This window comes from Nitrospira sp. M1, from assembly GCF_965152605.1.
This window is the reverse complement of record NZ_OZ224217.1, coordinates 1-57,671: the sequence shown is the minus strand read 5'-3', so window position 1 is coordinate 57,671 and position 57,671 is coordinate 1. Positions and strand designations below refer to the sequence as shown.

The 57,671-nt window shown below is 47.8% G+C and carries 51 protein-coding genes, 1 tRNA gene and 2 pseudogenes; 29 read left to right on the top strand and 25 right to left on the bottom strand.

The genetic code is table 11. The annotated features are described in order from the left end of the window. Positions 1–41: 41 nt before the first annotated feature. From ACWHX8_RS00270 to ACWHX8_RS00250, 5 genes are all read left to right on the top strand, one after another. Entirely contained in the window at positions 42–917 is an 876-nt protein-coding gene (locus ACWHX8_RS00270) for a peptidase MA family metallohydrolase (protein WP_447969975.1), read from the top strand. 130 nt (positions 918–1,047) lie between these two features. Beyond that, positions 1,048–2,109, top strand: a complete 1,062-nt coding sequence (locus tag ACWHX8_RS00265; RefSeq protein ID WP_447969974.1) for a DUF2914 domain-containing protein — start codon at positions 1,048–1,050, stop codon at positions 2,107–2,109. Positions 2,110–2,523: 414 nt separating this feature from the next. Beyond that, the gene (locus ACWHX8_RS00260) at positions 2,524–2,754 is read left to right on the top strand and encodes a hypothetical protein (protein ID WP_447969973.1); all 231 of its coding nucleotides are present in this window, start codon (positions 2,524–2,526) and stop codon (positions 2,752–2,754) included. A gap of 510 nt (positions 2,755–3,264) precedes the next feature. Further along, positions 3,265–4,170 (top strand): peptidoglycan-binding domain-containing protein, encoded by a 906-nt coding sequence (locus tag ACWHX8_RS00255; protein WP_447969972.1) that lies wholly within the window; start codon positions 3,265–3,267, stop codon positions 4,168–4,170. Between the two features lie 65 nt (positions 4,171–4,235). Beyond that, positions 4,236–5,219: a hypothetical protein gene (locus ACWHX8_RS00250; RefSeq protein ID WP_447969971.1), complete on the top strand. Its 984-nt coding sequence runs from the start codon at positions 4,236–4,238 to the stop codon at positions 5,217–5,219. A gap of 75 nt (positions 5,220–5,294) precedes the next feature. Here the strand turns inward: ACWHX8_RS00250 and ACWHX8_RS00245 are convergent, their stop codons facing one another. Continuing rightward, positions 5,295–5,639 (bottom strand): zinc ribbon domain-containing protein, encoded by a 345-nt coding sequence (locus ACWHX8_RS00245; RefSeq protein ID WP_447969970.1) that lies wholly within the window; start codon positions 5,637–5,639, stop codon positions 5,295–5,297. 47 nt (positions 5,640–5,686) lie between these two features. Here ACWHX8_RS00245 and ACWHX8_RS00240 point away from each other — a divergent pair, with 47 nt between their 5' ends. Both ACWHX8_RS00240 and larB read left to right on the top strand, forming a co-directional pair. Continuing rightward, entirely contained in the window at positions 5,687–6,721 is a 1,035-nt protein-coding gene (locus ACWHX8_RS00240) for an NAD(P)H-dependent glycerol-3-phosphate dehydrogenase (RefSeq protein WP_447969969.1), read from the top strand. Between the two features lie 33 nt (positions 6,722–6,754). Continuing rightward, positions 6,755–7,504 carry a nickel pincer cofactor biosynthesis protein LarB gene (gene larB, locus ACWHX8_RS00235; protein WP_447971939.1) on the top strand — a complete coding sequence of 250 codons (750 nt, stop codon included), beginning with the start codon at positions 6,755–6,757 and terminating at the stop codon, positions 7,502–7,504. Here the strand turns inward: larB and ACWHX8_RS00230 are convergent. After that, complete coding sequence (locus tag ACWHX8_RS00230) at positions 7,485–8,231, bottom strand: hypothetical protein (protein WP_447969968.1); 747 nt, start codon at positions 8,229–8,231, stop codon at positions 7,485–7,487. The two genes, larB and ACWHX8_RS00230, sit on opposite strands and share 20 nt — an antisense overlap. Before the next feature lie 271 nt (positions 8,232–8,502). Between ACWHX8_RS00230 and larC the strand changes: the two genes are divergently transcribed. From larC to pheT, 6 genes are all read left to right on the top strand, one after another. Next, a complete protein-coding gene (gene larC / locus ACWHX8_RS00225) occupies positions 8,503–9,720 on the top strand; it encodes a nickel pincer cofactor biosynthesis protein LarC (protein WP_447969967.1) in 1,218 nt (405 codons plus the stop codon). Positions 9,721–9,784: 64 nt separating this feature from the next. Continuing rightward, positions 9,785–10,816 carry a 4-hydroxythreonine-4-phosphate dehydrogenase PdxA gene (gene pdxA / locus ACWHX8_RS00220; RefSeq protein WP_447969966.1) on the top strand — a complete coding sequence of 344 codons (1,032 nt, stop codon included), beginning with the start codon at positions 9,785–9,787 and terminating at the stop codon, positions 10,814–10,816. An 80-nt stretch (positions 10,817–10,896) separates the two neighbouring features. After that, positions 10,897–12,330 carry a 16S rRNA (cytosine(967)-C(5))-methyltransferase RsmB gene (gene rsmB / locus ACWHX8_RS00215; protein ID WP_447969965.1) on the top strand — a complete coding sequence of 478 codons (1,434 nt, stop codon included), beginning with the start codon at positions 10,897–10,899 and terminating at the stop codon, positions 12,328–12,330. 2 nt (positions 12,331–12,332) lie between these two features. Continuing rightward, a complete protein-coding gene (gene rpe, locus ACWHX8_RS00210; RefSeq protein WP_447969964.1) occupies positions 12,333–13,007 on the top strand; it encodes a ribulose-phosphate 3-epimerase in 675 nt (224 codons plus the stop codon). Positions 13,008–13,015: 8 nt separating this feature from the next. Further along, positions 13,016–14,572: a phenylalanine--tRNA ligase subunit alpha gene (pheS, locus tag ACWHX8_RS00205; protein WP_447969963.1), complete on the top strand. Its 1,557-nt coding sequence runs from the start codon at positions 13,016–13,018 to the stop codon at positions 14,570–14,572. Between the two features lie 8 nt (positions 14,573–14,580). Then, a complete protein-coding gene (gene pheT, locus ACWHX8_RS00200) occupies positions 14,581–16,266 on the top strand; it encodes a phenylalanine--tRNA ligase subunit beta (RefSeq protein WP_447969962.1) in 1,686 nt (561 codons plus the stop codon). 17 nt (positions 16,267–16,283) lie between these two features. Here the strand turns inward: pheT and rplT are convergent, their stop codons facing one another. The 7 genes from rplT to ACWHX8_RS00165 form a co-directional block, all read right to left on the bottom strand. Then, positions 16,284–16,652: a 50S ribosomal protein L20 gene (gene rplT, locus ACWHX8_RS00195; RefSeq protein ID WP_447969961.1), complete on the bottom strand. Its 369-nt coding sequence runs from the start codon at positions 16,650–16,652 to the stop codon at positions 16,284–16,286. 41 nt (positions 16,653–16,693) lie between these two features. Then, entirely contained in the window at positions 16,694–16,897 is a 204-nt protein-coding gene (gene rpmI / locus ACWHX8_RS00190) for a 50S ribosomal protein L35 (protein WP_447969960.1), read from the bottom strand. Positions 16,898–16,945: 48 nt separating this feature from the next. Continuing rightward, positions 16,946–17,464, bottom strand: a complete 519-nt coding sequence (infC, locus tag ACWHX8_RS00185; RefSeq protein ID WP_447969959.1) for a translation initiation factor IF-3 — start codon at positions 17,462–17,464, stop codon at positions 16,946–16,948. Continuing rightward, the gene (thrS, locus tag ACWHX8_RS00180) at positions 17,461–19,428 is read right to left on the bottom strand and encodes a threonine--tRNA ligase (RefSeq protein ID WP_447969958.1); all 1,968 of its coding nucleotides are present in this window, start codon (positions 19,426–19,428) and stop codon (positions 17,461–17,463) included. The genes infC and thrS overlap by 4 nt, the downstream gene beginning before the upstream one ends. A gap of 94 nt (positions 19,429–19,522) precedes the next feature. Next, positions 19,523–19,597: transfer RNA gene (locus tag ACWHX8_RS00175), tRNA-Val, on the bottom strand. A gap of 106 nt (positions 19,598–19,703) precedes the next feature. Continuing rightward, positions 19,704–20,306, bottom strand: a complete 603-nt coding sequence (locus ACWHX8_RS00170) for a helix-turn-helix domain-containing protein (protein WP_447969957.1) — start codon at positions 20,304–20,306, stop codon at positions 19,704–19,706. A 301-nt stretch (positions 20,307–20,607) separates the two neighbouring features. Next, positions 20,608–22,071 (bottom strand): SLC13 family permease, encoded by a 1,464-nt coding sequence (locus ACWHX8_RS00165; protein ID WP_447969956.1) that lies wholly within the window; start codon positions 22,069–22,071, stop codon positions 20,608–20,610. Positions 22,072–22,132: 61 nt separating this feature from the next. Between ACWHX8_RS00165 and rfaE2 the strand changes: the two genes are divergently transcribed. The 3 genes from rfaE2 (at position 22,133) to ACWHX8_RS00150 (ending at position 27,480) form a co-directional block, all read left to right on the top strand. After that, positions 22,133–22,657: a D-glycero-beta-D-manno-heptose 1-phosphate adenylyltransferase gene (gene rfaE2, locus ACWHX8_RS00160; protein ID WP_447969955.1), complete on the top strand. Its 525-nt coding sequence runs from the start codon at positions 22,133–22,135 to the stop codon at positions 22,655–22,657. Positions 22,658–22,941: 284 nt separating this feature from the next. Further along, positions 22,942–26,466 (top strand): transcription-repair coupling factor, encoded by a 3,525-nt coding sequence (gene mfd, locus ACWHX8_RS00155; RefSeq protein ID WP_447969954.1) that lies wholly within the window; start codon positions 22,942–22,944, stop codon positions 26,464–26,466. Positions 26,467–26,526: 60 nt separating this feature from the next. Further along, positions 26,527–27,480 carry a peptidylprolyl isomerase gene (locus ACWHX8_RS00150; RefSeq protein ID WP_447969953.1) on the top strand — a complete coding sequence of 318 codons (954 nt, stop codon included), beginning with the start codon at positions 26,527–26,529 and terminating at the stop codon, positions 27,478–27,480. Here ACWHX8_RS00150 and yihA read toward each other — a convergent pair. Next, positions 27,452–28,060, bottom strand: a complete 609-nt coding sequence (yihA, locus tag ACWHX8_RS00145) for a ribosome biogenesis GTP-binding protein YihA/YsxC (RefSeq protein WP_447969952.1) — start codon at positions 28,058–28,060, stop codon at positions 27,452–27,454. The two genes, ACWHX8_RS00150 and yihA, sit on opposite strands and share 29 nt — an antisense overlap. A gap of 101 nt (positions 28,061–28,161) precedes the next feature. Beyond that, positions 28,162–28,632 carry an SsrA-binding protein SmpB gene (gene smpB / locus ACWHX8_RS00140; protein ID WP_447969951.1) on the bottom strand — a complete coding sequence of 157 codons (471 nt, stop codon included), beginning with the start codon at positions 28,630–28,632 and terminating at the stop codon, positions 28,162–28,164. An 84-nt stretch (positions 28,633–28,716) separates the two neighbouring features. Here smpB and ACWHX8_RS00135 point away from each other — a divergent pair, with 84 nt between their 5' ends. Further along, a complete protein-coding gene (locus ACWHX8_RS00135) occupies positions 28,717–29,202 on the top strand; it encodes a DUF721 domain-containing protein (RefSeq protein WP_447969950.1) in 486 nt (161 codons plus the stop codon). Positions 29,203–29,210: 8 nt separating this feature from the next. Here ACWHX8_RS00135 and ACWHX8_RS00130 read toward each other — a convergent pair whose 3' ends face one another. The 3 genes from ACWHX8_RS00130 to ACWHX8_RS00120 all read right to left on the bottom strand — a co-directional run bounded on the left by ACWHX8_RS00130 (position 29,211) and on the right by ACWHX8_RS00120 (position 32,249). Next, entirely contained in the window at positions 29,211–29,786 is a 576-nt protein-coding gene (locus ACWHX8_RS00130; RefSeq protein ID WP_447969949.1) for a hypothetical protein, read from the bottom strand. Between the two features lie 115 nt (positions 29,787–29,901). Next, entirely contained in the window at positions 29,902–31,671 is a 1,770-nt protein-coding gene (locus tag ACWHX8_RS00125; RefSeq protein WP_447969948.1) for a tetratricopeptide repeat protein, read from the bottom strand. Between the two features lie 122 nt (positions 31,672–31,793). Further along, positions 31,794–32,249, bottom strand: a complete 456-nt coding sequence (locus ACWHX8_RS00120) for a CBS domain-containing protein (protein WP_447969947.1) — start codon at positions 32,247–32,249, stop codon at positions 31,794–31,796. 431 nt (positions 32,250–32,680) lie between these two features. On the opposite strand from ACWHX8_RS00120, the gene ACWHX8_RS00115 reads away from it, so the two are divergent. From ACWHX8_RS00115 to ACWHX8_RS00100, 4 genes are all read left to right on the top strand, one after another. Further along, the gene (locus ACWHX8_RS00115) at positions 32,681–34,066 is read left to right on the top strand and encodes a hypothetical protein (protein ID WP_447969946.1); all 1,386 of its coding nucleotides are present in this window, start codon (positions 32,681–32,683) and stop codon (positions 34,064–34,066) included. Beyond that, positions 34,030–34,749, top strand: a complete 720-nt coding sequence (locus ACWHX8_RS00110; RefSeq protein WP_447969945.1) for an OmpA family protein — start codon at positions 34,030–34,032, stop codon at positions 34,747–34,749. The genes ACWHX8_RS00115 and ACWHX8_RS00110 overlap by 37 nt, the downstream gene beginning before the upstream one ends. A gap of 178 nt (positions 34,750–34,927) precedes the next feature. Beyond that, entirely contained in the window at positions 34,928–35,395 is a 468-nt protein-coding gene (locus tag ACWHX8_RS00105) for a helix-turn-helix domain-containing protein (RefSeq protein ID WP_447969944.1), read from the top strand. Next, on the top strand, positions 35,392–36,006 hold the full coding sequence (locus ACWHX8_RS00100; protein WP_447969943.1) for a mobile mystery protein B: 615 nt from the start codon (positions 35,392–35,394) through the stop codon (positions 36,004–36,006). The genes ACWHX8_RS00105 and ACWHX8_RS00100 overlap by 4 nt, the downstream gene beginning before the upstream one ends. Positions 36,007–36,055: 49 nt before the next feature. On the opposite strand, the gene ACWHX8_RS00095 is transcribed toward ACWHX8_RS00100, so the two are convergent. Continuing rightward, a complete protein-coding gene (locus tag ACWHX8_RS00095) occupies positions 36,056–36,550 on the bottom strand; it encodes a SixA phosphatase family protein (RefSeq protein ID WP_447969942.1) in 495 nt (164 codons plus the stop codon). A gap of 543 nt (positions 36,551–37,093) precedes the next feature. On the opposite strand from ACWHX8_RS00095, the gene ACWHX8_RS00090 reads away from it, so the two are divergent. The 5 genes from ACWHX8_RS00090 (at position 37,094) to ACWHX8_RS00070 (ending at position 43,177) form a co-directional block, all read left to right on the top strand. Further along, positions 37,094–37,285 carry a hypothetical protein gene (locus ACWHX8_RS00090; protein ID WP_447969941.1) on the top strand — a complete coding sequence of 64 codons (192 nt, stop codon included), beginning with the start codon at positions 37,094–37,096 and terminating at the stop codon, positions 37,283–37,285. Positions 37,286–38,046: 761 nt separating this feature from the next. After that, the gene (locus ACWHX8_RS00085; protein ID WP_447969940.1) at positions 38,047–39,036 is read left to right on the top strand and encodes a zinc-dependent alcohol dehydrogenase family protein; all 990 of its coding nucleotides are present in this window, start codon (positions 38,047–38,049) and stop codon (positions 39,034–39,036) included. 365 nt (positions 39,037–39,401) lie between these two features. Then, complete coding sequence (locus tag ACWHX8_RS00080) at positions 39,402–40,706, top strand: cupin-like domain-containing protein (protein WP_447969939.1); 1,305 nt, start codon at positions 39,402–39,404, stop codon at positions 40,704–40,706. A 1,275-nt stretch (positions 40,707–41,981) separates the two neighbouring features. Further along, positions 41,982–42,365 carry an IS200/IS605 family transposase gene (gene tnpA, locus ACWHX8_RS00075; protein ID WP_447969938.1) on the top strand — a complete coding sequence of 128 codons (384 nt, stop codon included), beginning with the start codon at positions 41,982–41,984 and terminating at the stop codon, positions 42,363–42,365. A gap of 353 nt (positions 42,366–42,718) precedes the next feature. Continuing rightward, entirely contained in the window at positions 42,719–43,177 is a 459-nt protein-coding gene (locus ACWHX8_RS00070) for a hypothetical protein (RefSeq protein WP_447969937.1), read from the top strand. A gap of 153 nt (positions 43,178–43,330) precedes the next feature. Here ACWHX8_RS00070 and ACWHX8_RS00065 read toward each other — a convergent pair whose 3' ends face one another. Further along, positions 43,331–44,242, bottom strand: coding sequence for a transposase (locus tag ACWHX8_RS00065; protein ID WP_447968140.1), 912 nt, complete (start codon positions 44,240–44,242; stop codon positions 43,331–43,333). Further along, complete coding sequence (locus tag ACWHX8_RS00060; RefSeq protein WP_447968141.1) at positions 44,236–44,562, bottom strand: transposase; 327 nt, start codon at positions 44,560–44,562, stop codon at positions 44,236–44,238. The genes ACWHX8_RS00065 and ACWHX8_RS00060 overlap by 7 nt, the downstream gene beginning before the upstream one ends. Before the next feature lie 148 nt (positions 44,563–44,710). Here ACWHX8_RS00060 and ACWHX8_RS00055 point away from each other — a divergent pair. Then, a pseudogene (locus ACWHX8_RS00055) lies at positions 44,711–45,057 on the top strand (DNA alkylation repair protein). A 286-nt stretch (positions 45,058–45,343) separates the two neighbouring features. On the opposite strand, the gene ACWHX8_RS00050 reads toward ACWHX8_RS00055, so the two are convergent. From ACWHX8_RS00050 to ACWHX8_RS00040, 3 genes and pseudogenes are all read right to left on the bottom strand, one after another. Continuing rightward, complete coding sequence (locus ACWHX8_RS00050; protein WP_447969936.1) at positions 45,344–46,960, bottom strand: hypothetical protein; 1,617 nt, start codon at positions 46,958–46,960, stop codon at positions 45,344–45,346. Positions 46,961–47,242: 282 nt separating this feature from the next. After that, complete coding sequence (locus ACWHX8_RS00045) at positions 47,243–47,773, bottom strand: IS30 family transposase (protein ID WP_447969935.1); 531 nt, start codon at positions 47,771–47,773, stop codon at positions 47,243–47,245. Positions 47,774–48,026: 253 nt separating this feature from the next. Further along, a pseudogene (locus ACWHX8_RS00040) lies at positions 48,027–48,155 on the bottom strand (helix-turn-helix domain-containing protein); the annotation flags it as partial. Between the two features lie 508 nt (positions 48,156–48,663). Here ACWHX8_RS00040 and ACWHX8_RS00035 point away from each other — a divergent pair. Next, positions 48,664–48,861, top strand: coding sequence for a type II toxin-antitoxin system VapB family antitoxin (locus ACWHX8_RS00035; RefSeq protein WP_447969934.1), 198 nt, complete (start codon positions 48,664–48,666; stop codon positions 48,859–48,861). After that, positions 48,858–49,133: a PIN domain nuclease gene (locus ACWHX8_RS00030; protein WP_447969933.1), complete on the top strand. Its 276-nt coding sequence runs from the start codon at positions 48,858–48,860 to the stop codon at positions 49,131–49,133. The genes ACWHX8_RS00035 and ACWHX8_RS00030 overlap by 4 nt, the downstream gene beginning before the upstream one ends. Before the next feature lie 77 nt (positions 49,134–49,210). Here ACWHX8_RS00030 and ACWHX8_RS00025 read toward each other — a convergent pair whose 3' ends face one another. The 5 genes from ACWHX8_RS00025 to dnaA all read right to left on the bottom strand — a co-directional run bounded on the left by ACWHX8_RS00025 (position 49,211) and on the right by dnaA (position 57,671). Continuing rightward, positions 49,211–49,768, bottom strand: a complete 558-nt coding sequence (locus ACWHX8_RS00025; protein ID WP_447969932.1) for a hypothetical protein — start codon at positions 49,766–49,768, stop codon at positions 49,211–49,213. Positions 49,769–49,956: 188 nt separating this feature from the next. Then, complete coding sequence (gene gyrA, locus ACWHX8_RS00020) at positions 49,957–52,476, bottom strand: DNA gyrase subunit A (RefSeq protein WP_447969931.1); 2,520 nt, start codon at positions 52,474–52,476, stop codon at positions 49,957–49,959. Between the two features lie 108 nt (positions 52,477–52,584). Then, the gene (gyrB, locus tag ACWHX8_RS00015; protein WP_447969930.1) at positions 52,585–55,089 is read right to left on the bottom strand and encodes a DNA topoisomerase (ATP-hydrolyzing) subunit B; all 2,505 of its coding nucleotides are present in this window, start codon (positions 55,087–55,089) and stop codon (positions 52,585–52,587) included. Between the two features lie 57 nt (positions 55,090–55,146). Next, entirely contained in the window at positions 55,147–56,274 is a 1,128-nt protein-coding gene (gene dnaN, locus ACWHX8_RS00010; RefSeq protein WP_447969929.1) for a DNA polymerase III subunit beta, read from the bottom strand. Between the two features lie 17 nt (positions 56,275–56,291). After that, the gene (gene dnaA, locus ACWHX8_RS00005; RefSeq protein ID WP_447969928.1) at positions 56,292–57,671 is read right to left on the bottom strand and encodes a chromosomal replication initiator protein DnaA; all 1,380 of its coding nucleotides are present in this window, start codon (positions 57,669–57,671) and stop codon (positions 56,292–56,294) included.

Genomic DNA, 57,671 nt, shown 5'->3' with positions numbered 1-57,671 from the left:
CTCGATAGACACGAACGCTGATCTTCCTGTGGCCGTGACACATGAAACACTGTTTCAACACTTTCTCTACCATCTTACTGCTTTTCACCCTGCCTCTACTCGTCCAGGGGGCCGAACCACCACGCTTCATTATTGAAGGTCCCCCAACCCTGTCCCACATTACAACTCGCTTACAACACATCGATCCGGCTCGTGTGCATTCCATCATGAACCTTACAGGAATCGATCATCTCAGAAAACCCATTCGAGTGGTTGTCGCACCCGAACAATCCGAGTGGGCACGACACGTGCCAACATGGGTTTCAGGATACGCGCTTCCCCAGCAAGACCTCATTGTCATACTTCCGGAACGCGTGATGGGTTATCCCTACGATTCTTTGGAAAGCGTCTTCGTTCACGAGATTGCCCATATCGTGATCGGACATGCTGCAGGTGATCAATCGGTTCCTCGCTGGTTCGACGAAGGACTGGCAATGGTTGCGGAACGGTCATGGGACATTGAAGATCGAGCCAGACTCGTATGGGCCATGGTCATGGGACACCCGACGACGTTGCTCGAACTGGAGCAACAGTTTCATCAAGACCGGAGTGCTGCCCATCACGCGTATGTTCTCTCACATGCCCTGGTTCGTTATGGCATTCAGCGATTCGGAGATGCATGGCCCAAGCAATTACTCGCGTCGGTACAACTCGGTCTGTCTTTTCAAGACGCGTTTACTCACACAACAGCCCATACGCTTGAACAGGTCCAAGCCGACTTCTGGGATGAACAAACGTTCTTGGCAAATTGGGTGCCCGTCGTCACGAGTTCAATCGCCATATGGTTTGGAATCTTTGGATTGGCTCTCTATGTATTTAAGAAACAACGTCAGCGTGCCGAGGCAATACAACAAGAGTGGAAAGAGGAAGAACAGTGACATCTCTTGGAACGGTAGGCACGCCTTGCTGGGAACCTCCCTAAAATCTCACGTCATTTCAAGTATCGAGCCTATCGTACGGACCCCTCTCAATCATCTTCATACTCATCTGACAAACCCTTTCGCTCCCATGGTGTTTTTCCTGGCGGGGGTCACCTATGACACATTGACCCTGAGTCGTATCGATCGCCTCTTCGATAACCTCGTATTACTTTTATACTTGAGTCTCCTCGGCACCCTAGTCGTACTGACGGGCCGACTCCAATTCGGCATGATTCCCCCACCGGCTCAAGAAACTGGCTGGAGTGCGCTGCATTGCATCCAATGGGCTCGCCCTCATCTAACGAAAGTCCTCCAATTTCTCCTCGGAGGACTCTTTAGCGCCTATACCATTTTTTACTTCCAAAGTTCGTCGCTCACGACATCGTCTCTGTTTTTAGCCGTCATCATATTGCTGCTGATTGCAAACGAATGGTTTCGGCATCGCCTTTCAAGCATCAAACTGCTTGTTTCGCTCTATGCCATGGTCGTCTTCAGTTTTTTTACATTCTTTCTTCCAGTCCTCACGGGCTTGATGAATATATGGATCTTTCTTCTCGGGGCGGTCCTGAGTGCCCTAGTGATTTGGAAAATCGTCAAACTCATCTTTGAAGGTCTTGCACTTCGTTCATCATGGGAACCAATTTTAACTTTTTTCCCCGCGTTGGGCTTAATCGTGAGTTTAAGTGGGTTCTACTTTTTGAATTGGATCCCGCCAGTTCCACTTTCTCTCAAATTTGGCGGCGCCTATCAGCATGTTGAAAAATCCCAAGATGAGTATCACCTCACATTTCAAGACGGCGCATGGTACGACGTCTTGAAACAATCAGATGACGAGGTTTCCACTGAACTGCCCGTCTATTGTTTTACCAGCGTCTTTGCGCCCGTTACCTTGAAAACCACCGTGTATCATCATTGGCAACATCGACAAGTCAACACGGAAGATGATTTTTCAACTACAGATCGCATTCCCATTTCTATTTCAGGGGGCCGTGAACGCGGGTATCGCAGCTACACCGTCAAGCAACGACTTGATCCCGGAGAATGGCGAGTAGATGTAGAAACCGAAGACGGACGAATCATTGGACGAGTACATTTTCTTGCAACTCGCATGTCGCAAGCATTGCGAGAGACACGCACGATTACCTTTTGATCATGGTTTTGCACATCATTCATTTCGTAATGAACTCCTTCTTTTTTCTCTTCTCGTAAAATTTTTTTCTGTCGATGCATCTCTTGCATCATTTTTCTCTTACAAAGAAATTTTCGCTGTCAAGAAAAAAATGAATTTTTTTCTGGCAAAATGCATTCGAACGTTGTAGTATATATTTAACAATGTCATGAAAAATATTATTTACTTCTTCAGACACACTCCTCACACGATAACTTTCCCAAAAAATATTTGATGATTTCTTTATCTTTCAAAAAAGATAACCGAAGAAACAGCAGTGATGACCGAGCGAGAACACTATCGCGAAGGTGAATATAGATTTAACCCGTTCATTGAAACATGTGAACGGTGGGAGCCATCTACGAATGGTTCCAGACTAGAAAGGGGGTGAGAGCGTTGGCAACAGCTAAGAAAAAGGCGCCAGCCAAGAAGAAACCGGCAGCTAAGAAACCTGTGGCTAAGAAAAAGCCAGCTGCTAAGAAGAAACCGGCAGCTAAGAAACCTGTGGCTAAGAAAAAGCCAGCTGCCAAGAAGAAACCGGCAGCTAAGAAACCTGTGGCTAAGAAAAAGCCAGCTGCCAAGAAGAAAACCACAACCAAAAGAAAGACCACGACTAAAAAGAAGTAGTCTTCCTTTGTGGGTTTCTCTAAACGTCGGGTGGGGTGAATTGCTCCACCCGACGTTTTTTTTGACTCCGATGTCTACAACATCGTGACATCTAACCGAGATAGGCCGAATGAAGGATGATAGACAAGAAATGTAGCGTAAGAATATCGTAAGAAGGACACCGCCAAGAGGATATTCGAGTCTTCATACGCAATCGACCCATTATTCTTCACGACTTTTCACGACTACCACCGAACATCCTTCTTTTTCCCATAATCCACGAGTCAACCTTTTCTCCGCTTAACAAACTTTCACTTCTCACATGTCCCATCCACGCTACAAGGCCATTTCCCACGCCATCGAAGATCCTCTTATGCGATTGCACGACATACATTTCGACATTTCCTAGTCTTTCCCAATCTCTCTTGACTCCCCAGAGTCTCGCTTGTGATGATGGAAGCCGTTTCATCACATCTCGATAACGTTTCTTCTCACAAGGAGGCCTTTGTCACAATGGTACGAACATGGTTCATGACAGTATGTCTTTCATTCACGTTGATCACTCCAGCTTTGGCAGAACAGGACCATCATGCACATGATGATGTAATGGAGAGTGAAAAACCCATACAAACCAAAAGCTCAGATGATGCTCAGAAGCCGATGGACATGAGCGGGCAAGATTCCAACAACGCGGCGGCAACATTGTCACGTAAAGCCCAACGAGGACAGCAAGAACTTGATATGATCAAGGGAAATCCAAAGGAATTTCGGGTTCTGACTATGGGAGTGCAGATTTTCCTGGGCCGATTTGGATATGGAGCTGGACCCTACACTGGAACATTTGACGAACAGACCAAAGCCGCGCTGAAGGAATATCAAGCCCATGCTGGCTTGCCAGCGACGGGAGACCTCGACTATCAAACACTCACACATCTCACCGATGACAACAAAGTGCTTGATCGCCCCTTACCCTATCTCCCCAAGTATTCCTTCCATGGTGATCAGTGGGAAAAAGCGATTGAGGTAGAGGGGACGTGGGCCAGTGAAGCAGGTCCAACGGCCGATGCCGTGCAAACATCAAAGTTGTACTGCTTTCGAGAGCAGAAACAATGCATAGAATCGACTGCCGTGTTACTTGTCGAACATGCACCGATGTTAGATGTGGCCACCCACGTCTATGCGATCAAGGAATGGGACGATGATCAGTTGGTAAGTGAACCCTATGACGGGGAAGCCTGCACTATCAGCATCTTGCGGATACATCGTCGAAGTAATACGGTGACACGATTTTCGGCGTACCAAGAAGGCACGGGAATTTGCGCGGATGTCACAACTGAAGACGTGCAGTACCGCCTCATCAACGGACCAGATGTGTTCGTCGACCTGCAGCAGCGCAAAGCACAGGAAATACAAAAGATTTTGCGAATAAAGGAATAACCAGGTTCACCGAATTTTCCTTTCCACACAACCCCAATAGAATCGTATGAATACTATGCTTCGCGATGAAATTGCGTAACGCGTGGTTGGTCGTCATCTTTTTTGCTGGAACTGCCTCAGGCTGTGAGAAATGGGCCTATTTCACTGAATCACAAGGGCTATCAGCGGAGGGGATGACGGCCAACGTTCATGCCACGACTCAGCAGTTAGCGAATGAGGGGGAATTTCTCATATTCGGCGCTCTCGGGAAAAGCGGCGAAGCCGGTCATGTTGGAAAAGCCCAGTGCCCGGTTTGTCATGCGTTTCACCCTAAACACACGAGTAAACGTGGCCCAAATTTGTGGGGAATCACGACTCGGAAGCGAACAAAGTCAACCGCGATAGAATATCTGGCTGAATCCCATGTCTGCCCGAATTGTTATATCGTAGCGGGATGGGGCTTGAAAGGGAGTCGAGACTGCGAATCGCCCATGCCCAAAGCCCATCTTCCCCCAATCAACCTCACGCTTGACGAACTTGTGGCCATTGATACGTGGATGTATGTCCACGAAGACAATCAGCCGCCTTCATCACCTCTCATTCGCGCGACCTACCAAAAGCTTCTTTCATCAGAAGAGTGGAGCTACATCAACCGAGATTCACCCATAACACCACTTACCAAAGACTCAACCAAACAATTGTTCCTCCAACATGCATGCGCTGGCTGCCATATCATTCCCAATATCCCCGCAGCGACCGGAAAACTCGGACCGTCTTTGCATATGAAAACTAATGCACCAGCCCGTCTGGAGGACCCTGCTTACACAGGCCATGCTTCGTCACCAAGAGAATATATTATTGAATCGATTCTTTTTCATGATGTGTATATCGTTACCGACGACCCTATGTATGCCCAAACGACTCCCGCGTCCTCTTATTATGACAACACCATCGGCTCAGCCGACCTCCAGCAAATGGTTACATATCTTGAAAATGAGGAGCCAGACGAACAACCTCAATCTCCAACGATGACAGCGATTGAGGAATGTTTGCACAATACAGACTCGTAGGCGGGGGACGTCCTGAGGCAAAAAACCCCATTCACCATACTCACCAGTCAATTGAGAGAAATACGTGGGTAACGGTTATTTGGATCGAAATAACCAAGAAGCATACATTCCCCCTACCGCAATCGTGACAAGTTGGATGGTTTGCAACATCCGGCTAACGATTGCTCCTTCACGAGGGGGAGAAAGAATAAAGGCCATTCCCAAAAATTGCGGAGACTCTTCAGGTGCAGCCTCCCAGGGAGGAAAAAGTACGGCAAGGACCAATAATCCAACCATGATATACAAAATACGGATGTTTAAAGATTCTCCGGCTCGCGCGTGCTGCTGTTGGGCTTCCACTTGTGTTCCACATTTCATACAGTGACGCGCACCACTGGAAATTCCCAAACCACAAGAAGAACATTTCTGTCGGTCATTCATATACTATCCTTGAAGAATGGAGAGGTTTTAGGTAAACAGTATACATAATGATTGCTCAACCTTTTAAGACCATTTCCGTAATCGGTGCCGGGTCATGGGGAACGGCATTAGCCCGTCTGTTAGCTCGCAAGGGGTTTACCGTTCGTCTTTGGGCTCATGAACAGGAAGTGGCAGAATCGATTCAGACGACGCAACGTAACGCCTTGTATCTTCCGGACTTTCTTTTGCCTGATTCATTATCCGCCACAGGATCGCTTGCCGAAGCGGTTCACGAGACGGACCTTCTTTTGTTAGCGGTTCCCTCCCATGCCATGCATACGATTCTTGAGCAACTTCGCCCTCATATGACCACGCCCCTGCCTATTACGATTGCCACAAAAGGTATTGAGGAACACTCCCTCCACCTCATGTCTAATATCGTTGAAGCTGTGCTTCCTCAACCCTGGCATACCTTCGTGACGATTCTTTCTGGGCCAAGTTTTGCGCGCGAAGTCTGCCAGGAAAAACCTACAACCATTCTTTTGGCTGGACATACAGCCGACCTGGTGACGCAACTTCAACAGGTATTTTTGACATCGCAGTTTCGAGTGTACGCTGGACATGACATGATTGGCGCACAAATTGGGGGCGCGGTAAAAAACGTCATGGCCATCGCCTCTGGTATTGTGGATGGTTTGGAATTGGGATTCAATACCAGAGCGGCATTGATTACCCGAGGCCTCGCCGAGATGATTCGCCTAGGCACCGCCATGGGTGCAGACGTCTCCACGTTATATGGACTATCCGGACTAGGGGATCTTGTGTTGACCTGCACGGGGTCATTAAGCAGAAACTATACGGTTGGATTAAAACTCGGACAAGGATTACCTCTAGATGACATTCTTTCGCACACATCAACCGTAGCAGAAGGCATTCGCACCACTCGTGCAGCCGCAGGCTTAGCCCAGCGGCACAACATTGAAATGCCAATTGTTGATGGGGTGTATCAAGTCTTGTTTGCACACATGGACCCTCGTCAAGCAGTCGCCAATCTCATGAATCGTGCAGCAACAGTTGAAACGGACCGAGGACTCGACTCATGAACGCACCACCACCAAACACAACAAGGCCAAATGATGGATACCGATCACCTTCAACAACTGCTTGAACAAGTCCGATCCGAGTCTGTATCAGTCAAGGATGCCCTTCAACAATTACGCACCTTACCCTATGAAGATATTGGATTCGCCTCAATCGATCACCATCGCTCGGTACGACAAGGCTTTCCGGAGGTTATTTTTTGTGAAGGGAAGACGAAGGCTCAAGTTACCGCCATTGCGCGAAAATTGCTCAAGCAAGGCAGCTCACTCCTCGCGACTCGTGTTCAACCAGAGATGGGGAGGGCTTTAACTCGTGCGATTCCGAAAGCGACCTATCATAAAGTAGCCAGAATTGTGTCGGTGCAACCCTCTAAGCAACCTCGACGCGGAAATATTGTGATTGTCACCGCAGGCACGTCGGATATTCCCGTAGCCGAAGAAGCCCGAATCACGGCAGAAGTCATGGGTAATCGCGTCCAAACGTTATTCGATGTTGGAGTCGCAGGGCTCCACCGCCTTTTAGATCGGCAAAAAATACTACATCAGGCACGAGTGTTAATTGTGGTGGCAGGAATGGATGGGGTCCTCCCAAGTGTCATCGGGGGGCTTGTGGACCGGCCAACCATTGCCGTTCCGACGAGCCAGGGTTATGGCGCGAGCTTTGGCGGACTCGCCGCACTGCTTACAATGTTGAATGCCTGTTCAAGCGGGGTGGGCGTCATGAATATTGACAATGGATTTGGAGCGGCATGCCTGGCTCATCGCATTAACCTTCTTGGGGAATGACCAACAGATCCTCTTCCTCAATAATTTCCACTCCTGGCTCTCCTGGTTCTGGCAGAGGGTGGCTTGTTGACTCATCCTGTAACATTTCGATCTCATCAACGACCGCCTCGCCCGCTTCTTCCTGGGAAGAATCTTCTTCACTAACCGACGAATCATCAGGTCCAATCTCTGAAGGATTCTGACGATCCTCAAGAACCACGGGTGGAGGAGGAGCGTGATATTTAATGACTTCGACAGATCCACGGGAACGTCGTGAGACCATTCTGGTCTCTATGCGCGCCCCTTTTTCGCCCATGAGTTTCGCTCGGACTTCATACCGATACGTTCCCGGCTCAACCAAGGCGTGTGATTGATCTTTGCCATCCCACACAAACTTCGTAGATATTTTCGGACCCTTTTGTGCCGGGGCTTTTGACCCTAATGGCACTCGTTGCGTGAGAAATCGCATGGATCGTTGAGTCGGAGACGTAATGAGTGTTGAGACTTCCAGAATAGAGAGACCCCGTAAGTTTCTTGGAACGTTCACGATCGCAGAAAATGTTAGCTCTCCATTTCCCGCCTCATAGGGGGACGGCGAGGTCGTGACTTGAGCAATGTGAAACCCTCCAGAAGTCGCACGTCTTTTTTTCGCTTCGGCGATAGTTCCAAACAACAATCCGACAACATAGACTATTCCAAAAACATACAGGCTGATTTGAACGATCCGCCGCCTTTGATTTTCGACCATATTCAATGCTCAACCTCTTCGGCACATGGGGATAATTTAAATTTTCCTGCTCTATAGCCGTTCCAATTTACTTCCATCTGTACGACGTGTGTTTTTGCGCTGTGTACATGATGTAAATTCGGCTGAAAGTTATTTGGTTTCGCTATAGTGGTCGAATACCACAGCTCTTCTCATCAGTCAAATTGAACGCCTGTTTGGCTCACAAGAATGTATGAACCCATGCCTATCTGTTAAGATGGGCGATATTCCCTACTTTGTGTGAAGGATAATCGTGCCTCATCTTCATTTTGACTGTTTCTCTGGTATCAGCGGCGATATGTGCCTCGGCGCATTGGTCGATGCCGGGGTTCCGTTTACCGCCCTCAAAAAAGGTCTACAACAACTGACTACCGGCGGGTATCAGCTCAAAGCCAAGAAAGTCCATCGTGGAACCGTACATGCGACCAAAGTTGACGTCCTCATTCGTGAAGGGTTCGCCAAACCGCTGTCGCTACCCAGGATTCGACGCATCCTGAGCCAAAGTCCACTTCCTCCAAGAGTTAAACAACGCTCCAGAGACGTCTTCCAACGCTTGGCCGAGGCCGAAGGGACAGTCCATGGAGTCCCGCAAGCCAAGGTACACTTCCACGAAGTCGGTGTTGTTGATTCACTTGTTGATATTGTTGGAACCTTACTTGGCCTTCACTATCTCGACATCACCTCAGTGTCAGCTTCTTCTATCAATGTTGGCTCTGGTACGATTCAAACAGCGCATGGGGTCTTGCCCGTTCCTGGACCGGCTGTTGCTCAACTTGCGTTAGGCATTCCAGTTTTTGCATCGGGACCGGCTCTTGAACTTACCACTCCGACGGGAATGGCGCTTCTAACTACACTCACTCAGGATTTTCGGACGCTTCCCCCTATGAATCCACAGTGTATCGGGTATGGAGCTGGCACGGCAGAGCCACCGAACTGGGCAAATGTTCTTCGCGTGTTTCTAAGCTCTCGTCAGGCTCAAGATCAGCAAGACACAGAACCCATCATTGAAATCCAAACGACAATTGATGATCTCAATCCGCAAGCGTATGAATTTGTCATGGACCAGCTCTTCAAGGTCGGAGCTTTAGACGTGACGCTAACGCCAGTCATCATGAAACGCAGCCGCCCTGGAATCATACTCATGGCATTAGCACCAAAAAGCATTTGTGATGACGTAATCCGCACCCTCTTTCAAGAAACCACGACTCTCGGTGTGCGAATGAACGAGATCAGCCGATCCGTCCTGCCACGAAAGATTGAGACGGTTCAATTCCCCGAAGGCGCTGTCCAGATTAAGATTGCCGATCTAGGAAATGGTCAACAAAAAGTGAAGCCTGAGTATCGAGACTGTCAGCGTCTTGCCACAAAAACGGGAAAACCCGTTCGAGAAATCATTGAACAAGCCCTCCAAATATTTCACAATACACCGCACACGAAACAGAAATTACGAAGGACTTCACGCACCACATAAACACCCTGGGCCTCTTAGACGATCTCGCCACGCATCAAAAGACAGCAGATTGCAACCAGAGACTATGAAAACGGCTTCCAATACGACACGTCGACCGACACTAGCCATTACGATGGGTGACCCAGCCGGCATAGGTCCAGAAATCATCGTCAAAACATTCGCACACCCGAGAATATGGAAATGGTGTAGGCCTCTTGTCATAGGTTCACCCGCGCTTCTGGAACGAACGGCTCAGGCCCTTCACATTCCCACGAAAGTTGTCGTGGCTCCGGAATACCCTTCCCAGAACGGACAGAACATCTTTCGTCGAGGTCTTCTCCCAGTGCTCGACCCGCTTGAGAAGCCGTTAGGCCGATTTCGTAAAGGCCAGGCCAGCGCCATACCTGGAGATGCTTCGGTACAGTATATTCAAAAGGCCGTCCATTTAGCGCAAACTGGTGGTGTTGACGGCATTGTAACCGCGCCTATTAACAAAAAGGCCATTCACCTTGCCGGCCACCTTTATCCCGGGCATACAGAAATGTTAGCAGCTCTGACCAGAACAAGAGAGTCCGGCATGATGATTCTCGGCGGACCCCTTAAAATAATGTTTGTCACAACACATGTGGCCATTCGAAATCTTTCTCAAGCAATCACGACCAGCAATGTTTTACGTGCCATTCGATTAGCCGACTCTGGACTTCGTGGATTGTTTCGCATGACACGGCCACGCATCGGGGTTGCCGGCTTGAATCCTCATGCAGGAGAAAACGGCCTGTTTGGTGATGAGGAACAGCAGGCTATCACCCCTGCCATAGCACGTGCACGTAAGTCTGGGATTCGCTGTACAGGACCTTACCCTGCCGACACGCTCTTTGGAAAAGCGGTTCGTGGAGAATTTGACGGGGTGGTGGCCATGTATCATGATCAAGGGCTTGTTGCGCTAAAAACTGTCGCCTTTGGCCATTGCGTCAATATCACCGTTGGGCTTCCATTCATTCGCACGTCGGTCGACCATGGAACCGCCTACGACATTGTCGGAAAAGGCAAGGCTGACGCTACGAGCCTGATCGAAGCCATTGAATTAGCAGCACAACTTTCGACTGACACGCGCTGATTACAAAGACTCTTTCTTATGTTTCTTCATGTCTCGTACCCTCTAATGAATCGTAATCACCACAAAAAATTCTGAGATATATGAATGTGTCTGCTCAACATGCTCGACCGCGATCATATGCAGGAGCCCGGTCAACCGCATTGACCATTCTTTTAAAAATTCATCGTCAGCAACCGTTTGCCGATGACGTGGTCGATTCGATATTCGAATCGACGAAAGTACGAGAATTAGACCGAGGTCTGATATTTGAACTCGTGTATGGCGTCCTACGGCATCGCGAAACGTTAGATTGGCGATTAAATCAATTGGCTGATCGCCCGATGTCACGATTACCCCTCACCGTTGCCATGATTTTTCGTCTGGGGGCCTATCAATTACTGTATCTTGATAAAATTCCGCCATCGGCGGCTGTGAATGAATCGGTAAAGCTCGCCAAAACCATTGGTGGCCGCAATTGGAGTGGCATGATGAATGCCGTGCTTCGCAATATTATTCGCCACCCTCCTCCTCCATGGCCCCATCCCTCAGAAAATCCCATCTTGGCCTTGTCTATTCGTCATTCCTGCCCTTCCTGGTTAGTCGAACGATGGTTATCGGTTTGGGGAACCCAAAAGACACAAACGCTGTGCGAGGCGACGCTTCAGATTCCCCCTCTCACTTTACGAACGAATACATTGCAGTGCTCACGCGATGAACTGATAAACCGACTACGATCCGAAGGATATGAAGCACGAGAAACCACGATCAGTCCGCTCGGAGTGCTTGTGGAAAAATGTGGAAAACTGGGAGACCTTGGTCCATTAGCAGACGGGTGGTGCTATATTGAAGACGAAGCGGCTCAACTCATTCCTCCATTATTGGACATTAAACCCGATCATCACGTGTTAGATGCCTGTGCGGCTCCAGGTGGAAAAACAACCCATATAAGCCAGCTGATGCTCAACCATGGACAAGTTATCGCTGTAGATCGAGATGCACAGCGGCTGAAACGTCTGACCTCCAATTCTCAACGACTAGGACTGACAAACATTACGCCTCTGTGCGCGGATATGGAAAAAGATATTTCAACAACATCTCTTTCCACCTCAAACAAGACTCAACAGAGAGCCTGGACTTCCTTGCTGAAGCAAGGCTTCGATCGCATCTTGCTAGATGTTCCCTGCTCGGGCCTGGGTGTGCTTCGCCGTCATCCAGAAGGGAAGTGGTTAAAAGGACCAGATCTCATCGATCACGTTCAACTCCTTCAAGGGAAAATCCTCGCACAGGTGAGTACGCTCTTGAGACCCGGTGGAGTGTTGGTCTATAGTGCCTGCTCGACTGAATTAGAGGAAACAAGCCAGGCTGTAGACACATTCCTCGAGCATCATCAGGATTTTTATCAGGATTCCGTCAAACCGTGGCTTCCTCCTGCCGCCCAGTCACTCGTGAATGATGCGGGAAGTTTCATCACTTCCTTCAATACGGTATCGATGGATGGATTTTTCGCTGCTCGCTTAAAAAAACGGAACAACTAATCATGTCCTCAACTCCACTCATTGCACCGTCTATTCTTTCAGCCGACTTTGGTCGTCTTGCAGAAGCGGTCAGCCAAGTGGAAGCTGCAGGTGCCGACTGGATCCACATCGATGTTATGGATGGACACTTTGTGCCCAACCTCACCGTTGGGCCTCCAATCGTTGAAGCGGTTCGTAAGGTCACCACGCTTCCTTTGGATGTACATTTGATGATGACCAACCCCGATGCATTTATCGGAGAATTCGCTGACGCTGGAGCTGACGTCTTGACTGTACATGTCGAAGCCTGTCCCCATCTTCACCGAACACTCCAGTCCATTAAAGAACGCCACGTCAAAGCTGGCGTCACGTTGAACCCGGCAACGTCGGTGAGCACACTTGAGGAAGTCATTCACGAGGTGGATCTCATCCTTGTCATGTCGGTAAGCCCAGGATTTGGCGGACAAACCTTTATTCCCTCCTGCCTGGAGAAAATTTCTCGAATTCGTCAGATTCTTAACGCAGGGAAAAACCCAGGTCTTTTGGAAGTCGACGGGGGAATTAATCTTCACAATGCCGGTTCCATTATCAAAGCTGGAGCTGATGTCCTAGTCTCTGGATCGGCGATTTTTGGCAGTGACGACTTTTCAATCACCATACAACAGATGCGAACAGCAGGACAGACCGTCAACGTCTAACGTGTTCCATGGATACTACCGCTCTACTCGATAGCCTGCATCCACTCGAAACCAAAGTGCTCACGGTTTTAAAGCATGCAACAGATGCGCTCTCTGATGACGAACTCGCTCACGCGACGGAACTCGACCCTTCACAAGTCAGTATGGCGGTCGGATGGCTGCTCACCAAACAACTGATCGTCCTGGCAACCGAACACATTACCCCCGTCGTGTCGTTAAGTGAGACAGGAAACACTTATAGGCAGGCCACGTCTCCTCCGGAATGGATTCTTCAATCTATTCAAGAGTATCAGACTCGAGGGGAACAGGTGACGGTGAAGGACCTTCAAGCTCAAGGCCAATTTCAACCAACTGAACTCAGCCGTGCGATCGGTCTTCTCAAAAAAGATCAAGCCATTCGATTGGTTTCGGGAGGGGTATTAGAAACAACAAACACCGCAAGCTCCACCACACACGCGTTACGACAATTACTGACACAGTTAGCTGAACAGACTCATCCGCTGACAACATTCCCAGATGCGGACCAGACACTGATTCGACAATATGCAGTCAAACGCGGGAGCGCACAAGAACCCTTTCGCATTGAAGACGAAATCCTGCGTACCTATGCCTTGACTCCGGAGGGTCAGACCATTAGTCAATTGACCACGTCAGATTCTTCGAAAGAAACGTCACAACTGACACCGGATATGCTGAAAGATGGTTCTTGGCGAAATTATTCATTTCGAAAATACTCCATCAGCCTTCGTCCTCCTCGACTCGCCGTTGGACGTCGACATCCATACAGAGAATTTTTAGACACGGTCAAACAGAAACTTGTGAGTATGGGCTTTCAGGAAATGCGCGGAGAGTTGGTTGAAACGGAGTTTTGGGACATGGACGCGCTCTATATGCCACAGTTCCATCCCGCTCGTGCCATTCACGATGTGTATTTTGTTAAAAACCCCACTCATGCCAAGTCTATCGCTGAACCCTTTCTCTCCCAAGTGGCCGATGCCCATGAAGATGGAGGAACAACCGGCTCAAAAGGGTGGCAATATCCGTATGACCGCGAGCGAGCGAGGCGACTCATTCTTCGAAGCCAAGGCACTGCCGTTTCGGCTAAAACATTGGCCAGTAATCCTGATGTGCCGGGGAAATATTTTTCGATCGCACGGTGCTTTCGCTATGACCAGGTAGATGCCACTCATGCCACAGACTTCTTTCAAGTCGAAGGTATTGTGTTAGGCCACGATATAAATTTTCGAACGTTGTTAGGGCTCCTCCACCTCTTTGCATCGGAAATGGCTCAAGCCAAGGAAATTCGGTTTTTGCCCGCCTACTTTCCCTTTACCGAACCATCCGTCGAGTTACATGTCCGTCATCCACATCTTGGATGGATGGAACTTGGAGGCGCGGGACTCTTTCGACCCGAAGTCACCATTCCCTTAGGGGTCAACGTTCCGGTAATTGCATGGGGGCTAGGACTTGATCGCATGGCGATGGTTGCCCTGGGTATTCATGACATACGTGATTTATTTACTTCTGATCTTGAAGCCGTTCGCAATATGCGACGAAAATTTTAGTACACATTATGCCGACTATTTCTATTTTCCATAACGATTTTGAGCAACTCTTAGGTCAAAATGCCGAAATTAGCCAAGTTGAATCATGGCTTCAACTGGTCAAAGGTGAACTCAAAGATCATAATCCGGCAAATGGCGAGTTGCGTATTGAGTTGCAAGACAGCAATCGACCTGATCTCTGGTGCGTGGAAGGTATTGCCCGCCAAATTCGTCTCGTCCTTGCTGCGAAGCCAATTGATTACCCCTTTCTCTCCAGTAAAAGCCGGGCCAAACGTCGACTCATGGTACTTCCTGGTATTGAGAATGTGAGGCCATTTGCCGCAGCATGCGCAGCTACAGGCTATACCGTTACGGAAGAAGGGTTGAATCAACTCATACAAACACAAGAAAAGTTAGCCGATATTTTTGGGAGAAAACGTCAAACGGTTTCAATTGGTGTCTATCGTTTGGCCGCGATTTCGTTTCCGGTGACCTATGGCCTTGTGAAATCGGAAAAAACACGTTTCACGCCACTTGGATTCACCGAAAAGATGACTCCCCAGGAAATTTTAGCTGTCCATCCGAAAGGCTTGGAATATGGAGCGCAATTTTCTCATGCCGACCAGGTTCCGCTTCTCTGGGATAAAGACGGCCAAGTCCTGTCCTTTCCTCCTATCATCAACAGTCGAGAAGTTGGTGAGGTTCAGATAGGAGATCAAGGTCTGCTCGTAGAGGTTACAGGAACAGACCTGCCAATGGTTCTGCTCACATTAAATATTTTGGCCGTGAACCTCGCAGATCGAGGAGCCGCTATTGATCCGATTGATGTCGTCTACCCAAATGCTACAGCATTTGGGAAAACGGTCAAAACACCTCTTGATATGTCGAAATCTCAACGGATCTCACTCAAAGCCATTGAACATGCCCTTGGTACACCACTTGGATCTGAGGTCATTCAACAAGCTCTTTCAGACTATGGGTATCAAGTCAAAGCCACGCAACACAGCTTATCTGTGAAAATGCCTGCGTATCGTCAGGATCTCATGCATGTCATGGATGTGGCCGAAGATGTAGCGATCAGTCGAGGGTATGACTCTTTTAGCCCCATTATGCCAGGACATTTTACCGTTGGGACTCTGTCATCACTTGAGCGACTTTCCGATCAAATTCGCGACTTAATGATTGGATTTGGCTTTCAAGAAATGTTTTCGAATATTTTAGCGTCACGCATGGAATTAGTGGAGCGCATGCGCTTGGCAGGCACACCCCAGGGTCATGTCGTTGAAGTCGATAATGCTATGTCAGAAACTTACGCATGCCTTCGTTCCTCAATTCTGCCTTTTCTTTTACGAGTAGAAGCGGCCTCGCCTCGCTCATTTTACCCTCATCAATTGTTTGAAATTGGGGAAGTGGCAATTCCTGATATGGGAGTCGATTTGGGGTCGCGAACAATCGTGAATGTGTCGGCTATGATTGCGCAACCTGGCGCGAGTTTCTCAGAAATTCACTCGTACCTTGACCTCTTGATGTACTATCTCGTTCGGGATTACCGGCTGGAACCAAGCACCCATCAATCATTTCTAGATGGGCGCGTTGGTACGATTATCTGTGGGAAACAGGAATTAGGATTTATTGGAGAGCTTCATCCAGAAGTACTCGAAGCCTGGCAAATTAACATGCCAATCGCGGCATTCGAATTTCAAATAAAACTCTAAAGATTGATTCGATGTACTTACGCAGCCGCTTCGGTGGTCTGTGCCATAACGCCATTAACCAAATTGGTAAACCCTTCAGGATCTTGAATCGCCATCTCTGAAAGCATTTTTCGGTCAAGCATGACATCCGCTTTTTTTAGGGCGTTCATGAACTTGCTGTAGGTAGAGCCATGCGCTCGTATAGCAGCATTAATTCGAGCGATCCAGAGACGTCGGAAGTCTCTTTTTCGTTGTCGACGTCCAATGTAGGCATAGACTTCGCCTTTATCGACTGATTCTGTTGCGGTTCGAAAGAGCCGACTCTTCCCTCCGTATTGCCCTTTGGCAAGCTTCAGTCTCTTTTTTCTTCTTTGTCGTGTCTGTGGCCCACCTTTTACGCGTGGCATGACTTATTCTCCTTCTTCATAAACACTATGCTACGTGGAAACTAACAGTATGGTAGTAAACGATCAAGTGCGCGAGAATCAACATCTCTCACCACGGCAGATCCTGTCAAGCGACGTTTTTGTCGTGGAGCTTTTGATGTGAGAATATGCCGCATCTTGGCTCGTCGGCGCATCCACTTTCCACTTCCAGTACGTTTGAACCGTTTACTGGCACCAGAATGATTTTTTAACTTTTGCCGTGCCATCTTACCCTTCCCAAGCCCATTTTTGTGATAGGGCTATGCATCGATTCGTTACTTGGGGGACACTATCATAAATAAATTACGCCCCTCCATTCGTGGGGCACTTTCAATAATCCCGAAATCATTGAGTTCTTCGATGACCTTTTGAATCGCCGTAAAACCAAATTCTCTATTGGCCATTTCACGTCCTCGAAACATCACCGTTACCTTCGTCTTGTTTCCCTCTTCGAGAAATCCTCGAATCTGACGAACTTTTGTTTCAAGATCATGTTTATCTGTGCGAGGCCGCAACTTAATTTCTTTGACCTGAGTCGACTTTTGATGTTGCTTGGTTCGGTGTTGCTTTTTACTCTGCTCATACTTGAATTTCCCAAAGTCCATGATCCGACACACGGGAGGCTCGGCTGTTGGTGCAACTTCCACCAAATCATAGCCAGACTCTTTCGCCTGCCGAACGGCATCAGGTGTCTTCATCACCCCAAGTTGTTCCCCCTCAGCTCCGATAACGCGAACTTCTGGGACACGTATGAGATGATTAATACGCTGTTTAACGACTTGAGGTCGGCTCATACTGGACGAGAGGAATCACAGGACAGTACAGACGGGATTTCGTTTCGAATAATCGTAAGAACCTCCTCTACCGACATTGTTCCTAAACTCTTCCCATTTCGTTTTCTTACCGATACGGTGCCGCTTTGATTTTCACGATCACCGACAACCAGCATATAGGGAACCTTCTCTTTTTCAGCTTCACGGATTTTAAGACCTATTTTCTCATTCCGCAAGTCTAATTCGGCCCGACAGCCCTCTTTAAGCAATTTATTCAGCACAGAAGTCCCATATTCTTGTTGTTTATCTGAAATTGGGAGGACTTTAGCCTGTACGGGAGACAGCCAAGTGGGAAAAGCCCCTCCATAATGTTCTAATAATATTCCAAAGAAACGTTCAATCGAACCCATCAGCGCGCGATGAATCATGATGGGTTGATGAGATTTTCCATCCTCTGCAATATACGAGAGCTCAAATCGGTTGGGATTATTAAAGTCAACCTGAACCGTCGAGCATTGCCATGAGCGTCCTAACGCATCTTTGATTTTGACATCAATTTTCGGGCCATAAAAGACGCCTTCCCCTGGATCAACTTTATAGGCAAATTGTCCATCGGTTAAAGCCTTTTCTAATGCCTGTGTCGCTTGTTCCCATTGCTCTGTAGAGCCAACCGACTTTTCAGGACGCGTTGAAAGGTACATTTCACATTCGTGAAAGCCAAATGTTTGAAGGACAAAAATGATAAACTCCAACACTTTACTCACTTCTGCAGCCAGTTGATCGGGTCGGCAAAACAAATGCGCGTCATCTTGCGTAAAGCCACGAACTCGCATTAATCCGTGAAGAACACCAGAGCGCTCATAGCGATAGACCGTACCCAATTCACCGTATCGAAGCGGTAGTTCACGATAACTCCGGAGATGCGATTTATACACCATAATGTGGAATGGGCAATTCATCGGCTTGAGTTGATACTCGCTAGACTCAACCGGCATGGATGCGTACATATTCTCTCGGTAATAATCCAGATGCCCACTCGTTTTCCATAAATCTAAACGAGCCACATGGGGAGAATACACCAGATCATAGCCATGTTTGACATGCTGCTCTCGCCAAAAATTTTCAATGAGGAGTCGAATCAGCGAACCTTTGGGATGCCATAATATAAGTCCTGGCCCGGTTTCGTCCTGAATACTAAAGAGATCAAGCTCTTTCCCTAACTTTCGATGATCGCGCTTTTTAATTTCTTCTAAATTGGCTAAATGCTTATCCAACGATTCCTGTGTCGGGAAAGATGTCCCATAAATTCGTTGAAGCATGGGGTTTCGTTCGTCCCCCCGCCAATAGGCACCAGCACTCGTCAGGAGCTTAAAGGCTGTAATATGTCCGGTAGAGGGAATATGCGGTCCACGACAGAGATCGACAAACTCGCCTTGCGTATAGGCGGAAACCGGTTCATGGTCCGGAAATCCTTCGATAATTTCAACTTTGTAGGCTTCACCCCGTGCTTTGAAGAACTCAATGGCCTCTTGCTTGGTAAACTCCTGCCTCGTAATCGTCAGATCACGCTTAATAATCTCAGTCGCGCGGGCCTCGATAAGCTCCAAATCATCTGGAGTGAACGGTCGCTCAAAGGCAAAATCATAGAAAAAACCTTCTTCAATAGCCGGCCCAATGGTTATTTGTACAGAGGGGAAACATTCTTTCACGGCTTGCGCCATAATATGGGTGCTGCTATGGCGATACACTTCCTTGCCCTCGTCTGAATCGAATGTCAGAGGCTCTAGGACACTATCGTGATGAAGCGTGGCTCTCAAATCTCTGGGGATACCATCGACCTTTACAGCAATGGTTCCTTCCAGCCAGTTCCCCTTCGATCGTTCAAGAACTTCTCCTGCAGTCACTCCTGCGGGAAACTCCTGACTCGTGCCATCAGGGAAAGATAGGTGTATAGAAGATTTTTGGTCAGTTGACATGTCGATCATTTGCCCTCGTTGAGGGCGTACAGCCATGTAAATACAGAGCACGAAATAAAAAAGACACCACAGCGCTGGCTTACGGTGCCTTAGAAAGAAAAAGTGGTAGGCGCGGGCGGTATTGAACCGCCGACCTCTACCGTGTCAAGGTAGCGCTCTCCCCCTGAGCTACGCGCCTATGTACCCTTGACCCATGCTAGTCGACCACTCAGAGGTTGTCAAGAAGCAACGTTCAAGTATGTGACTTGGTGATGGTCAGCGTCTAAACACTGTCGTTGGACGACTTAGATAAGCAGGTTTTTTTTCGCTCGCTGACTCTTACAGCCTTCAACCGAAATATTGAATTCTCCAATTTTCTTCCGTAACGTATTCCGGTTCACACCCAGTAAACGAGCGGCTTGCATTTGATTACCATTGGTTTCTTGAAGAGCCAGTTCTATTAACGGCCGTTCGACAGCTCGAATGAACGTGGGATAGAGATCTTGGGCCGATCCAAGTTTCATTGCACGGACAAACTCTCCAAATTGCGCTTCAACATAGTCGACAAAACTCAATTTTGTTCTCGTCGGTTTTGATGATTTTTCTTGTCCAGATCCCACCCATTGAACAAACTGGTTCAGAGAGTCTATAGAAGGCAGCGGTCCCGCAAAAATAAATGTCTTTGAGAAATCAATAGACTCACCAAGGTCTTGCAAGACTTCTTGCTTGGATCCATTACATTCAAGAAACACCCCTTTATAATCTTCCGAAGACATGGCTTTATGCAATGCTTGATAATCCTTGACAAGCGTGATGGTATCCTCGTGCCCCCCTGATTTAACTTGGGTCGCAATTTTGGAATCTTCGGTCAGCACAACAACGCGAACCTGTGATGAACGACTGGACATGGAGAAAGAATGAAAAAGGGTGAATGAAATGGAAAATGAAAAAGAGAACGATTATCTCGTATGGTATTTTTAAATGTCAATCGTGGGGAAAAAACGTATCTCGTCGTTATAGCCATCTCACAAAACATATGACTTCTGCAGTGGAACAACTCGCGTAGTTTCTTTGTATCATCCTAGACTAGCAATACATTGAGATTCGTTATAGCCTCTCGTATTTCGTGAGAAACGTGTTCTGTCTTTTCTCCACCAAATACGAGCAGCACGCAACAAGCCTGGGCAGTGCGTCTTTTTCAGAATCCTGCTACATCAATCCAAGCATTGGACAAAATATTTTGAGCATGATGAAGATGAGAACTCCGCCTAAAACATCCAGGATGACTCCGGCTCGTACCATGCTCGTGACCGGCACGAGACCTGTACCATAGACAATGGCATTCGGCGGCGTCGACACCGGCAGAACAAAGGCAAGACTCGCCCCCATACAGGCTCCCAATGTTGGGGGAATGGGAGACATGTCAGCAGCTTGGGCAATTGCAATCACCACGGGAATAAGCATGCTGGCCGCCGCCGTATTTGAAGCGAGTTCGGTCAACACAATCGCGGTCATGATCGACATGGCCGTTAACCCCCACACGGATTGAACGCCAAAGAGCCCGACCAATCCTTCCCCAATAGTGTGAGCTAGTTGGGTTTCAACCATTAAATGGCCAAACGCAATCCCTCCTCCAAATAACAAAATGGTTCCCCAGTTAATATTGGCCGCTTGCTTCCACGACAGCGTAAACAGTCCTTGAGAAAAATTTATTGGAAGAAAAAATAAGAGTCCTGCGACAACAATCGGAACAAGTTCTTTCGGTAAATGCTGACTCAACCACATCACGAGGCTATGATCCGCTCCTAACCATGCGGACAGCAGACCAGGAACAATCCATAAACACACGGCCAGCGAAAACGCCATACAGGCATGGCGCTCACCAATGCTCCACGGCCCCAGATTGGAACGCTGTGCGTTCAAGGTGTCAAGAAAATTCGGAATGACGGGTGGTGGTGGATGAAGCTTGAGCAGAACCACACTGGTCATCGCTAACATGACCATCGCCAATGGAAAACCAATCATCAACCATGTCAGAAAAGAAATAGAGATATGAGCCTGTTCAGCCAGTAGGCCGACACCGATTAAATTTGGAGGCGTCCCAATTATCGTGGCGACCCCTCCCACACCCGCGCCATAAGCAACAAACAGCAAAAAACCCGTTTTGTATCCTCCTGCTTGCTGCTCCGTTCCATGCATCGTGGTCAGCACGCCTAATGCTATTGGTAACATCAATGCCGTCGCAGCCGTATTGCTAATCCACATGGAAAGGATCGCAACGGTAATACCCATGACCACAAAGACGCGAACCGGGTGAGCACCAACCCATTTCTGCGAGAGAAACCAAAGACCAAACCGTTTATCAAGTCCATGCACCACGAGAGCTTCAGCGAGGAAAAAACTTCCGATAAAAAGGAAGATAATCGGGTGGGCATATGCTGAAAAGACGGTCTTCATGGACCCGAGGCCCATGACCACACACAGGCTCGTCCCAAGTAAGGCCGTCACGGGCAGGGGGATTGGTTCGGTGATCCAATAGGTCACCACCCAACTCAATATAGCCGCCAAGGTTCTGGCAGATGGACTCAATGAAGCCGGGAGTAAGAAATAGAGGATGGTCGCGACAAGTGGGCCAACAAAAAGGCCAATGTGAGCCTTCCGAGAATACCCCATTTTTCCTCCTAGGATTTCCCAAAATTAGCAGGTATCATAGGGTTATCGCATAATTTGGAGAATGATGCATCCTAAAATTCAATCATTAGAGGCGCTACTCAACATTGTCCGCTCTCAACGTTACGCTAATAAGCAATTGGTCTTTACCAATGGGTGCTTCGATCTTCTACATGTTGGACACGTCCGGTACTTAGATCAAGCCAGACAGTTGGGCGACCTGCTCATTATCGGGTTGAATAGTGATCGTTCGGTGCGAAGTTTGGGAAAAGGCATGGATCGCCCGATTGTGCAGGAACAGGAACGAGCGGAAGTCCTCGCGGCCTTAGCCTGCGTGGATTTTGTGACGATATTCGATGAGCCTCACCCGCTCACAGTGATTCAAACACTTCATCCACATGTATTGGTCAAGGGTGGAGACTGGCTGCCTGAGCAGATTATTGGCCGTGAGTTTGTAGAGGATCATGGAGGAACGGTCGTTTCAATCCCGTTGGTTCCTCATATTTCGACCACGCACATCGTCGAACGGATCCGCTCGATGCATTCGACTTCAACACAGGAAAGCGCGTATGGTGAGGCCCTTGAATAGTTGTGGCCGTACTGGGCCAGCAATCTTCATGTAATTCGTAACGTCAACCAAGTACCCGCTACAATGCTCAGCACATCCGCGTGGTAAGGCCAAAACCGTCTCACGTAATTGTCAGACGTATTCCGAGACGCTACAAAGTACCCATTTATACTCGACCAATAACAAGCTAGAGCAACACGAAACTTTCACCGAAAGTCTTTCAGCTCAATCGTGGAGATCGCTGAACACAACAATCATCTCTCACACGATTGCTCAACACACTCGCAGGAGAATTTTCACTCGATATGAAGCTCGCATCGTCTTTTCTTACGCCACTTGGCGAAATATTATCCTCTATTCCTGTCCCAGGCGTTCAGGCTCATGCAAAAACCTGCGTGACAAGTTCCGTCTCCTCTTCGCACGCGCTTGCACTCTTAGGGTTCTGTCAAAGCCAAGGCGCCAAGTTCACGACATCTTCTGACACATCAACACACGGCCAACCCGCAGACCAGTCCTGGCTTATCATCACTGAGTCCGAACTGAATGCCACACAACTATTCCAAGATCTCCAATTTTACTATTCCGTATTTGGCAAACCGCAGGAACATCTGGTTCATTTTCCGCAATGGGCCAGCTTGCCCTATCAATCCTCGCTTCCACCAACTGACGTCATCGCTCAACGAGCCTGCGCATTGCATCGACTAACAACTGGAAAACCGACCATTCTTATCACGTCCATCTTAGCGATATTACAAAAGGTGCTTCCGCAAGACGCGTTTTTTGATGCCTGTTTTTCGCTTGACCTGGGACACGTCTATGAACACGAACCGTTGATCAAGAAACTCTTGCGTCTTGGGTATCGTCGAGTCTCAATCGTGGAGATTCCTGGAGAATTTAGTGTGCGCGGCGGCATTATGGATATTTTCTCTACCGCCTTCGAACACCCGCTTCGAGTTGAGTTTTTAGGGGACACGATCGAATCGCTTCGTGTGTTTGATCCATCAACCCAGGAATCGATCCAGAAGCTTTCTGAAGCGTGGATTCTTCCAGTTCGAGAATATCTTGTCACTGAAGACCAACACGAACAAGCCGGACATTCGCTATCGTCCGATGCCGAATGGTATGCCCCAAACCTCTATGGCACCATGGAATCCATCGCAGACTACTTTCAAGCTCCCCCGCATGTTGTGCTCCATCATCCTCTCGGACTCAATCAAGCCGCGTCAACATATTGGAATGAAATATTAGACATCTGGGACCAACAAGAATCGTCTGCCCAAAGCCCAGGAAAGACGCCCTATCCTGAACCTGACCGTTTATACCACCTCTATGACGACATTCTTACCACCATTCACGCTTGGCCAACGCTCGGCATTGATTCCATTGCACCAGCCCAATCGGAAGACTGGCAACATGTTGTTCCATTCCCTGCGTTATCCGCTGCGAGTTTAGGGCTTGGACTCAGGGGAGTTCCGTTAAAAGATAACTTGGCAAAACTGGAGCAACTGCGCAGCCAAGGCCCAGTCTTCCTCATCGCTCGCAGCACAGGCCAAGTCGAACGTCTCTTAGGGTTGTTATCCGAACAAGGCTATCCGGCCTCAGCGTGGGACCCTGCGCTACACACCACCCGGATCGCAGAAGATCGATTCCCATTTTATTGCCTTCAGGGGGAACTCTCGTCTGGACTCATTACTCATGAAGGTCGCCTGGCCTTTATTACCGAAGAAGAACTCTTTGGAAAGGGCATACGCCATCGTCCGCAACCCAAAACGCACACGGCCAAATTTCTCTCGTCGTTGGATGATCTGCAAGAAGGTGATCTTGTGGTCCATGTCCATCATGGCATTAGTCGCTATCAGGGCCTGCGTCGTCTATCAGTCCAGGATTCTGAAAGTGATTATCTTTTATTGCAATTTGCGGGAACCGACACTCTGTATGTTCCACTTGAGCGACTCTCTGAAATTCAACCCTACCATGGAGTGGACCAACGCACTCCCAAACTCGATAAGCTGGGCGGAACCAGTTGGGCCAGGACGAAAGCCAAGGTTAAAAAGAGCATTGAAGATATGGCTGAAGAACTCGTCGCACTCTATGCCAATCGCGAAATAGCCCGAAGAACCGCCTATACCCCGGATACGATGTTAACCCACGAATTCGAAGCGGCATTCGATTATGAAGAAACCCCCGGTCAACTCAAAGCGATTGAAGATATTTATCGAGATATGGAATCGCCCAAACCCATGGATCGGCTCGTGTGTGGAGATGTGGGATATGGGAAAACAGAAGTCGCGATGCGGGCGGCATTCAAAGCGGTTCAGAACAACCGGCAGGTGGCCGTCTTAGTCCCTACGACGTTACTGGCCCAACAACATTTTGAGACATTCTCCTTACGATTTGCTCCGTTTCCCGTCAGAGTCGGCATGCTCACCCGGTTTCAAAGTCCAGCCGAATGTAAGGTCGTTCTACGAGATATTGCCGCGGGCACATTGGATATTATTATTGGAACCCATCGTCTATTAACCAAAGACGTGAATTTTAAAAATTTGGGAATTGTCATTACCGATGAAGAGCAATGGTTCGGCGTTCGCCACAAAGAACGACTCAAGCAACTCCGGACTCAAGTCGATGTCTTGACGCTCTCAGCCACGCCCATTCCACGAACACTTCAAATGGCGCTTTCCGGCGTTCGAGACCTTTCCGTCATTGAAAGTCCGCCAACTGGGCGTTTAGCCATTCAAACTCAAGTCTTACGATTTGACGGTAACGTCATTCGAGAAGCGATTCATCGTGAACTTGGACGAGGAGGGCAGGTCTTTTATCTTCATAACCGCATTGAAACCATGGAACGTACAGGCACGTGGCTTCACCAGCTTATCCCTGAGGCACGCGTGGTGATCGCACATGGGCAAATGGACGAACGGATACTCGAAAGCGTCATGCTCAAATTTTTTCACCATGAGGCCGATGTCTTGATCGCCACTGCCATCATTCAGTCCGGCCTGGATATTCCCAATGCCAATACAATTCTGATTGATCGAGCGGATTTATTTGGCCTAGCCCAGCTGTATCAACTGCGTGGCCGGGTCGGACGGGGAGGACAACAGGCCCATGCCTACTTCTTTGTCCCAAATGAAGAAACGTTGAGCACAGATGCACAAAAACGGCTCAATGCGATTCAGGAATTTACGGAACTGGGATCGGGTTTTCGAATTGCCGCAGCCGATATGGAAATACGAGGCGCTGGTAACTTGTTAGGAAAACAGCAGTCGGGCAATATCGCGGTAATCGGGCTCGACTTATATTTACACATGGTCGAGCAGGCTGTTCAGCAACTCAGAGGGCAAGTCGTCGAAGAAGTTCCGGAACCCACACTTCACCTTCATATCTCTGCATTTATTCCGGAAGACTACGTTGAAGATACCCATCAACGATTAAGTCTGTACAAACGACTGTCCGGTAGTGAGCAAATTGGAGATCTCGCCCTGCTGCATGGGGAAACCCAGGATCGCTATGGTCCACTCCCTGCGCCCGTAGAACGCCTCTATGAGGTCATGCAAATTAAACTCCTGGCAAAAGCCTTAAAGCTGGAATCAGTAGACATCCAAGGCCATTCTCTCATTATTGCCTTTCATGAAGTGGCCAAACTACCAGAGGACGGCATTCAGTGGCTGTTGGATCGGTGTCAGGGAGCCATTCAATTTCTTTCGCCCCTTGTCTTTCAACGGGATATGCCGTCTGAAGAGTGGGACGTTCTCTACCCGGAACTCAACACGATCTTACAGGGACTTCATCGCTATAGCCGGACGCAGGTAGAAGAGCGGACATCTTGAAAGTATTCGGAGTAATCCGGTAATTCTAGTATACGCTTTATACAGAGGATTGTTCACATCATGCACTTCCGCGTATTTCTAACAACCGCATTGTGCTTTAGCTTCCTCACATTAGCCATGTCGCCTTGGCTCATGGCCTACCATGATCGAATCGCGGCCATTGTCAATAAGGAAGTCATCACCTTGTCTGAGCTCAAAGAAGAGGTTCGTGACGAGCACATTCGTATGAAAGCTCGATACAGTGGAGAGCAACTCAGACAACGGATGGCCAATAAAGAATTTGATGTGTTAAATGCACTGATTGAGGAACGGCTGCAGCTCCAAGAAGCTCGGGCCAAAGGGTTTACGGTCACTGATGAGGAAGTAGAAAAAGCCATTCAACAGTCCAACCCCCAAGATCAACAACTCGATCCGACCGCTGAAGCGCAACTGGCCAAACAGTTGAGAAAACGAATCCTTCTGGAGAGAATACGGGCGTTTGAAGTCCAACGGATTGTGACCATATCCGATTCCGAAATTTCCCAGTATTACAAAGAGCATCAACAACAGTTTATGATTTCCCGACTCTACCGGTTACGTCAAATTCTGTTCGTTGCGAACTCTGAAGAAGAGCGCATACACAAGCAGGCGCAATCTCGATCAGTCTCGCGACGCCTGCAAACAGGAGAAAGTTTTCGGGAACTGGCCTTGCAATATTCCGCTGGCCCTGAAGCTGGAGATGGCGGGGAACTTGGACTCGTTCACCACAGTGAACTCCTTGCCCCCATTGCGGAAGCACTTCTATCAATGAAACCTGGAGAGGTCAGTACACCAATTGAAACGACACTTGGATTTCATATCATTGCCTTAGATGAAACCACGCCACAATCTCCCAAACCTTTCGAAGAGGTGGAAGCACAGATCAAAGCACGTCTCGTTCAGGAACGTTCAGAACAAGTTTTTCAACGCTGGCTCGCGGACCTCAAACAAAAAGCCTTTATTCAGATCAAATATTCTCCGTTAACAAATTCTTAACCGCACGAAAGACATCTAGCCGACCCTCATGTGTGTACGACGAGTACGGCAACAATTCCGTACTGTCAGGGAGAGATAATCCTTCTCGAAGTTGCTTGAGGTAGGCCTGACGCTTTCCAGACTTCACTTTATCAACTTTGGTCGCCACCACAACTATGGGATAGGGCAAAGTCTTTAACCATTGCATTAACTCGACATCGGAACGCTCAACCCGTCGAATATCAATAAAAATCACGACGCCACATAAAGTCTCTCGTGACGTCAAGTACGTGTCCACCATAGGACCCCATTCTTTGCGAACCGATTGCGGAACTTTGGCATACCCATATCCAGGAAGATCGACCATGTGAAACCGCTCTACCTGGGAGTCCGCCACGGCTATACGAAAAAAATTAATCATTTGGGTTTTCCCAGGAGTTTTTCCGACCTTCGCTAAGCCTTTCCGGTTGAGCAAGGAATTCAATGCCGATGACTTCCCGACATTTGAACGTCCTAACAAGGCAATTTCACGCAATCGTTCAGTGGGATATTGATCTGCCACCAAACAACTTTTAACAAACTCAGCCGATCGAATTTTCATCTGCAGCCGTCTCGATACCTATCCATATGGGGCATTCCGTTGGAAAATAGTTCCATTTTCTTCTACAAGATACGCTTCACGAGCGATGAGAGACGAGTGTCTCAACTCCTCGAGGACTTCATGGCTCGTTGAATTTCACGACTCGCCTCCCGTTTTTTAACTGTTTCCCGACGATCATAGTGTTTTTTCCCTCGAGCCAAGGCCAATTCCACTTTGGCGAGGCCTCTCGGGTTAAAATACATGCGAAGCGGGATTAACGTGAGACCAGCCTGCTGAACTTTTCCATGGATTTTCTGAATCTCTTTTTGATGCAGTAACAACTTCCGTGGCCGAATGGGTTCATGATTCATCTGATTGCCGTGACTATAGCCCCCGATGTGACACTGATGAAGGATGACTTGGCCAGCATCAACCGACGCATAACTCTCTCGTAAATTCACCTTTCCTTCACGAAGAGACTTCACTTCTGTCCCAACCAGGACGATGCCAGCTTCAAGTTTTTGTTCAATCGCATAGTCGTAGAACGCTTTCCGATTGGTCCCGATGATATGTTCTGATGTGGCTTTCGTCATGGAATGATGGAATGCCCTTTCCGCTCACCTCTTGGAGGCACATGCAAACTCGACTGCCTCAGAGAGTTTCGTTATAGTAAAACCATGAGTTCATTTTCCTCGACAGGATCTCTTTTGCCTCAGTTTGCCAAATCCTTCGGGTTCGATATTAAAATTCTGGAAGCCAGACTCCAGGCCAATTGGGCTCACATTGTTGGGGAAAGCCTAGCCTCACACACTCGACCAGACTCAATCAAGTTTCGAAAATTATTTCTCGTAGCCGAAAATTCAGCTTGGCTTCAACAATTAGTCTTTTTGAAGCCCATGGTTTTGGAAAAACTCAATACGTTTGCTAGAGAGGCCCAAGTAACAGATATTGTCTTGCGTATTGGCGACATCCAATCCGCGACACTCACAAGTAGACACACATTGCATCCCACAAACGTTTCGGTTAACCCTACAGGAGCAGCGTTGGAATTAGCGAACTCATGGACCGTCGGCATTAAAGAACCTGGTCTGCGATCCATACTCGTGACTGTGATCGCCAAAAGTCTCTCGCTCGACGCCCGCCCGCCTCGATCTCACGCATAGCCTCAGCCTTAGTCTGTCAGCACCTCGCGCGCCCTCTGAGCTTTTTCCTGAAAAAGCCAGTCGACGTCACTATTCGATTGTCCAACACGTTGACCACCCACTGGTCCCAACCAGCCGGCGACCTGTTTGAGATCAAACACCATTCCGCCTCGCACCATAGACTCAAACGTCTCTTTATACGCAAGCTCTTCTTTCTCGTCTGACTCTGCAAGATACCGCTGAAGCTTCTCAGGCTCAGCCCACTCATGGTCAGAGAACACATAGATCGTCATCTGTTGATAACGACCTTCCGGATCTTCCGGTGTGGTAGGCCGGATCTTCAACGAGCTGAAGTTCCGAGTGGCTTGTCCGATAGAACGAAACCGTTCAAGCAGCGTTCGAATTTCCGGATCGCTGGTCCAAGGCGGCGTATGGATAGACACCATCGACTCTTCTTGAGCCCCAACGCTGTAAGGTGGAATCGTGCGATCAGGGCGAGAGAGGAACATGCCAATACCAATCATCAGAAACCCGCCAATGAACACGCCTAGCCCGAGTTTCACCAATGTATCCAGCGGCTTTTTCTGAGAGCTTTTTGACTTCATTGTTGATGACACACAGCAGCAACCGCTCTTCCCTCACTCATCCCGTCATAGAGATCCTTTGCTCAGGACGAGGTATCAGATAAGCATATACCTCACGAAATGCTTGGGAGGGAAGTTATGACGACACGGTTGGCGCAATAATTCGAAATCTCACTTCATCGGTGTGCGTATTAGCGGAAATTTCCTCTCCCACATACAGACCACAACGGTACAAACCTGAAGTCCAGTCAGCCTCTGGCTTGCTTAAGACAAAATATCCAGACTGCTCATTCATCGATATAATCACCTGATCCTGGGCGGCGGCACGTTGCGATTTTGTCATATGAGCTGTTTCCAGAAAGCATTCTACAGTGAGCGGCATTTCATCAAAAGAAGCTGAGAGGAGTTCAAATACCAAGAAAATTTCCGGCTGGGTTGAAGGGAACGTGTCTCCTGGATCAATGGGTATAAATTCATGATTGCCAATTGGCAGATTATCCCGCAAGACATCCTTGGCAGGAATCACATAACGGAATGTACCGAAATCTGCATCCCTGCCCATCAGCAATGCTCTCCGGTACAAAGGATCTTGGGGCTTGAGTTTCTCAGTAGCCACTTTCTCATACACCTCTTCCTCATTTAGAACCGATGGCTTCGAAGGGGGGATGGCTTGGGTGGGTTCTTGAGCCTGTGGATGTTCGGCCTCGGGAACATATGGGCGGACTTTTTCTATCCAACTCGCCAATTTCTCCTTACTCAGCACTCGTATGCCCGGTTTGATGGCAACGTCTTTGTTGCTTTCCTCAAACTCAACGGCCGTTTCGTACAATATCTGAAAATGATCTAACGCCTCAGCCCAGCGTTCCAAGGCTGCCTTGGATTGTCCTAACCGAAAAAATGTATCAGCCAGCACTTCTTCTTTGAGGGTGAGCGTCAGCACTTTTTCCAAAACTGGAATAGCCTCTTCATACCGCTCCAGTTCCATCAGCGTGATACCTAAATTATGGGTCGCGGCAAAATCACTGGGATTCAGCACGATAATTCTCTGTAGGATAGGTTCGGCTTCCCGGTAGCGACCAGCACTATATAACCTCCAGCCTTCTGCACGAATAGAGGCCCATTCTTTTTGATCTGCAGCCGTCTTCCCAGGACTGAAGATGGGTTGAAAACGCCGACCCCGTTCTTTCGTCGCGCCGTAGACGACAGATAACAAACTATGAGCGGCAGCCTCCTCCGGGGAACCGGGAGCGACCATAGTGAGGACATGCTTAACATCGTCACGTGCCCCGCGACCATCGAGAACATCAAAGCGTGCTCGCGCCATAGCCAACCACCATCCAGGAAAATTCGGTGCTAACGCCACTGCCTTTTGATACCACTCCAGCGACTCTTCGAGACGATCGAGTATTCGAAGATCATGGGCCATCCGTAAAGGCACGAGTGGGTTATCCGAATCCAGCTCGGCAATACGTTTAAACTCATCGATCGCCTCTTCTTCCTTTCCCGAGCGATAGAGAACACTCCATTTGGCCCAGCGAATATCCAGGGCTTCAGGTGTTCTCTGGAGAATGGCGTCATATGCCTCAACCGCCTCCTGATCCTGTCGAGTGGTGGCAAGAATATCGCCGTGGAGTTTTTCCAAATTCAAGGCGTTCGAATGCTCTTGAATGCCCTGAGTCAGAATTTCCAGCGCAACCGCGCTATTCCCGCCCACCCAGGCGTCTTTCGCCTGTTGGACAATCACTTCCGTTCGCAAGGGTGACGGATCTTCTGCCAAAACGACGTCATTCATGGGCAGAGCGAGAGAAAGAATCACGGAGACCGACGTTCCAACTCTCCCCCAACCTTTCGGCCAGACAAAAGTCCGTTGGAATGACGTCTTCTGGGTCTTTGCAGTCTGAGGCACGACAATGTTCCTGAAAGGTAAATAGTGGGTCATATGTCAAGGTAATCCTTCACGCATGAAACAACTATCCCAATACATTCATTGAATCCTCACTCACAACACGCAATATTCTTTCGTCTCAATTAGAGGTTGATGAACCCTTTGTTGAAAAATAAGCCACGGTTAATATCTCCGAGACTCACCATGCCCTCAAGCTTTCCATTCTCTGTCACTGGAATACGTCGGAAATTTTTCAACCCCATGTAGGACGCGGCCTCTAAAATGGTCGTGGTTGGAGTGACGGTCAGCGGATTGCGGCTCATCACCGATTCAATATTCCGACGTAAGACTTCCGGATAGCCTTCTTCCATCTCCAAGAAATCGCGACTATGCACAGTGTCATGAATGTAGTCACCGAAGTTTGGAAACAGGGGAATCATGACATCTCGAAGCGCGACGAGTCCGATTAAGTTCTGCTCGTCGTCGATAATCGGAATGGCTCCGCAATGACGGCTCAGCATTTTAATAATAGCAGACCGGACAGAATCCGTGGTACGCGCAGTCACAACCCCTGTGGACATCACATCACAAACGAGCATGGCAACCTCCTTCGGTAAGAGGACGGTAGAATAGCTCTCAATTTATACAAGCAGACATCTCAGGCAAAGACCATCGCATTTCATATCACAATAGGAATGTATGAAAAATCCTCCAGAAACGAAGAAAACTCATCATGACATTCCTAAAATATGTTTATAGAAAGCCGATCCCAGGCTCATTTCCATTCATTTTTTCAAAATGGGGAATACTTTCTCCGTCGAGCCGGTCCACATTTCCCAAGGACTTTTGTGCCCATCACAAATGGCACTCTTTGCCCATCGACACATGACCCACGGTTCCATTATCGCCCCATTCAGGCTATTTCTGTTGATTCTATAGACACTGAAGTTGCGGCACAATACTTGAGAAAAGCTTAGAAGGGCCCCTCTGTAAACAAGTACGTTCTACGGGAAAGATATTAGAGACTGCGATGACCAACGCCTTCGGATTATGGGAATTCTTAAGCCGTGATGTCTCCTTTTTGGGCGGACCGCACAGCCCACTGCTGAGTTGGGTGGGCTCCTTTGGAATCCTACTCTTTTTTCTGTGGCACGTCCGTACATTGCGACAGGAAGTCACCTCTGTTCGACAAGGGTTTGAACGAGTACACCCCGTGCTACACGCGCTCATACACGAGCGCGGAAATGTCGATCGAGAACGATTTACTCAGGCCCAAGCAGGCTCATCTCCGCGTAACCCAAATCACAACCCGCATCAGCGTATCGATTGCAACGATTTGGACACACTTGATGCCGAAATGGAAAAAGAATCCATGTTTCAGGGGCTTTGGTCGCAATACCGAATGACCCTGATTCTGGAACGGGTGCCGTGGTTTATGGAACCCCGCATATTCAGTACAACTCGCGCCGAAAAAGTCTTTACCCAAGACGCCCTCATGGCGAATCGAATCAATCTGCCATTTTATAGCCAATTTCCTTCGTTGGTGACCGGCATGGGCCTCTTGATGACATTTATCGCCTTGTTTATCGGTTTGGGAAAGCTTCATGCGGATGGCAGTCAGATTGTCGGCATTCAGGGACTCATTAATGGATTGGCTGGAAAGTTCTTGACCTCCATCGTCGGCCTCATCGTAGCCAATCTGTTTACGTTCATTGAAAAGCCCATGGTGTCTCAACTCATGACTGCTCATCACGAATTTATCGGCCTCATCGACCAACTTTTTCCTCGCAAGACGATGGAACAAATGCTGGAACACCTGACCTCGATTCAAGGTGATCGAGAGGAAAAGCGCACACCAACAAATCATACGCACCAGGAAACTCTCAGTGGAATGAGCGCAAACGGGCTAGCTGGCCCAACAGCCAACCTCACGTCGAGCATACAGTCTTTGAAGAAATTACAAGAAGATGAGCATCGAGAAACACGAGAGGTTCTTTCGGATATTCCCCACGTGATACGACAAGAACTTGAGGCCCCACTTCGGGAACTCACCGATACCATCCATGACCTTACCAAGACGTTGAAAAACGCAAAAACATCTCTCAGAACAGTAGACCCTACGCTTCACCAGCGACCTCATACAGAGAAAACACCGCCCACTCCGGTAGAACCTACGCTTGCCCAACAGCCGCAAGCAGAAAGCACACCCCTCACATCCGTAGAACCTAGGACCGTCAATCGTTCACCCGTAAGAAAAAAATCTATCATGCCGCCGGAACTCATGCTTGACCGCCGTCCTCGCTTATGGAAAGTTCCATCATCGGACCTTCCGGCATCGTCTCAGATGGATCGTTTGAAAAAAACAAAGTTCTGGCCCAGATGGCCAAACTTCTCAAATTTAAAGCGAACAGGGTAAAAGACAGGATGGGGTACGGCACAAACAATTCCAATACCACGGTAGGCATTACCGATCTCATGACCTCGTTGGCCATGATTTTCATTTTGCTCTTTGCCGCCCTCATCACCCAAACAACATCCGAAGCACAATCTGAATTACAAGCAAACAAAGACAACGTGGGAATCGCGTTGCGTGATCACCTGGAACGCTTGGGACTTACGCTCGAAGCCGACCCACGTGACCCTCTCACGCTTCTGATCGTCGTTCCCGAAAATTTACTCACCTTCGAGTTTGGAAAAAGTACGTTGACTCCTAAAGCAGATAAATTTTTAGAAGAGGTGATTCCATTTTATGCGAGTGCCGTCTGCGGATCGTTGCGAGAGAAAATTGATTCTCTTGCCATTCAAGGACACACCGATGATCGCGGTGACGATGTCTATAATTTACAACTGAGCCAAGAACGATCACTCGCCGTGATGGTGAAGGGATTGGAAGTCATTCAGGCTCAAGAACCATCGGCCTATCAATGCTTCCAAGAAATGACCGTTGCTGCCGGTCGTGGCAGGCAAGATCTTATCTATGATCGATATAACATGGTCAATAGCCACAAGAGTCGCCGTGTCGTCTTTAAAATCCGACTCCGATCGACTGAGCAACGTCATCCTGCCGAACGAACTGCCAAGATTCTTACTTCCATGTAACGTTCTTCAAATATTCTCCAATAGATCCCATACTTTAGCTAATTCGTAAATTTTTCATTAAAATCAATATATTACATTAATAGTACTATTTCAAACAGTATATTATTATATATAAATTATATTGTTTACAGTAATTATTATTATTTATTTTCTATTGTTTGCAGTATATATTTAGTAAATGAGGAAGAAAATTCTCACGATCGTTGATGATATTGCTTTATCAAAATTGCAGGTCGATTCATTAGAGGGATCTGACTTCACACACAAAGACTGGATACGGCTTATTCGCACCTATCTGCGAATGACTCAGGCTGAACTCGCAAAACGCGCAAATATTACTCAAGCCAACCTCGTGGCCATTGAGTCAGGAAAAGCTGAGCCACGAGTGAGCACGCTTCGGCGCATCTACACGGGGCTATCCTGTAATCTGCGCTTTGAGCCACATCCACGAAAACCTCTAGAGGAGATATTGCGTGGCCGTGCCCGTGTAATCGCACTCCAAAGATTGAAGAAGACGATGGGGACGATGGCGCTCGAGGAACAGGCGGCAGATAAAGAAACGTTCAAGAAGCTTCTTGAAAAAAGAACGGATGACATACTCAGCGATCCACGAGAACGTCTATGGCGCAAGAGCGATGATGGATGAGTGATTCACAACCAATTGGTACAACTCCAGGAGGAGACACCTCAGGTCTCATTCTCGAATATCTGACAACCTCAACTGCTCGAAATGCAGCTGAAGCCGAAGCAATCAGTCGCGCCTATGATAAACATATTTTTCGTGCACGACGGAAAAAACGTGGAGCAGAATGGCTCACAGACGACTTTATCCGCAAAGTGCATTTCGACATGTTCGGGGCAATCTGGGAGTGGGGCGGGAAATATCGCAAGACGAGATTAAATGTTGGCATCGAACCACTAGCCATTCGAGAACAGATACGACTCCTCTCTGGAGATTTTCTTTCCTGGGATGACAGCAATTCGACCATGCCGGAAGTAGAAGTAGCGGCACGCCTTCAACACCGACTCACCAAAATACATCCGTTCATAAACGGGAACGGACGACATGCACGACTTATCACTGATATTTTCTTCTACTCCTGTCAGCGCCGTTTACCACAGTGGCCGCAAATTCAATTGCTATTGCATGGGAACGATGTTCGAGAGCGATATATTGCTGCGATGAAAAAGGCAGATGAAGACGACCTTACGGCATTGAAGACGTGTATTGAAGAGTGTGTTAGCGAATCCAGCTAGAACCGGTGTTCAGTCACACCTTTTTCTTTTATGCAGGAATCCAGAAAAATTACTCGCGTTCTTTTTTCGGATAATCAAAATCCAGCAATTCTGTGCTCCCGCGAGCAATATCATTCCAGGAATCTATTGAGCATTGCAGCACAGCCATGCTGCACGGGACCATGTTCGGGATAGCAGATTGTGCCAGAGATTTCACGAGTTGGGTCAGCGTGGGATTGTGTCCAACAAGCAAAACGCAAGCTACGTCATCATCCACACTATGGATAACCGACAGCAAATCCTCCAGCTCAGCCTCGTAGACTCGTTCTTCAAACAGAATGTCTGCTTCGGGATACTCAATCTTCGTCGCAAGAATTTTCGCCGTTGTCTTGGCGCGAGCAGCATGACTTGAGATCATGACTTCTGGCTTAAGGCGTTGTCTCAAACGCACGCCCATTCGAGATGCCTCGGCTATTCCATTCTGACTTAATTGGCGACTGAGGTCAGAGCGGCTCAGACTCTCAGCCGAAGCTTCTGCGTGGCGAACAAGGTACAGAGTTTTCATATGAATTCTCCAACAACATGTCGAATCGTTTTCTCAAGAGCCACGCAAGCCATGACATGCGAATAAATCTCTACCATACCTTAAGACCGTTCTCGGTCATAGGCTTATTAGATGGTAAGCGAAATCACGACCCCTCTCGTACAAGATAAGGGGGCTGTGAAAAAATGGAAAGTGGCCCTTTCGAATCCTCAGGTCCTCATAGATATTCTAACCACCATTCAACCAGGACCCGTCATGATTTAGACACATTCTTCACTTTTTGATACACCTTGAGACATGGCCGGTAATTGGGAACAAAGGCTTTCTTTCACTCCCCCATCCTGTTTCTTTCAATAAATCAATTAGTTGCGAATTTTAGCTTGAACGATTCGAGACGAATGGCTAAATGGCACTAAGGTTGCTCTCTTAAGTATCAACAGAATGAGGACGACGAAGAGGGAGTGAGGAAACCATCAATGGAATGGGTTCTAGTGATCATCGGAACGCTGACAGTTTTTGGGGAAGTCCGCACATTTTTGGGTTACGAACAAAAGGAGGAATGTGATGCGACAACACAACCGACCCTTAACCTATGATGAAAAAAAGGCGGCAGAAGCAGCTTTCAAGGGATTACCATGCGACCCGAATTGGTCCCAAGCAGCACACACCGTCTATGCAGGCATTTCTTCGGCAATGGGGAACAAACAGCATGAGGTCTTCCAAGAAGACCAACTTTTGCTGACGACCGTCGCGTAGGAAATAGGTCCAAATTTCCAGCAGTTGCTGCGATTTATTTGCCGAAAATTACACTGCCTCATGGATCACCTGCTCAAGCTCTCTTGACTGCAACGCGACATTCGAGAGATCGAGCAGGGCTATTCCTCCGACCTTCCATCATGTTTTTTGTCGGCTCCTATACTCCCATGTACGTGCTTGGAGCCGCCCATCCTCATAAGACCACGACATAACAGACACTTGAGACCTGTATCGCACAGAATATCCGTCTCGTGACGGATGCCGAGGTCTTTCAAGAGATAATGCATCCTTATGGAGCCATCAATCGGCGAGATGCTCTCTCCACATTGCGGTCATGACGCACCACGGTCTCGAGCGTATTTTGAGTTTTGATCTAGGCTTCGACGATTATCCGAATAACCGATCGACTTTGAAAACCAACTCCCAACGCGCCAGCGTTACCAACAGCTCATTCACAATCTCTGAATAACAATCCACGACAGATGATTAACCGAAAATCATTGCTCATGCCAGCCGCTCATACTTCTTGAGTTACCCTGTTCTCTCTTGCTCGCTCTATTCGGTTCCTCTCTAAGCATTACTTCATTGGCACGCTCAGTTCGAGTTGTGAGCAAGGACTGAACAAGACTAAGATATCGAAAAATCAATGCTAGGTTATCGGGTACAAACCAAAGCGGCTCGTCTCTAGGGCCGTGGCATGTTGGTTGTGCCTGGCAGTAACAACGAATACGAGCATTCGTCATCATTTGAAGGAGAAGACTATGCCAAAAATTGTGCGTTTTCATGAAACAGGGGAAGCGGACGTACTGAAAATAGAAGATCTGCCTTTGACGGAACCTGGTAAAGGCGAAGTTCGGCTCAAAGTCGAAGCAATCGGCCTCAACCGGGCAGAGGTCATGTTTCGGAGAGGCCAGTACTTGGAAACACCTACCTTCCCTTCGCGACTTGGCTACGAAGCTGCCGGAACGGTGGATGCAGTGGGGCCTGACACGAGCGGCATCCGAGTAGGCGACCGCGTGAGTACGATACCCTCGTTTTCCGTTGGCCAATATGGCGTGTACGGCGAAAGTGCCATCGTTCCAGCCTACGCCGTCGCACACTATCCTGAGAGTTTATCGTCTAGTGAAGGCGCAGCCATCTGGATGCAATACATAACGGCCTACGGAGCCCTTTTCGAATATGGGAAATTGAATGAGAACGACACCGTCCTGATTACAGCCGCCAGTAGTAGTGTGGGCCTTGCGGCCATTCAAATCACCAAGTCGTCGGGAGCCACCGCCATAGCGACGACTCGAGGCTCCGATAAAAAAGCATTTCTCTTAGAGGCCGGAGCCGATCACGTGATTGTGACAGAGGAAGAAGATCTCGTGAAGCAAGTGAATACACTCACTTCAGGAAAAGGCTGTCGCATCGTGTTTGATCCTGTCGCTGGCCCCACACTGGAAAAACTTGCAGAGGCAACAGCCCAAGAGGGAATCATCTTTGAATATGGAGCTCTCTCTCCAAACCCCACCCCTTTCCCTCTCCTCTCATCGCTATCGAAAGGGTTATCGATACGAGGCTACACATTATTTGAAATTGTCACCAATCCCGAACGACTCACGCGGGGAAAACAACATATCTACCAGGGTCTCGAATCTGGAAAACTACAGCCAATCATTGATCGCACATTTCCATTAGACGAGATCGTAGAAGCCCACCGCTACATGGAAGGCAATCAGCAAAAAGGAAAAATCGTCGTCACAGTGTAAAGGAAATCTCTTTTGAGCTCCGTATATACGGAATTAAAGAGTAGCCTATAATATCAATATTCATGCCTGACCCTATATCCTATATCTATATAGGAATTGTGTCGGTCGGTCTTCTTTCATATGGGCTAGCGGGAGACGCTGGGGGTAATACCATGAAAACTTTATTTTCCAAAAATAATGGTTCCCTTTTCTTAGCAAGACCGAGCTTGTTTTAAAAAAGGCGGGTAACGAGAATTCCAACGGGCTCGTCACCAGATGGGTGGTGCCACCACGGGTATATTCATTCCTTTGCGGGTAACTCCCGAAAATTCTTGCTTAAAATAAAAATTTTATTGATAATGAATTTAATTTCTCGGAGAGCCTCAATGAGAAGAAAAGCCATTAGGGTTTTAGCGATTCTTTCGTCAATAGTATTTCTATTATTAATTTACATAAGACTTTTCTTTTCTCGTCTTTTTGGTCTGCGTAACCTATTTAGCCTGCGAATCAACAACGCGAAGCCAGACGATGACCATCGGCAGGTTCCTGAAAAAAATCTAAGAGTCTTAAAATTCGTATTTTTCGTCAGAGGGCTACTACATAGAAATGATATCCTTAAAGACGTTGCCAATAGGAACCTTCATGAGGGAGCTGAGGTAATAAAATCAAAATATGCGCCAGCTATGCCCAAGGAAATTGAACGCGTTGACTATAAGCATATCAAGGAGGATGAAAAGGGATTTTGCTCTGAATATTTCCCAAACCCTAGACCTCTCATTATTACGGGAGCAAACATTGACCTATCCTTATGGTCTCTTGAAAGGTTTTTTCGTGATTTAGGTCAGGTCGATGTTTTGTTTAACAATTACTCTAGGGGTTCGTATCTTCGAAGACCTCTCCTTGCCTTAAAGGATACGACAGAACATCTGTACGTACACAACTGCGAAAAACTGTGGTCACATAAACCGGGCCTTCTCGACTCGTTGAAGCTGGATGAGATAGGCAACTTTCTTAATCGAGAGTTTTTTTCGGCCCAAATGTTCATTGGGAACAATAACTTGTCAGGAACCTATCTCCATTGTGCCAATAATTTCAATATTTTCTATCAGCTGAACGGATCCAAAAAATGGGAGTTTATCAACCCCGAATACACTTTTTTTACATATCCCCTAGTCTCTGGGGACAATGGGTATTTTGGAAGCCTTTATGACTGGTCTTCTGAGTTTAATGAACTCAATCTACCTCTCTTCCAATACTGTCCACGTTATGTCTCTGAGATCCACGCTGGAGAATTACTCCTTAACCCTCCTTGGTGGTGGCATTCAGTGTCTTCGTTAACCAAGGAAACAATTTCTGTATCTACTAGATGGGGGCCGATTGCGTTCTCAACTCTGGTCGGAAACCGGTGGCTTTCGAGAGATATCCCGGATACAAACCATATGCTGACCAGCTTGCAACTTTTTTCTCCAGCCATACTGACGGGATTAACGGAATCGGTTGACTATCTATTTCAAAGAAAACTGGGAAACGCGATCAAGGGCCCGAGCTCAAGGATCATTAAAGATTGGACTGTGTTTGAAGAAAAATCTCACGACAAATTAGCTGAAGAGCTCATTAACGGTAACATCTATCGCGAGTGGGGCATTGATATAAAGAAGCCAAGACTGGGAGGGGAATTATCTTCTACGTAAAACCAGTATTTTAAAAAAATACTCTCTACAGTAGTACACAAAACGCATTTTCGCTTTTACCTCTTCTATGAGTCTCTTTTTCACGTAATTTATTTTCTTAAAGTAGTCTTGTCATCTTCCTCTCCCATCCAGCCAAGGTCTTGAGGGCAAATCTAGTTTTATGAGTATATAGCGAATCCTCATACATTTCAGTCGAACCACCCTGACTTTCCCTGCGGAATGAAGGACTTCAAGGCATCGAAGTTCAGGGAATCGGCTATAGCTCAGCGCGGTACAATGTTTCAAGCAGTGGAAGTTATAGCCGCACCTTTGAACTTTCGCTTGTACGACATGTGTAGTTGCGCTCTGTCCGTGCTGTCAATTCAGGAAAACGTTATGGAATTTCGCTATAATTGAAACGCCTATAAACCGCTACGCTACTTTTCCCCTGCATTCCGTTTGAACAACCGTACATAGGACTCAGAGAGAAACAGGCGGTTGCATTGATGACCATTGAGTTCCTCTATTGATTTGAGAAATCAGATCTTCTTATGTCAATTCGGCACCATCAAATTGATATCAGGTTTTTTAAATATAAATTATCATGCCTGACCCCATTTAATTCCAACATGAAATTCATCGGCTAAAGACGCGAATGCCGTTCATGAAACGATACGGTGAAGTATGTTCGGGGTCAAGAACGAGGAATATCAGCAGGCACAAAGTTGAGTGAACTATAGTAATGAAGCAAGAAATATGAAATTAATAAAACTAGACTTGCTCCCCCATACTCTGGGATTACCCGCATCACGGATCGCTATAACCCAGCACCCAGCATGAATGATGACAGTGGATATTCCGCTGACATTGAAAATTGTCTTCCCTTCCTCAACAACATCATAATTCGTCAGACAAAGACGCGACTATAGTTGATGAAACGATGAGATATAGTGTGCTTATGTTCAAGGACTAGAAATCTAGTTGAGCAAAAGACTTACGCCAATTAACTTGTCTTGTGAAACAAACGTCTTGTCCATTTTTCTGACGCGATCTTTGTGCGTCTTGTCAACGAAGCCTTTACTCAGCTGAAGAAGATCCCTAAACCAAGAATTTGTGGCGAGCCGTCAGAGCATGTTCCCTATCAAAGCTAGCGCGGAGGACCACGTGGCGTGAGCCCGTGGGTGAAAGCGCTCCCCGCTGGAAGCGGGGCCTCCTTGCCATATGAAGGGGGTTGGATGACACTGGTGCATGGAGATTCGACTCAGTGCTCATGGTGCGTAGCAGCATCAATACCATGTGGTGTGGATTCCGAAGTATCGGCGACGCATTTTGCGGGGAGTGATCAAGCTCTTTGTGGAGGAGCATATATCGAAAATCCAGCGCTATCATCCTGATGGGGAGGTCAAACAATGGAGTGTGCAGGTTGACCACATTCATGTGGTGCTGGTGATTCCTCCGAAATATGCTGTCCCAAGTATTGTGGGCAAGATGAAAGCGAATGTGAGTCGGCAACTTCGACTTCGGTATCCCGAGCTGAAACGGACTTACTGGGGAGCCGTGTTGTGGTCCCCCGGGTTCTTCTCTTCGACCGTGGGCTTGAATGAGGCGGTGATCCGGCGGTACGTAGCTCATCAAGAGCAAGTAGATAAGGGGCACTTTCAGCTTGCATTTGAATTTTAAGTGCCACGCGGCGTAAGCCCGTGGGTATCTACTAAAAAAATTTTCTGATTAGGTTTTACCTTTCGTGTTGGCTTTGGTTTGTTATCAAAAAAATACAAAATGTATCGGTTTAGATAACATTTTTGATCGAGAATTAAATGACTTTAGTTTTATTTTTAAGTTCGTGCATGCGTATTTAAACCAATGAAACATTGCGAATCTCTCAATTGATTGCCCAATATTGCCTTATGGTCATAAAGGCATAAAAGTTGCTTCACTGATTGTCTGAGTGTTCTTCAAAACGAAGAAGGTATTCACCCCTCAATCTACTAAATTTTAATAATTTCTTAGGCGTGAATAGCGCAAGGAAATCCATGGCAGTCAAAAAGAAAACAAAAACTGTAAAGGCCAAGAGAGTTTTATCTACTGAGACACGATGTGAAGTCGGGATGTGTAATCCCCAAGGGGCTCAAGGGCTCAAGACCAACCTGAAAAAGGGAAGCACTCACAAGCTGATATCGCTAAAGGGACCAGGCTTGTTTCTTGCGGGACATGTATCGAAACAGGGTGGCGCGAATGATTTGACCTTTGTAACACTCCGTATCGATGGGAGTGTCGTGTTTTCTTTATCCTATGCTGCCGCCAGTAACTTGGGACTTACTCAAAACAACCCACGCGGGCTTGTTCTTCTAAAAGGAGGGCCCGTCCAAGAATTCACTTTTGGATGGCCCGTTCCTCTTACGTTCAAGAAAAGCTTAGAGCTTTCAGTACAAGTCGCAGAAGTAGGAGTTGCACAGATTGTTGCTAACGTCATCCGTGGTACTAGTGGATGAGGGTTGCGGCTTGTCTCATGCCTCAATACATTTCAAGAGGGGACTTTAGGTCAATTTATAAAGTAGACGCGCGAGCCAAAACAAAAAATGACCTTTTAAAAATTCTTATATTCAAGAACATGGTGTAGCGCCTGCAATTAATCGGACACGTATTTAGGAAGCCATCTTGGCCTTCCGGTTCCATTCCTGTCGCACTTGTTGGGGCGTACGGTATGCATGGCGTTGTAGAATCCAGTTCGCATTGTAGCGTTCTCTGAATTCGTACAGCGCCCCTCTCAAGTGCTCTTCATCGTCGTAATCCTGAAGCCACAACAATTGTTCCTTGAGCGTACGAAAGAATCGTTCGCTCACCCCATTACCTTCTGGACTTCGCACAAAGCTCGGAGATGCCTCCAGGCCAAGGAAGGCTAGCTCGGCCTGAAAGTCGTGACTGATATATTGACTGCCATGATCATGGCGCACGAGCACCCCCTTGGCGACTTTGGCCTCGTAGGTCCCAAACACATGGTTGACCGCTTGGCGAATGGGCTCTAAGGCTTCATGGCGTGTACCGTACTTGGCTGCATGAAGGCCGAGACACTCGCCGGTAAAGTGCTCAAGGACGGCAAAGACGGTCACCTGGCCCTGCTTGAGTGTCCACGTGGCTGTGGCATCTGTGCCCCACATCAGATTGGGAGCCATCGGAATAATTGACCCATCATGCACTCGGGGGCCGTTAGGCGACCCTCCTCGGACAGGCGCCAAGAGCTGATGTTGCCCCATAAGCCGCCGCACCCGTTCCTTGTCTGCTCGCAAGCCGCGATGCCGCAGTCGCGCCCACACCTTGCGATACCCTTCGCCAGGGAAGCTCACCTGTGACGACCCAGCGAGCACTTGCCTGATCGCGACCATCAAATCCTCATTACTCACCAGCGGACGTCGGCCACGCTGCTTGACCGCGTTCCCGGCAACTCGTCGACGTTGCAGCCAGTCATATACGGTTGAACGTGGGATGCCCCACACATCGCATATACGAGACCATCCATACCGGCGCTTTGTGGAAATCGAACAGGTCTCGCTCAACACTTCGATTTCCTCAAGTGCAAAGGGACGCCATCCTCCAGACGATCGATCTTTGCATACAGCAAGTCGTTATCCATAACCAGGGACCCCACCTTGGCTTTCAGCGACCGGTTCTCCGCTTCCAGAGCCTTCTCCTTAGCTGACTCGCCAGTATGAAAGGTGGCCTCGCCACCCTGCATGAAGCTCTCCTGCCATTTCTTGAGCACATACGCCGGCTGACCCGTCAGCCGACTCACTTCTTCCAGTGACGCCCCCTTAAGTAGAACAAGCACCACCTCGGCTTTCCGGCTAGCATTCCAACGCTTGTGTTTGCTGAGTTTCATCGACACCTCCAATTGCCATAAAATACGCAATTTAAAGTGTCCAATCAATTACCGAGGCAATCCAATGGGACCTTGGCAAGTAAAGAGTTAAGGTAACTACGTCTTATGAAACAAGCGAACCGACCCCTATTATTCCAGTGCGCATTAAATTCTTGATGGATCCCTCAGCGACAAAAGCCGAAAGATACTCTATAAGCTCGCTCGGTCTTCGCGACTCTGGTATCGGCGAGTGTCGATCATTACGACATTGCACTTTATTAAGGAAGGAGATTTCTCTGAAAACTTAAACTGGCTGGCCTATTGTTGAAAGACCCCGAAGATCTCATGCACAAAGCCGTAGGTTGGATGCTTCGTGAAGTAGGGAAAAAAGATCAACGAGTTTTTGAGGAGTTCTTGAAAACGCACTACCAACAGATGCCACGTACGATGCTCCGTTACGCTATTGAGAAGTTTCCACAAGAAAAAAGGGTAGAGTATTTGAAAGGACGCGTGTAAACCGTTCAGACTTATGACAAAAGATAGGTAGGTACCGAACTTATCAATTCAATAAAACTAGACTTGCCCCTAAGATCAAGGCGAGAGAATTGTCAGCAGTTTTTAGAGATGCCCTTAAAAGGTAATAATATAATGGACAATGTTCTCTAAGAAGTAATCACCTCATGCATTTGGTGTGAGATGGAAAAGATTCTCAGTGAGGAAAAACAGGTATAAGCAATAGAGGGTTCGAGTCTCGACATCTCCACTAACCTCTTTTCTCAAGCGCCACATTACCATTCAGCGATTATGATCGCCAAGCTTGCGTATACGCGAACAGGATTTTTAGGGACTTGTTGAGCGTATCCTGATCATTGTTCAACCATGCTTTCAGGGCAGCCACCAGACGTTGATCATGGCCAGCATAGTAAGCTTGCTGATATTCTTTAAAATCTTGGGTGCTGCCACTCTTTTGATGTTGGTCAACTAAGCAATCTGTTACGGTGGTTGTGAGAAGAGGCTCAAGTTCCTGGGCATGCCAAGGTTCCTTTCCAGGAGGCAGATCGACTTTATAACAACTTTCGTCCTCCTCACTATAACCTCCAAAAATCACACGTATGCGGCCCTCATGTAAAAACCAGCAAGCCCGAACTTCCCGCGATTTTTCAAGCAGCAGATGTGCATCGTTGCGCTCGTAATCAATCAAATATATTTGGCCCTCAATTCCCCAATCGTATTGTATGTATGTTGCGGCAATTATGAGGGGTTTCAAAGGGTGGAAGTCCAGATACTGAACATTTTCGTCTTCTTCTGGGGACCAACTAAAGAATGGCGTTAGATTTTCGCGCCTAAAGAGACCAACCCCGTGATCTGTGGACAGCGCCATAACCGACTGATCTGGATGGAAAAAACAGTGAGATATCTCGCAATAAGGGTCCTGAATACTAGACAGCCACTCTTGAAAAGTTTGCCGTATCCATTCATGTGCCTGTTGATCGAGGTACCTTGGACTTCTTTCCGCATACTTTTCTGGATCCATTGCGGCTAATTGGTCGTTGGCCCACTGCCTCACCGCTTCGTCGCGGTCATGGTCAGCCAGGCTGAGAAGCTGGCCTTCGAGGGTAGCGAACGACGAGTTTTCGCAAAGAAGGGACAATGCATTCCTCAATCCACCCAGGTGATGTATCAGCGCATCGAAGCCTTCAACTGCATCTAACCAATCGTCAGGATCGCTTTGAAGGATAATCAAATCGCGCAGAGCTGTGCTATCGCCAAGCCGTCCGCGAGCCTTGAGTAACTCTGCCCACGGATTAAGCCACTCCTCTGGCATGACAACCCCTTCACGAACCCAATTAACGATACCTTGCCACAGTGCTCTAAGCAAAGAGATATCAGGGGCCTCGCTCCAAGGGGTTCTTTCTTTGGCAATGGCACGATAACTATAAAGCTCTTGTACAATCGGCAACGCCTCTTGAACCCCACAGCGAGCGAGAGCGTCTAGGGCGGCTGAACGAATTTCCCCTGTGAGGGGCTTGGTCAGTAGGGGAAGCAATGGTTTGACGAGAGCCTGTTCGTTCCTGGCAGCCAAGTATCCCATCGCAGCTACTCGATCACCGAAATGGGCGTGATTGTCGAGTGCTACGCGTAACAAAAGTTTTCCCGAAGCATCTACTTCATTCAATACCTTAACCAGGGTTTGCCGGGCGTCATAGTCTAATCCATGAGTGACCGACACACCATACTCTTGTTGCATGATGGCCCATCGAATTGCCTCAGGGTCTTCACGTCCCAAGGTGAGGAGCTTGGGGTATATGTCCTTGATTCGTTCCTGAATAACGGAATCATCGATGGTCTCGTCGGGAAGAGGCGCAAAGAAGTCAGAGACAAGAACTGTACGAAGTTGTAGGCGAGTACTTGACCTCATGAGCATGCAATGAAAAAGTAGTAATAATTTGAAAATCACATAACAAACAAAAGTGGTTCTGTCGCAAATACTATATTAAGACAAAAAGATTACAATTTCTGATCGCCACTACGCGGCGAGTGTATAGAACTATTCGATGAACAATCGCTTCTCTCCATTTGGGGTCTTCATCTGTTCTTTCTTGATCATCGCTATCACTTCGATCCCCGCTAACGTCTCCCACATTCAACAAGGAAGTGCACCACGGGCTTCGCGAAAGACTTCATAGGGGGTTCGATAGCCTCAACACTTTCGAGGTCGATTGTTGAGAAGCTTTTCAATACGGTTCAAGGCAGCCGGTCCCAGGTGGTGAAAATTCGTGCCTTTGGGCAAGAACCGCCGAATCAATCCATTCACCTGCTCCACACTGCCTTTCTCCCAACTGTGATATGGGGCACCGAAGAAGGACTGCGAGCGCAGAGCTTCATTGATTTCTTCATGGCAGGTATTTTCACTGCCATTCTCATAGGTGATGGATTGTCTCAGGACACTCGGGTATCTTGTCAAACGACGAAGGATGGCCTTGCGAGTTGCGGCGGCCCTCTTCTGTGCCAAGAAACTGATATGGGTCACGCGACTCTTGCGCTCAACCAAGACATTTAAGCCATGGGTGCGATTGCCGGCCACCAGCATATCCGCTTCCCAATGGCCATAGGCTCGGCGCGTGGTCGCTGCCCAAGGACGCTGTGCTAGGCCGGTTCGTAGGGCGCTCGCCAGTTTTCCGATACGGCCGCTTCGATTTTCGCTTCGGGTGGTGTCGGGGCAGTGAGGCAATCAAGTCGGGCGTACCCTGATAAATATATTGATAAATGGCTTCGTGGCACACCGCAGGCAGAAGCCTCTGCTGTTTTAAGCGCCCCGCAATCAATTCCGGGGTCCACCCGATTTGTAATTGCTGCTGCACATAGGCTCGGACCTGTTTCGACTTTAAGCGCTCGCGCTTTGCGCGACGGTGGAGCCGAGAGCCAGCGAGGAGCTGAGCCCCGCGTGGGAAATACGGTTGCCGAAACCAGCAATTTCGTCTCAATTCCCGGCTGATGCTCGTATGACTCCGCCGTAAGCGGCGGCCCATTTCCCTGAGACTGAGCCGTTCTTTCCGCCACCAATAGATGAGCGTCCGTTCTTTGTGATCGAAATGCGTATAATGCTTTCCCATACACCACCTCCTGTTTCTATAGGATAAAGTGGTGCACTTCATTTTAGAATATGGGGGTGATGGATTGTCTCAGGACTAGGGGTCAAGACTAGCTTTATTAGTTTAGAAAATTTTTATCACGGCACCGCTTTACCTTCACTCCTCGCTTGAAAAACCCAACAGAGAGCTAAAGATAAACAGGCGGTTGCGGTTGAACACCGTGAGTTCATGTAAGATTCCCCGTGTTACTAGATCTCTGAATAATGCTGATGTATTAATTTGCGTGTGAAACTTGCCTCGCACGTATTTCTCCCTGATGATTGGCGTATACTGAGAAGTATGTGCATTGTTGCGTTGTTTCTTCGGTATATTGCAGGGGCGTGGTTCTCAATGAGTTCATTTAGACATTGGCTATATTTCAAAACTAACTGGTTTGTGGGTTTATATCGGTAGTGTTTACATGTATTTGTGCCTTTGAAGTTTTATGCATCAACCGATATTATCATATGCATAGAGAATGGAGGGATATATGAGAACGACCCTTGACTTTCCAGAGAGCCTCTTGCGCGATGCCATGAAACTGACGCGGATGGAAACCAAAACGGGAGTGATCGTTTTGGCGCTCAAAGAATTGATCAGAAAAGCGAAGATTCAGGACCTCAAGCAATTCAGAGGACAAATTGACCTCAAGATCGATCTGGATAAGATGCGTCATCGTCATTCATGAATATTGCTGAGTTGGTCCCATTCCTTCAATTGAAGAAGCAAGCCAAAGTTATTACATTGCTTCAAGTCATCCGGCGACTGCCCCTTGAAATAGACTGGGAAGAAATTATCGATTTTCAAGTGAAATGTTTGAATCGCGGCGCAAATGGAATTGGTATTCCCGATTTGATTATTGCGCAAAATGCCAGAAAGCATCGCTGCAAAATCTACTCCCTTGATAAGCACTTTCGACTGCTCCAAAACGTGCTTCATGTGAAGCTCTTCAAAAACTGAAGAAGTAAAGCTTTAAATCTTGGGACAAGTCTAGTTTTATAGGTTTCATAGAAACACTAACTTTTCACAAACACACTTCAGAATCGTACGCCGAAGGTCAGACTGGGCATCACATTGGTATCGTTATAGCCACGTCCATGATCCAAATCTGTAAAATTCAACAAAAAATCACTTGTAAATGCCAGCTGAGAATTGATTTGATAATCCATGCCAACGCCCAATGGAATAAGAAACGAGGTATCCGCTGGCCCAGGATCGGCATGGACAAATCCGATACCTGCTTGAAATATAACCTTGAGTCGATTGTCCGTTTCTGAAATGGGAATCGTATATTTGCCTTGTCCAGAAAATCCTACCTGCGTGAGATCACCCGTAAACCCCAACTGCAGAAGCGGCCCAACGGACACGCGTTCATTCAAATTGGCATCGACATGTAAATTGAGGGCAAAGGCCGTACCGTCAGGAGTATTGGCTAAATACCCGATAGCCCCACCCGCACTCCACGATTTTTCTGGCAATGGTTCATCATCTGCTAGTGCCCAGCTTGGTATCATGATCATGCTCAAACTGAACAACATGACCATTCCAGTCGCTAGACCCCACCCCCACTTTCCTGTGTTTTGATTCACTCTCATTTACTCAAACCTCCTCTAAAAAAATATTCCATGGACTTCAACATAAGATTTATTCCCTTGATAAGCACTTTCGACTGCTTCATGACGTGCTTCATGTGAAACTTTTCAAAAACTGAGGAAATGATGCTTCCTAACAAGCTTGGCAGGTGTAGGAGTATTAGTGGAAGGTTACAATACTTTAGAAGCCGTTACTCGCCATCGTCTGAGCCATCTACTTCAGGCTCCAACGCCGGTTGTCCGTTGGCCTCTTGGGTATCTAACTCAGCGTTCTCAGGGACTTCGGCAATCATGAGTTTGGCGACGCCGACCACGCGATCGTCTTGGGACATATCGATTAATCGCACGCCCTGAGAATTTCTTCCAATTTCTCGAAGATCGCCGATGCGCATACGCAGGACCATCCCTTCGGCAGTCATCATCATAATGTCATCGGTATCGGTCACTTGATGAAAGGAGACGGCAGGACCATTCTTCTCCGTGACTTTTACACTGATGACCCCTTTGCCCGCACGAGATTGTGCGCGATACTCGGAGGCTTGCGTACGCTTACCGTAGCCTTTTTCCGTCACCGTTAACACGGACGAGACGGAGTCGGGGTATAAGGATGTCATCCCGATGACGTGATTCCCTTCTTCCAGGTTGATACCTCTTACGCCTCGCGCGGTTCGCCCCATTGACCGGACATCGGCTTCCTTGAAGCGAATAACAAGGCCAAGACGTGTTCCTAACACAATGTCTTGTTGGCCATCGGTGAGTTCCACGCCAATCAGCTTGTCGCCTTCATCGAGTGTCAACGCAATGATTCCACCCTGTCGAGGATTCGAGTAGGCGGACAACTGGGTTTTCTTGATCGTGCCTTGACGCGTGGCCATGACGATATATTGATCGCTGCGAAACTCTTTCACCGATAACGTTACCGTCACTTTTTCGTCTGGAGCCAGGGCGAGCAAGTTCACCATGGCTTTGCCCTTCGTAGCGCGCCCGACGTCCGGCAGTTGGTACACCTTGAGCCAGTAGACCTTTCCGGCGTCGGTAAAGAAGAGCAAATGATCATGGGTTGAGGCACTAAAGATTTTTTCGACAAAATCTTCGTCGCGCACACCCATTCCGATCTTGCCTTTGCCTCCACGGTTTTGCGCTCGATAAATCGAGGCAGGGTTTCGTTTGATATAGCCGGCATGCGAAATCGTAACGATAACTTCTTCTTCCGCAATAAGGTCTTCGAGTTGAATGTCGGCTTCTACCGGAACGATGCGCGTTCGCCGTTCATCCGTATACGCGTCTCTGATTTCGTGCAACTCATCTTTGATAATTTGCCGAACACGTGTGTCTGAATCGAGAATTTCTTTTAGCTCGAGGATTTTGGCCTTTATCTCTTGATATTCCTGGGCTAATTTGTCTTGTTCCAGTTGCGTCAAGCGTTGCAACCGCATATCCAAAATTGCGTTGGCCTGAAGTTCGCTAAGCGCAAATTGTTCCATTAACCCATGACGAGCCACGTCCGGGGCGCTGGCTCCTCGAATCAGGGCGATAATTGCATCGAGATTCGATAAGGCAATTGTTAAGCCCTCGAGAATATGCGCGCGTTCTTCAGCCTTTCGAAGATCAAAGGCTGTGCGACGAATGACGACTTCACGGCGATGCTCAATAAAGGCCGCGAGAATCTGTTTGATATTGAGAACCTCTGGGCGATTGTGTACCAAGGCCAACATGATGACCCCAAAAGTCGTCTGCATCTGAGTATGCTTGTACAACTGATTCAGCAACACGATGGCAGGTTCGTTTTTCTTGAGTTCCACCACGACGCGCAGCCCATCACGATCCGACTCATCCCGAAGATCAGAAATGCCCTCGATTCGTTTGTCATGAATAAGTTCGGCAATCTTCTCAAGTAGCCTCGCCTTATTCACTTGATACGGAAGCTCCGTCACGATAATGCGGGCACGGTCTGTTTTTTCATCGGTTTCGATATCGGCTTTGGCCCGAACGGTCAGCAACCCACGTCCAGTATGATAGGCATCTTTGATCCCTTGCGTGCCGTAAATAAATCCGGCCGTTGGAAAATCAGGACCTGGGATAATCTCCATGAGCTCGTCAATGCTCATATCGGGACGGTCAATGAGTTCAATCAGCGCACTGGTGACTTCGCCTAGATTATGCGTGGGGATATTGGTCGCATAGCCGACGGCAATGCCCCCGGCTCCATTAATCAGCAGACTGGGAACTTTGGCAGGCAGGACAAGCGGCTCGACACTCGACTCATCGTAGGTTGGCGTGAAATCAACCGTCTCCTTGTCGATGTCGACCAGCATTTCCTGCGCGATTTTGGTAAGCCGCGCCTCGGTATACCGCATGGCTGCCGGTGGATCACCATCAACCGACCCATAATTCCCCTGACCATCCACCAGGGTGTAGCGCATGTTGAAGGGCTGCGCCATACGCACGAGCGTATCGTAAATTGCCGAGTCTCCATGGGGATGGTAATTACCCATGATTTCCCCGACGATTTTGGCAGACTTTCTATAGGGCCGGTTGGCCGCCAAGCCCATTTCATTCATGCCATAGAGGATTCGGCGATGAACCGGCTTCAAGCCATCGCGAACATCCGGCAAGGCACGTCCGACGATTACGCTCATCGCGTAATCGAGATAGGACAGACGCATTTCGTCTTCGATGGCAATCTGTGTCAAACGGTCTTCAGTGGGCATGGTGATTCCGCAAATGCAAAAGGAAAATTGAAAATTTTAAAATGGGTTCTTAGGATTTTGTATCGAATTTGACTTTGCAATTTTCATTTTGACTTTTTCACTAAATTCCTACACATCAAGGTTACGCACTTCCAGGGCATGTTGTTGAATAAAGTTTCGACGCGGTTCTACTTCATCTCCCATGAGAATCGTGAAGATTTCATCGACTCCCGTCATGTCTTCAAGTTTCACTTGTAACAGTGCGCGCGTTTCTGGATTCATCGTGGTTTCCCACAACTGATTCGGATTCATTTCCCCTAACCCTTTGTAACGCTGAAATGATAACCCTTTTTTCCCTGTAGCCAGGATAGCCTGCACAAGGTCGTCGGAGGTCGCGAATTCGGATTCGACGTCTTTGGATTTCATTTTATACATGGGCTTTCCAAGTCCCATGGCCGTGGGGCTGAGTTTTTGCAATTCTCGAAAATCAGCTGACCCGATTAAATCATGGGTTAACGTCAACGTATGTATCATGCCATTCGTTGGGACACGACAGAGTACGGAATGTGTGTTGTGTTCCTCGTCTTCACGAATTTCCATGGTGATTCGTGATTGAGGATACGCCTTTTCCAACGCGCTTTTGACTTCAGCAATGACCGCGTCAAGTTGTGCTCGATCTTTCAAGAGATCCCGGTCTAACGTTTGCTGATCAACAAAGGCTCGCAAGATTCCCGTTTCATATTGTTTCTTCCCAAATCGGTTCAAGAGGTCTTCAAAGGCAATGAGGTTTTTGAGAAGGGGCAGGAGTTCATCTTGCGTCACATAGGTATTCTCACGATCAACAAAGACTTCGACATCTTCAACCGCCAGCCCGGAAAGATAGTCATTCAAGGCGTTATCGTCTTTCAGGTACTGTTCGCTCTTGCCTTTTTTCACTTTATAAAGTGGCGGTTGCGCAATATAGATATAGCCACTTTCTAACAGCTCATGCATTTGGCGAAACAAAAAGGTGAGCAGGAGGGTTCGAATATGGCTGCCGTCTACATCGGCATCCGTCATCAGAATGATCTTATGATAACGGGCTCGATTGATATCGAAGACCTCTTTATCGTCTTTCCCCTTTTCTGACTCTTCCCGTCTTCGCCCGATTCCTGTACCTAAGGCCATGATCAGCGTGCGGATTTCTTCACTGGACAACATCTTGTCGAAGCGGGCTTTCTCAACATTCAAGATTTTTCCTTTGAGTGGGAGAATCGCTTGAAATTTCCGGTCTCGGCCTTGTTTTGCCGAACCACCGGCCGAGTCACCTTCGACGATGAAGAGTTCGCTCAAGGCTGGATCTTTTTCTGAGCAATCCGCAAGTTTACCAGGCAGTGACCCACCATCTAAGGCCCCTTTTCTGCGGATGAGGTCTTTGGCTTTCCTGGCAGCTTCCCGAGCTCTCGCCGCATCAATCGCTTTTCCGATAATCTTTTTGGCGACTGGAGGATTTTCTTCGAAATAGATCCCGAGCGCTTCATTGACTGCCGCCTCGACTACGCCCTTCACTTCACTGTTTCCAAGTTTGGCCTTTGTTTGTCCTTCGAATTGTGGATTCCGGACTTTCACGCTAATGACAGCCGTTAACCCTTCACGAACGTCATCGCCGGAAAGAGAATCAACTTCTTTTTTCAAGAAATCATTGGCGGAGGCATAGGAGTTAATCGTTCTCGTTAGCGCCGCCTTGAATCCAATCAGATGTGTTCCGCCTTCTCGCGTATTGATATTGTTGGCAAAGGAAAACAGGTTTTCAGCATAGCCAACATTAAATTGCAATGCGACCTCAAGAATCATCTCCGGCTTTTCGGTTTCAATCACGATCGGTTTATGAAGAGGCGTCTTGGCTTCATTGAGATGTTCGACAAACGAGACGATCCCGCCCTCATAGCAAAACTCCTGTTCCTTCTCTTTTTCTTTACGCTGATCCACGAGATGAATCGCGAGGCCTTTATTGAGGAAGGCTAACTCTCGAAGTCGTCGTGCCAGCACATCAAAGCTGAATTCCACCGTTTCAAAAATCTGTGCATCTGGCATAAACGTGATCTTCGTCCCACGCTTTTTGGTCTTTCCCGTTGTGGCTAGTGGTTCCACGGGAATTCCGCGAAGATACCGCTGTTCAAAGACCTGTTCATTTTGCCAAATTTCCAATTCCAGCCATTCTGACAAGGCATTCACAACTGAAATACCCACTCCATGGAGTCCACCCGAGACGGTGTACGCCCCTTGCTCAAACTTTCCTCCAGCATGGAGGACTGTGAGAGCCACTTCTGCCGCCGATTTTTTTTGAGTGGAATGCATGCCCGTCGGAATGCCGCGCCCGTTGTCTGCCACCACCACGCTTCCATCGAGCTGGATCGTGACGTGGATTTCTTTGCCAAACCCGGCCATATGCTCGTCGACGCAATTGTCCACCACCTCATACACGAGGTGATGCAAGCCATCGGGTCCCGTACTCCCAATGTACATCGCCGGCCGCTTTTGCACGGCTTCGAGGCCTTCAAGGACACGGATTTGATCGGCGTCATATTGTTCTTTTGACGATCCCAATCCACTGGTCTGGACGTTACGTGGTTCCGGTATTTCCGAAGATTCCATAAATTTCAATGTAGACGATGTCGTAAGTGAAAAATATTCCCGAGCGTTCAAAGACCTCTAGACTTTTACCGGCATAACCACGGCTTTGAATTTGGGATTCCCGTGCTCCTGAATTAGACACGGGCTCAGTGGTGTTTCCATTTGCAAGGTGAGGGCTTCACCCTCTATTGCGCTTAATACATCAAGAAGGTACCGCGCATTAAACCCGGTAGAAAAATCTTCTCCCTGATGTTCGGCTGAAATTTCTTCGTTGGCTTCACCAAGGTCTGGATTACTCGATGATAAATGAATACGGTCTTGTGTAAAGGAGAGTTTAATGGCATATGACTTATCTTTAGACAGTAACGACACACGTCGAATGGCGCCTTCAAAATCATCACGCATGATCTTTATTTTTTGTGGACTTTCCTTCGGCATGACCTGTTGATAGTTCGGATAGGCCCCTTCCATCACGCGTGAGGTTAACACGAGTCCGCTTTTCCGAAAGATCACCATATTTTTCGTGAAGCCAATAAGCGGTTCATTGTTATCTTCTTCCAAAAGACGTCGAATCTCTATCGCGGCCTTCTTGGGAATAATGACTTTCGTTTCTGGGGATGGTAACGAGGCTTGCTCAATGGTCACCTCTTCTTCCGCCATAGCAAGCCGATGTCCATCGGTCCCGACCAGACGAAGGATGGCAGTGTTTGCCTTTCCACTACTGAGCGAGACTAACACACCATTAAGGACGTACCGCGTGTCATTATCTCCAACAGCAAAGATCGTCCGTCGGATTAACTCTAAAAGCCCGGCTGCAGGAAGGGGAATCAATCCATCACGTTCTATGGCTGGGAGACTGGGATAGTCTTGGCTGGGCAGCCCAACCACACGAAATTCACTTCGTCCGGCTTTAATGGTCACCCAACTATTCTCAGCGACATGCAGCTGAATTTCCTGTTCCTTTATTTCTTTTAAAATTTCAAATAGCTTTCGAGCCGAAAACGTAACAGAGCCAGGTTCTTCGACTGTGGCCTTATATAAACCGCGCATGGCTAATTCGAGATCCGTGGCAAGGATATCAAGCCCTTCAGCCTTCGCTTCCAAAAGAATATTTGCAAGAATGGGCATCGTATTTCGCTTCTCAACCACTCCCTGCACTCGTTGAAGTGCGGTGAGGAGATCTTGGCGCTGTATTCTGACCTTCATGTCATAACTCTCCCAGGCTATCCTTTACCGATTTCTTCTTTGAGACTCGCTATCGTCGTTCGTAAAACCGAGTCGGATTCAAGTGATTTCTGAATTTGCTTACAAGCATGAATGATGGTGGTGTGGTCTTTTCCCCCAAAGGCACGACCAATTTCCGGAAACGACGCGTCTGTCAGTTCTCGACTGAGAAACATGGCGACTTGACGTGGGTGAACAAGCGTTTTCGTACGACGTTTCGATTTTAAATCTGACACTTTGACATGAAAGCGTGTCGCCACAATTTCTTGAATATCCTCAACTGTAATAACATTCCGCTTTCCACCCAGCAGGTCACGCAGTACATTTTTGGCCATTTCAACGGTGATCGCTTGGCCTGTCAGCGAGGCGTACGCACCCAATCGAATTAACGCGCCTTCTATTTCCCGTATATTACTTTTTAAATTGGCCGCCAACAATTGAATGACATCTTCAGATATTCCAACTCCCTCTTCTTCCGATTTTTTCCGCAAGATCGCAATCCGCGTTTCCACATCTGGTTGCTGGAGATCGGCAATTAATCCCCATTCGAAACGCGAACGAAGACGCTCTTCCATAGAAGGCATCTCCTTTGGAAAACGATCACTTGATAAAACAATTTGTTTTCTCGCTTCATAGAGCGAGTTGAACGTATGGAAGAATTCCTCTTGTGTTCGCTCTTTGCCGGCAAGAAATTGAATGTCATCAATGAGGAGCATATCGACATTTCGATAACGCCGACGTAATTCTATCATTTTGTCATAGCGAATTGAATTTATCACCTCATTTGTAAATTGTTCTGTGGTGACATAGGCAATTCTGAGTTCTCCACTTTTCGCAACAAAATTTCCAATAGAATGAAGCAGATGAGTCTTTCCAAGACCCACACCCCCATAAATAAAGAGTGGGTTATAGGCCAGGGCAGGAGATTCTGCCACGGCTCTACTTGCAGCATGGGCAAATTGATTGCTAGCTCCAACAACAAAATTATCAAATGTGTATTTCGGATTAGGAAGAGGTATTTTCTTATTTCGACTCGAGGAAGGCTTTTGGTCTCGTACTGGAGCTTGAGAAGCAGGAACTTTCAGAAGATGCGTATCTTCGTTGGCATCCCTGACAATGAAATCCACTTCTACCGGATCTGAAAGTCCTCCGACAATTTGAATAGCCTCGGCTAGAACGTCTAAGTAATTTCGACTCAGCCATTCTCCGAAAAACTTATTAGGGACTGAAATCCTAGCCTTTCTCCCATCCATCCCTTCAAAAAGCAGAGGGTTAAACCACGTCTCTAGGACTTCGCCTCCGACACGTGACTGAAGAAAGTCTAATACCTGTCTCCAGGTATCTTGATAACTGTCTCCTAAAGAATTCAATTTATTCAC

What these genes read in the sequence shown, in the direction of transcription:
- ACWHX8_RS00270 (WP_447969975.1), top strand. Translation starts at nt 42, where the DNA reads ATGAAACACTGTTTCAACACTTTCTCTACCATCTTACTGCTTTTCACC.
- ACWHX8_RS00265 (WP_447969974.1), top strand. Translation starts at nt 1,048, where the DNA reads ATGGTGTTTTTCCTGGCGGGGGTCACCTATGACACATTGACCCTGAGT.
- ACWHX8_RS00255 (WP_447969972.1), top strand. Translation starts at nt 3,265, where the DNA reads ATGACAGTATGTCTTTCATTCACGTTGATCACTCCAGCTTTGGCAGAA.
- ACWHX8_RS00250 (WP_447969971.1), top strand. Translation starts at nt 4,236, where the DNA reads ATGAAATTGCGTAACGCGTGGTTGGTCGTCATCTTTTTTGCTGGAACT.
- ACWHX8_RS00245 (WP_447969970.1), bottom strand. Translation starts at nt 5,639, where the DNA reads ATGAATGACCGACAGAAATGTTCTTCTTGTGGTTTGGGAATTTCCAGT.
- ACWHX8_RS00240 (WP_447969969.1), top strand. Translation starts at nt 5,687, where the DNA reads ATGATTGCTCAACCTTTTAAGACCATTTCCGTAATCGGTGCCGGGTCA.
- larB (WP_447971939.1), top strand. Translation starts at nt 6,755, where the DNA reads ATGGATACCGATCACCTTCAACAACTGCTTGAACAAGTCCGATCCGAG.
- ACWHX8_RS00230 (WP_447969968.1), bottom strand. Translation starts at nt 8,231, where the DNA reads ATGGTCGAAAATCAAAGGCGGCGGATCGTTCAAATCAGCCTGTATGTT.
- pdxA (WP_447969966.1), top strand. Translation starts at nt 9,785, where the DNA reads ATGAAAACGGCTTCCAATACGACACGTCGACCGACACTAGCCATTACG.
- rsmB (WP_447969965.1), top strand. Translation starts at nt 10,897, where the DNA reads ATGAATGTGTCTGCTCAACATGCTCGACCGCGATCATATGCAGGAGCC.
- rpe (WP_447969964.1), top strand. Translation starts at nt 12,333, where the DNA reads ATGTCCTCAACTCCACTCATTGCACCGTCTATTCTTTCAGCCGACTTT.
- pheS (WP_447969963.1), top strand. Translation starts at nt 13,016, where the DNA reads ATGGATACTACCGCTCTACTCGATAGCCTGCATCCACTCGAAACCAAA.
- pheT (WP_447969962.1), top strand. Translation starts at nt 14,581, where the DNA reads ATGCCGACTATTTCTATTTTCCATAACGATTTTGAGCAACTCTTAGGT.
- rplT (WP_447969961.1), bottom strand. Translation starts at nt 16,652, where the DNA reads ATGCCACGCGTAAAAGGTGGGCCACAGACACGACAAAGAAGAAAAAAG.
- rpmI (WP_447969960.1), bottom strand. Translation starts at nt 16,897, where the DNA reads ATGGCACGGCAAAAGTTAAAAAATCATTCTGGTGCCAGTAAACGGTTC.
- infC (WP_447969959.1), bottom strand. Translation starts at nt 17,464, where the DNA reads ATGAGCCGACCTCAAGTCGTTAAACAGCGTATTAATCATCTCATACGT.
- thrS (WP_447969958.1), bottom strand. Translation starts at nt 19,428, where the DNA reads ATGATCGACATGTCAACTGACCAAAAATCTTCTATACACCTATCTTTC.
- ACWHX8_RS00170 (WP_447969957.1), bottom strand. Translation starts at nt 20,306, where the DNA reads ATGTCCAGTCGTTCATCACAGGTTCGCGTTGTTGTGCTGACCGAAGAT.
- ACWHX8_RS00165 (WP_447969956.1), bottom strand. Translation starts at nt 22,071, where the DNA reads ATGGGGTATTCTCGGAAGGCTCACATTGGCCTTTTTGTTGGCCCACTT.
- rfaE2 (WP_447969955.1), top strand. Translation starts at nt 22,133, where the DNA reads ATGATGCATCCTAAAATTCAATCATTAGAGGCGCTACTCAACATTGTC.
- mfd (WP_447969954.1), top strand. Translation starts at nt 22,942, where the DNA reads ATGAAGCTCGCATCGTCTTTTCTTACGCCACTTGGCGAAATATTATCC.
- ACWHX8_RS00150 (WP_447969953.1), top strand. Translation starts at nt 26,527, where the DNA reads ATGCACTTCCGCGTATTTCTAACAACCGCATTGTGCTTTAGCTTCCTC.
- yihA (WP_447969952.1), bottom strand. Translation starts at nt 28,060, where the DNA reads ATGAAAATTCGATCGGCTGAGTTTGTTAAAAGTTGTTTGGTGGCAGAT.
- smpB (WP_447969951.1), bottom strand. Translation starts at nt 28,632, where the DNA reads ATGACGAAAGCCACATCAGAACATATCATCGGGACCAATCGGAAAGCG.
- ACWHX8_RS00135 (WP_447969950.1), top strand. Translation starts at nt 28,717, where the DNA reads ATGAGTTCATTTTCCTCGACAGGATCTCTTTTGCCTCAGTTTGCCAAA.
- ACWHX8_RS00130 (WP_447969949.1), bottom strand. Translation starts at nt 29,786, where the DNA reads ATGAAGTCAAAAAGCTCTCAGAAAAAGCCGCTGGATACATTGGTGAAA.
- ACWHX8_RS00120 (WP_447969947.1), bottom strand. Translation starts at nt 32,249, where the DNA reads ATGCTCGTTTGTGATGTGATGTCCACAGGGGTTGTGACTGCGCGTACC.
- ACWHX8_RS00115 (WP_447969946.1), top strand. Translation starts at nt 32,681, where the DNA reads ATGACCAACGCCTTCGGATTATGGGAATTCTTAAGCCGTGATGTCTCC.
- ACWHX8_RS00110 (WP_447969945.1), top strand. Translation starts at nt 34,030, where the DNA reads ATGGCCAAACTTCTCAAATTTAAAGCGAACAGGGTAAAAGACAGGATG.
- ACWHX8_RS00105 (WP_447969944.1), top strand. Translation starts at nt 34,928, where the DNA reads ATGAGGAAGAAAATTCTCACGATCGTTGATGATATTGCTTTATCAAAA.
- ACWHX8_RS00100 (WP_447969943.1), top strand. Translation starts at nt 35,392, where the DNA reads ATGAGTGATTCACAACCAATTGGTACAACTCCAGGAGGAGACACCTCA.
- ACWHX8_RS00095 (WP_447969942.1), bottom strand. Translation starts at nt 36,550, where the DNA reads ATGAAAACTCTGTACCTTGTTCGCCACGCAGAAGCTTCGGCTGAGAGT.
- ACWHX8_RS00090 (WP_447969941.1), top strand. Translation starts at nt 37,094, where the DNA reads ATGCGACAACACAACCGACCCTTAACCTATGATGAAAAAAAGGCGGCA.
- ACWHX8_RS00085 (WP_447969940.1), top strand. Translation starts at nt 38,047, where the DNA reads ATGCCAAAAATTGTGCGTTTTCATGAAACAGGGGAAGCGGACGTACTG.
- ACWHX8_RS00080 (WP_447969939.1), top strand. Translation starts at nt 39,402, where the DNA reads ATGAGAAGAAAAGCCATTAGGGTTTTAGCGATTCTTTCGTCAATAGTA.
- ACWHX8_RS00070 (WP_447969937.1), top strand. Translation starts at nt 42,719, where the DNA reads ATGGCAGTCAAAAAGAAAACAAAAACTGTAAAGGCCAAGAGAGTTTTA.
- ACWHX8_RS00060 (WP_447968141.1), bottom strand. Translation starts at nt 44,562, where the DNA reads ATGAAACTCAGCAAACACAAGCGTTGGAATGCTAGCCGGAAAGCCGAG.
- ACWHX8_RS00050 (WP_447969936.1), bottom strand. Translation starts at nt 46,960, where the DNA reads ATGAGGTCAAGTACTCGCCTACAACTTCGTACAGTTCTTGTCTCTGAC.
- ACWHX8_RS00035 (WP_447969934.1), top strand. Translation starts at nt 48,664, where the DNA reads ATGAGAACGACCCTTGACTTTCCAGAGAGCCTCTTGCGCGATGCCATG.
- ACWHX8_RS00030 (WP_447969933.1), top strand. Translation starts at nt 48,858, where the DNA reads ATGAATATTGCTGAGTTGGTCCCATTCCTTCAATTGAAGAAGCAAGCC.
- ACWHX8_RS00025 (WP_447969932.1), bottom strand. Translation starts at nt 49,768, where the DNA reads ATGAGAGTGAATCAAAACACAGGAAAGTGGGGGTGGGGTCTAGCGACT.
- gyrA (WP_447969931.1), bottom strand. Translation starts at nt 52,476, where the DNA reads ATGCCCACTGAAGACCGTTTGACACAGATTGCCATCGAAGACGAAATG.
- gyrB (WP_447969930.1), bottom strand. Translation starts at nt 55,089, where the DNA reads ATGGAATCTTCGGAAATACCGGAACCACGTAACGTCCAGACCAGTGGA.
- dnaN (WP_447969929.1), bottom strand. Translation starts at nt 56,274, where the DNA reads ATGAAGGTCAGAATACAGCGCCAAGATCTCCTCACCGCACTTCAACGA.